Origin of the sequence: Paraliomyxa miuraensis (genome assembly GCF_026337845.1) — a bacterium.
Classification (GTDB): Bacteria; Myxococcota_A; Polyangia; order Nannocystales; family Nannocystaceae; genus Paraliomyxa; species Paraliomyxa miuraensis.
Window position 1 is genome coordinate 1 of sequence record NZ_JAOVZF010000123.1, and the last position, 42802, is coordinate 42802.

The following is a 42802-nucleotide window of genomic DNA, read 5'->3' on the forward strand; positions in this document are numbered from 1 at the left end:
AATGGAGACCGCTACGCCAAGCACGAATTCGCGATCAACCTCGAAGGCGGGACGGTCCGCTGCCCAGCCGGCGAGACCACACGCTTCCACGGAACCGTGGCGCGATTCGAGGCATCGACGTGCGAGCAGTGCTCCCATCGCGAGCGCTGCACGACGGCCAAGCACGGCCGTAGCATCAGCATTCATCCTCAAGAGCAGCTGCTCCAGAAGCTCGCGGCCGCCAAAGCCACACCCGAGGGCCGTGCAGAGCTTCGCAAGCGCGTCCCCGTCGAGCATGGGCTCGCCCACATCTGCCAACGACAAGGACGACGCGCGCGCTACCTGGGCGTGGACAAGAACATCTTCGACCTCACGCGCTACGCCGTCATCGAGAATCTCTTCGTGGCCGACCGCATGGAACGCGCCCTTGCCGCATGAGACTATCTGTTCGCCGCTCTAGCAACCCACCCAGCGTGCCCCCGAAGGGGCATCGTTGGGTGGGGCGGTTGCACCCCGCGACCGTCACGGGCTACCGGCCGGTTCAGCTCGGCCCCCGAAGGGACTGCGGCGAGCCGGCCGAGGGACTGACACGGAGATCTCGCTACGCGCGGCCCGCCAGTCCGGAGATTCTCCTGGGCGTGAGCACCGCCGGCCAAGGGGGCAGGCCGATGTCGCCCGGTGATACCGCTCCGCGCTAGGATGGCCGCGCGTGCCACCACGAGAACCAACCGTGCCGGTGGGAGCCACCGCGGCGCTACGGTCTTCTGCGCCGTCTCCTCGCTCGGACTCGTACTTTTCGGCGGATGTGGAGACCGACGGTCCCATCCCGGGGCCCTTCTCCATGTTGTCCTTCGCGCTGGTTTTCGCCGGAGGATTCGACGGAGAGGTCTTCTCGCGACCGAAGGCGTTCGAAAAGCGCTTCTACGCGGAACTAAAGCCGATCTCCTCCGAATTCGAGCCCGAGGCACTGGCCGTGAACGGGCTCGATCGCGATGCTCTCATCGCGGGCGGACGCGCCCCGGAAGAGGCGATGACCGAGGCCGCGGCATGGGTCCGTCGCATCGCAGGCGGCGCGCGACCGGTCCTCGTGGCATACCCACTGAGCTTCGACTGGACGTGGCTCTATTGGTACTTCGTTCGCTTCTCGGCGGATGGTTCGCCGTTCAACCACTCGAGCTGCTTCGACATCAAGACGGCGTTCGCCGTCAAGGGCCGCATCCCCGTCGCGTCGGCAGGGCGCAGCGGCCTGTTCGATCGTCTCAAGCCGGAGCATGCCCACACGCACCACGCCGTGGACGACGCGATCGAGCAAGCCGAGATCTTCGCCAACCTCTTCGAGTGGGACGGGAACCATGGGTAGCATGCTCGCGCAGCGCAGGGCGGCTGCAGCGGAACGCCTCGCAGAGCTCGGCCGCCGTCTGGAGGATGCGAAGAGATATGCCGGTGACAAGGGGTGCGTGTACTTGACGGGCTCGTTCGCTCGGGGAGAAGCGAGCCCGCACAGCGACCTCGACTTGTTCATCGTCGGACAGACCGACGGACTGGGCCGCAGGCTCCTGAGCAATCTCGATGAGATCTGTCTCAAGGCGGAGTTGATCAAGGCCTGCAAGCAGACCAAATTTCCCGAGTTCTCTGGCGATGGTGAGTGGCTCGAGCACTATACCGTGAAGAACCTCGTCGATGCGCTCGGCAGACCGGAGGACGACGCGAGCAACACCTTCACCGCGCGCATGCTCCTGTTGCTGGAGAGCCGGCCGCTGATAGGTGACGCAATCCACGGCGCCGCGCTCGACGAGGTCATCGCGAAGTACTGGGCGGACTATGCGGACCATGCGGATGACTTCGTACCGTCGTTCCTTGCGAACGACATTCTTCGCATGTGGCGTACCTTCTGCATCAACTACGAGGCTCGCACGCAACGGGATCCTCCGCAGAAGAAGGCAAAACGCAAGCTCAAGAACTACAAGCTCAAGCACAGCCGGCTGCTGACCTGCTACTCGGGGCTCGCCTACTTGTTGGCCGTCCATCGGACTCGCGGAACGGTTGCCCCGTCCGACGTGAAGGCGATGGCCTGCCTGACACCGACGGAGCGACTCGAACGCCTACCCGTGCCCACGGATGTGGAGGCTGGTCCGCACGTCGAGCCCCTCATTCGGCAGTACGAGCGTTTTCTCGAACAGACGAACCAACCCGAGGCCGATCTCATCGCGCTCTTTCTCGATGAAGGCAAGAGCGCAGCCTTGCGCGCAGACGCGAACGAGTTCGGGAACTCGATGTTCAAGTTGCTGACGGCGATCGGGGACGGGAGCGTCCTGTACCGAATGCTCGTGGTGTGACGAGTCGGGCATGGGGATGGGAGCCGGCGGGTGGCCGTGAGCGACGATGATCCCACGCGGCAGCGCGAGCAGCCCGCCAGCCGGCTGGTGAGCCTGGCGGTGCGGCTGACGGGGGCGGTGACCGGCTGGGGCCTGTGGCTGGTGGTCATCGGGCTCGCGCCGGGGCTCACGCTGTGGGCGTGGCTGGCGATGGGGCCCGATGCGGTGCTCGCCAACGCGTTGAGCGGAGAGGATCGCGTCGCGGCGCTCGCCTGGGGGGCGGTGTCGCTGGTGGTGGTGGTGGTGCTCCATGGGCTCGGGTACGTGCGGGCCGTCCGGCGCGACCAGGCGACCGCGTCGTCGGAGGCGGTGCCGAGGCGCTTTGCCGACTACGTGCGGGAGGTCCACCGGCTGACGTGGGTGTCGGTGCTGCTGCCGCTGACGCTAATCATCGGCTCTGGCTCGGAGGTCGAGCGGCATCCGTGGCTGGTGTGCTGCTCGATCCTCACCGTTGGAGTGTCCGCTGGGGTCGTGGCCCATCGGCTGCTCGCGCGGCCGGCCGTGGCCCGACGCGTGGCCGCACTGGCGGAGCTGCGCGCGGCTCGACGGCTGTGCGGGACCGCGGCGCTGGTGTGTGCCGGGATCGCCGGCCTGAAGTGGATCGAGGTCGGGCTGTGGCGGCACCACGCCATGCTGACCAACACGTACGACCTCGGGATCTTCTCCAACCTCGTGTGGAACTCGAGCCAGGGGGACCTGCTCGCGTGCAGCTTCCTCGACAGCGGGACGCACACCAGCGAGCACTTCGATCCGATCATGGTCCTGCTCGCGCCGTTGGCCTGGATTCCGGCGCCGCTGGCCGAGACGCTGATCGTGTTCCAGGCCGTTTGGCTGTGCGCGGGAGCCTGGCCGCTCTACAAGATCGCCGTGCGGGCGCTCGGGCATCCGGCCCATGGCCTGTGGATGGTGGTCGTGTACGTCCTCTACCCGCCGGTGCAGGCCAACGCGCTGTGGGACTTCCACTCCTTGTCGCTGGCCACGCCGCTCGTGCTGTGGCTGGCCCATGCGCTCGACGACGAGCGTGGCCCCGCGCTCGGAGCCCGCCTGCTCGTACCGCTGGTCCTGCTGCTGCTCGTGCGCGAGGAGCTGGCGCTGGTCGCCGCACTCTACGGGGTGGTGGCGCTGCGGGGAGGCGTGGGGATGCGGGCCGAGGAGCCCTCGGCCGCCGTGCGACGCCTGGGCGAGCGTCGTGGGCTCGTGATCCTCACGATCTCGGTCGGCTACTTCTTGCTGGTGCTGCTGCTCCTTGCCCCGGGGGCCGGGCTCGGGGCGCACTCCGGGCGCTACGCCAGCCTGCTCGCGGGCGCGGGGGATGATGCCGACGTGGGGTTGGCGAGCCTGCTGGCCGCGGTGCTCGCCAACCCGGCCTACGTGCTGAGCTTTGCGCTGTCCTCGGACAAGGTCATCTATGCGGTCGCGCTGGGCCTGCCGCTGCTGATGCTCCCGCTCGCGGCCTCGCGGTGGATCCTGCCCGTGGGGTTGGGCGTCGCGTTCACGGCCCTGGCGACCAGCGATCCGGTGTTCGATCCGTTCTTTCACTACACCACGCTGTTGTTCCCGGTGCTCATGGCCGCCATGCCGCTGGGGGTGTTGGCGCTGACGCGTCCGGGGTCGGTGGCCATGGCCCTGGGCCTCGAGCCCGGGCGGGTGAGGGCCGCACTGTGTCTCGGCTCGCTGGTGGCGAGCCTCGCGTTCGCCACGTCGTACAGCGTCTACAGCCCGGTGGGAGGGTTTCGGGCCGGCTTCAAGCCCATTCCCGAGCGGATCGGGATCGTGGTCGAGGACCGGCGCGCGTGGGTGCTCGAGGTCCTCGCGCTGCTGCCCACGAACGCGAGCCTGGCCGTCAGCGGCTACATCGGGCCCCTCGCGGCCGAGCGCCCGCGGGTCTACCACTACCCGCGAGAGCACCACGCGCAGGAGCCGACCGGCGACGTCGACTACCTGCTGGTGTGGACCGGCGAGCTACGCGAGGCGGACCGCAAGCGCTTCACCATCCTCGAGGCATCCGAGGGCTACGAGCGGATCGCCTCACGCCGAGGCGTGGTGCTCCTGCGTCGCACCGATCGCGACATCGCCCCGTTGCTCGGCCCGCTACCCGCGCGCCCCGGTGCGTGACCGTGTCGATGTCGGGCACGGCGAGCGCGAGCCAAGGCGTGAACCGTGGCTGCGTACTGGCGAGGTTGGGGGCTGCACTGCGCCCGAGACTGAGGCGCTTGGTCGAAGACTTACGGCTCGGCGGGGCTGCCGGCGGCCTCGAGAGTCAAGCCCAGCGCTGCGAGCGTGGCCACCAGCGTAGACGGTGGCGGACGGCTCGCATCCAGCTCGAGCAAGGCTCGCTGGAGGTGAGCGGTGAGCGTGGGCCCAGTGCCTGGACGCTGGCGTGGCCGACCGAACAGGCGTGCGATCGCCTGGTGCAGCAAGGTCGTCTCGTGCTCCACGATCAACGAGGGGGCGAGGTGCTCGATGCAGCGAGCGAGCGCTTCGGCTCGCTGGTACACGCGCTGGTACAGGCCGTTCAGGCCACGTAGATCGACGCGAAGGTCCCCGGGCGACTGCTCCCGAAACCCCGCCGGGAGCACGAGTAGAGCCTCGAACGAGCGGGTGTCGTCCCAGGGGTGGGGCACGCCGACGGGCAGCTCGATGTGGCCGAAGCGCTCGCAACGGACCGAGACCTCCAGCACCTCTACCCCACACTTCTCACAGGTGATGCCGCGGTGGTTCGGTCCCTGGTACTTGGTGCACACGCACGACAGCTCCTCCACCGGGCCGAAGATGCGACAGCACAGGAGGCCTCCACGCTCGGGCTTGAGCGTGCGATGGTTGAGGCCATGTGCATTGGTGATCCGGCCGCGCGAGCGGGCCCGCAGCTCGGTCGCGTCGAGCCATTGAAGACGCCAGGGCGGGTCGTGCTCCGCCAACGCGGCCTCGATGCGCGTTCGAGGGTCCATCGTGGGCGTGCCCTGTAGAGCCGTTCGCTCGGCCTCGATCACGCCCCCCTTCGGGGGGCAAGCTGGCTGCACCGCGAGCGCTCAATCGGCTGCGGGGGGCATGGCAGTCGCCAACCGAGCAATGTCGGTCAGCGGCTGCAGCAGCACGCGGACGATCGCCCGCGCCAGCGGATACTCCGCGATCGCCCGCGCCAGCGGCGGGCTGTTGGCGTAGTAGAACGCCACGAAGGCCATGCCCATGGCGTTGGGGCGGAGGTAGAGGTCGCGGAACCACCGCAGCGCCTGCACGCGCTCGGTCCACGGCGCGCCCCAGGCCGCGGTGGCCACGAAGCAGAAGCCCTCGACCTGCGCGAACTCCTGCGCGGGGGTGCGGATCAGATCCGAGGCGACGCCGCTCTTGTTGCCGCACTCGTCCTCGTAGGAGATGCCGATCTGATAGTCGTAGTTGCCAAACAGCTCGGTCACGTCGCACCACGCCGGCTCGCCGCGGGCGACGTCGCCGCTGCAATCCTCGAACCGGGGGACCTGCTGCACGGCCGAGCCGGCGTTGTCGTCGGTGAGCTCCATCTGCCCCTGGCGGTAGTAGAGCACCACGTTGGACAGATCGTTGGCGTCGGCCAGCTCGGGAATGGTGAAGTGCACGCGCACGGTGTCGAAGTCGATCGCCTCGAGCTCCACCGCCTCGGGGCGAGGCAGCGGCTGGATGGTGCAGCTGCCCCAGCCCGTGTCGGGGGGCGGCTCGCCACCGGTCCCTCCGCCACCGCCACCACCACCGCCACCGCCGCCGCTGTCGGGCCCGTGGCTGTACACGCCGAAGCGGAAGGTCTCACCGTTGAGGGTGTAGAGCTGCAGCCGATCCGCCCCGCTGCCACCGCTGCCGCTGATCGAGGCATCGGGCGGGTTGATGACCCCGCTGCTCCCGTCGCGCTCGCCGTACCCGGCATAGGCATCGGTGCCCACGAACGCGGCCTGGGTCGCATCGAGCTGCACCTGGTACACCACCGAGGGCTGCCCGAAGTACTCGACGCCGTAGTTCTCGAGGCGAGGATCCACGTAGTGGTCCTTCTCTCGATCGAAGTCCCAGTCGGAGTTCTCGTCGTGCTCGAGGTTGATCTCGAGCTTGACCGTCAGCGGACCCAGCTCGGCGAGCGTGGCCGGGATCACGGCGGTGACCATGTCGGGTTGGTCGCCCATCGGCGTGGCCCCGGTCACCGCGTCGAGGTCGTTGAGCACCGACAGCATCGGCACGTCGGCCGAGTCGTGCCCGTCCTCGAACGTGGTCAGATCGTTGCGCGGCGGATAGACCGAGGTCTCCCCCGCGGCAAAGCGACCCTTGTCCGACTGGAACGTCGCCGGCGAGGGGCACGTCATCGTGTCGGTCGAGATCGTCCCGTTCTCGCTGGCCGTCAGCGGGCGGCAGAAGTAGGGCTCGGGCGAGCTGGTGTTCTCGTGCCAGCCCAGCGATTCCTGATCGGCCGCATCGTCGTCGTGGAACACCAGCTTGGGATAGGTCTGGCCGCGGGCGTGGGCCCACACGGGCAGCACCCCGGTGCGGGGGCCGTAGGGGAAGCGCCAGCTCGACAGGAAGTCCCAGCGCCCCGGGCGATTGCCGATGCCCAGTCGTCCCGTGGCCTGCGTCACGAACACGTCGGTGACGAAGTTGCCCTCGGCGTCCTCGATCCAGATCGCGATCTGGGCGTCGTGGACGGGCTTGTAGTGGATCTCGAGCAGGATGTCGTCGTCGGCCGCGCGGGCGTGAGGGGCGGCCGAGGCCACGGCGGCACCGAGGGCCATCGCCAGGGGGCCACTGCAGGTCGCGAGCCTGGTCCGATCGATGGTCCGATCCACGGCGGCGAGTCTACCAGAGGGCTCGCCGCGCGCCCGCCAGGAGCCGGCCAAGAGCGTCCCAAGGTGGCAGGTGCGGCGGATCACGCGTAGGAAGGGTCTGCGAGGCTACCCTCGGGGCCAGACGACGCAATGTCCTCGATCTCCCATGCCCATGGCGTCGCGTTGGCGCTGACGACGCTGACGATCGCATGCACGGGCCATTCTCCGGCTCCGCGCGGAGCTGCACCCGTCGAGGTCGTGGCGGGACCGCTGCCCGCGGGCCCCTCGGAGCCCGCCACCGGCCTGCCGATGCCGAGCCTCGACGTGCCGTGGACGCCCCCCGTGCTGACGGCGGGCGATCCCGAGCCGCTGCGAGCCGCGCTCGCCGATCACGACTCGATCGCGCTGCATCTCGGCCGTCGCTTCCAGGGGTCCGAGCAAGCGGCACGGGTCGAGGACCTGGTGCACGCGCTGCATCCCGGCGCTGCGATCGAGGTGCTCGAGCTCGATGGGGCGCCGTTCGACGGGGTGGCGCTGCCGCTCTCGCGTGTGGCCGACGACGGCTCGGCGCGCCCGCGCTACCAGTGGACCGGCGAGCCGTTGCCGGTGGAGGCCAGCGCATCGGCGGTGCTCATGCTCGACGAGGCGTCGCTGTCGCCCGCGCAGTGGGGAGCCTTGCCCGCGTGGGCGGTGGGCAGCTGCGAGGCGCCCATGGCCGCGCTCGCGGCCGGCCAGGAGCAGGCACTCGCCGAGCTCGAGCCGTTCCTCGATCACGCCGATGCCGTGCTGTGGCAGGTCTACCGTCCGGCCCTGGTGGCCGCGGTGGCGAGCATGTCGGCAGAGCTCGCGGCCTACGAGGGCGAGCGCCCGGGCGAGGAGCCCGAGGGCGACGACGGCTGGACCCGAGAGCAGTGCGGCCACGCGTACCGGACGTACCTCCAGGACTACGCCCGCTGCGGGACCGAGGCGGCGAGCTGCTCGGTGGCGCCGCGAATGTTCCTGGTGGGCGGCGCACGCATCGGTACGATCGAGCCGAGCGTGCCCGTACCCGAGCGCTGCGCGGCGACGATGGGGCGGGACTATGCGCTCGAGCTGCGCGCGGTCGCGGCCGAGGCGGCCCAGGTCGCGCAGGAGCACCTCGCGCCCTCGTGGGCCGGGCTGGCCGATCGACTGGGAGCCATCACCGAGGTCTACGAGGCGCTCGACGACGTGTGTGCGCCACGGCGGCGGCGCTTCGATCCGGCCGACCTCGAGGCGGCCCGGGCTCGCCTCGCGGCGATCGGCAAGGCCCTGGCCTCGCCCGAGCTGGGCGTTCCAGTGGGGCGCTGGGTGCCGGCCGATGCATCGTTCCACGTGCCCGGGCTCGGTGCCGTGCGTCAGCTGACCGAGTACGACGCGGGGCCCGGCAGCGGGTCGGAGACCGCGGTGGCACAGGCCCGGGCGCTGCGCGAGCTGCTGCTGCGCCGAGCGCTGTGTCGGGGCATCGAGGCCTCGGACCAGCGGTCGAGGCGAGCGCTGCCCTTGGTGGCCGCGCTGGTCGACGCGCGCAGCGGCGAGGTGGAGCACTTCGGCTACTTCTTCGAGGAAGAGCTGCTGTGCGGCGAGCTGCCGCCGCTGGGCATCGAGCCCTCGGCGGTGGCGGCTCGCTCACCGCACGGGCGGTAGACCCTGGGCCACGCGGTGCTCGGCGTGCGCCACCTGGGCCTCGATGGCCGCGTCGATGCGCTTGGTGGCCGCCTCGGCGGCCGCTTGCTCGCGCAGGTTGACGGTGAGCACGTTCGAAGCGCCCAGCGACAGTCGCCGCCGCTCGGCCTCGGCGACCCGCTCGGCCAGCTCGGCCTGGCGATCGGCCAGCGCCAGCGCGTCGATGGCGGCTCGCAGGCGGAGATCGGCGGTGCGCAGCTCGATGCCGATCACGTCGCTCCACAGGCGTCGCTCCGCTCGCACCCGCGACACCTCGGCCAGGGCGGTCTGGAGCTGGCCCCGAGCCTTGCGCAGCGGCACGGGGAGCTCGAGCGTGAGCGACAGCGCCAGCTCGGGGGGCAGCAGCGAGGTGGGGCCCGGGCCGAGATCGCGGGCCACGTAGCCCTGCAGCGCGACGTCGGGGGCCCGTTGATTGCGAGCCCAGCGGGCCTCGAGCTCGGCCACCGACTGGGCGTGCTCGAGCGCGAGCAGCTCGGGGCGCCGCTCCAGGGCCTTGGGGACCAGCGCCTCGGGTGATGCCTCGGGCGCCGCGGGCGGGGTGGGGAGGGTGGTGGGCGCACGGCCGCGCGGCGGCACCACGGGGCGACCTTCGGCATCGCGAAGGTAGAGCGAGAGCTCCACCGCAGCCGTGTCGAGCTTGCGCCGGGCGGACACACCATCGAGCCGACGGTCGGCGATGCTCCGCTCGTTGTCGATGGCCTCGAGCTCCGGGACCGCTCCGGCGTCGACCTGGCGCACGAGGCCGGCCTGGCGGGCCTCGGCCATGTGCAGCAGCTGCTCCACCACGTCGAGGCGCTGGCGGGCTCCCACCCAGCTCCAGTAGGTCTTGGCCGCTTTCAGCTGGAGCTCGAGCTGCTTGGCGTCGGCCTCGCGCTCGGCCCGGCGGACCTCGAGCTCGGCCTGGCTGCGAGTGGTGCGATTGCGATCGACCAGGCCATCGCGCCACAGCGGCACGCGAACCCCGGCCCGTAGCTCGCCACCCCGCGCCGTCTCGAGCTTGCCGTCGTAGACCGGGAATTCCCCCTGGCCCAGGCGCCAGCCCGCAAACAGCACCGTGCCCCACAGCGGGGTGGCCTGCTCGACCTTCACGTCGACCCACGCGTTCTCGTAGTAGCCCACGGGCTGCACGGTGCCGCGGGCCACGAGCTTGGGATCGAAGGCACCGCGGGCCGACAGCCGCTTGCCCCGGGCCGCCTCGATCTTCTGCTCGGTCCCCTGCAGGCCCGGATGCTGCGAGATCCGCTCGAGCACCTCGTCGAGCGTGAGCGGGGGCTCGGAGGCCCGGGCGATCCGAGCCAGCCCCAGTACCAGCGCCAGCACCGGCATCAGCACCGGCTGCCACCACCATGTCGGGGTGCGGATCACGTGCCCTTGCCCTCTTCGCCGCGGGCGGTCGGGTCGGCCCCTTCGAGCAAGGCCGGCGGGAAGCCATTGAGCTGGCGCCAGATCTCGAAGCCCAGCGGAACCTGGTTGAGCAGCACCCAGCCGTGCACGCGCTGGCCCTGACGCAGGTACCGCCCCTCGGGCCAGGACGCGGGATCATCGGGCACCACCACCACGCGGGTCTTGCCGCGCTCGTCGGCGGCCGCGTCGACGAACGCCACCTCGGCGCCGAACGTGCCCACCGCCACCGAGGGCCATCCCACGAACTGGATCGCAGGCCAGCCCTCGAACTGGAGCCGAACGTGCCGACCCGGGGAGACCAGCGGGGCATCGTTGCCGTCCATCCACAGCTCGACGGCACGCGCCTTGGTGTCGGGCACCAGCACCGCCAGCGGATCGCCGGCCTGGACCTGCTCGCCGCCCTGCTTGGCGAGCAGCCGCAGGATGCGTCCGGCGCGTGGGGCGGTGACTCGCATCGTCGCCTGGCGGGCCAGCTGGGTCTGCACCTTCAGCAGGTCCTCCTCGTGCTTGGCCAGCTCGGCGCGAAGCTTCTCGAGCTCGGTCCGCGCCTCGTCCACGCTGGCGATCTTGCTGGCCGAGGTCTGGGCGCGATCGGCCCGGGATGCTCGCAGCTCGGCCTTGGCGGCGCTGCGCTTGGCCTGCTTCTCCTCGACCTCGGCCTGGGCCGTGTCGTGCCCCATCTGCGCCAGCTCGAGGTCGCGACGCGAGGCCAGCCCCTCGGCGTGGAGCGCTGCGATGCGGTCGCGGTGGAGCGAGGCGGTGAGCGCCTTGGCGCGGGCCGCTTCGACCTCTTGCTCGGCCGCCCGCAGCTGGTCATCGGTCGAGGCGACCTTGGCGTCGGCCGACTGCACGGCCGACTCGCGCACCGCCTCGAGCGCCTCGATCTGCGTCTCCATCACGCGCAGCGCGGTTGCGGTGGCCCCGGCGCGCGTGGTGATCGCATCGCGCTGCTGCTCGAGGCGATGCATCAGCTCGGGGTCGTTGTCGGACACCACGGCCACCAGCTGACCGGCCTGCACCGCGTCGCCCTCCTGCACCGCCCACTCCATCACGCGGCCGGCGATCGGCGACTCGAGCTGTTGCTGGCGCTCGAGCGGGGCATAGGCGATGACGCGCCCCTCGCCGCGCACGCTCTGCTGCCAGGGCAGCAGCCACAGGCACAGCACCAGCACCACCACGCCCACCGCCACGATGCGGGCCAGCAAGCGCCCCGCTCGCGGGGTCTGGGTCAGCGAGAGCACCGGGGCCGGGCCGAGCAGCGTGGGAGCCAGCCGGGCAGGGCCCGACGAGAGCGGCGAGCGAGGCTCGGTCATGGACCGCCCTCCTCGTCTCGTGCGACCACGCGGTCGCAGCGGGCCAGCACCGCGGGGTCACGACTGCGCACGAGCACGGTGGGGCCGAGGCCCGCCGGCGACGACAACAGGTCGAGCAGTGGATCGCCCTCGCCGACGATCCCATCGAGCACGCCATCGAGCACCAGGAGCCGCGGCTGCTCGGCCAGGGCGCGCGCCACCGCGAGCCGTCGCCGCTGCGGCTCGTCGAGCGGGTGATCGCCCAGGCCCACCGGCTCCTCGAGGCCGCCGGGGAGCCGGGACACCGCCGACGCCAGCCCCACGCGGCGCAGCAGCTCCTGCGCCGCATCGAGCTCGAGGTCGGGGCGGCCCAGCCGCAGGTTGTCGAGCACCGTGCCCGGGAGCAGCTGGCCGTTGCGCACCAGGGCCACCGCACCCCGCAGCGAGTCGAGGCTCACGTGACGCAGGTCGACGCCATCGAGCTCCACGAAGCCCTGAGACAGCGGCCGCAGCCCCGCGGCCGCCTCGATGATCCGCTCCGCCGCCTCGCCCCCCACGAGGCCCACGCACTGCCCCGGCCCCAGCTCGAGCGTCTCGCGATCCGTGGCCCCCTCGACGACCCGCAGCCGCGCGGGCCCTTCCCCTCGCAGCGGCTCGCCATCGATGCGCTCGAGCGGCAGATCGACCAGCGCGCCCAGCTTGGTGGCCGCGGCCACCAGATCGTAGACCTTCTCGAGCGACTTGCCGATCTTGCCGAAGGCCATCCCGAGGGCCGACACCACCAGCTCCGCCGCCACCAGCTCGCCCAGCGTGAGCTGGCCGCCGAGCACCAGCGCACCACCGAGCCCCAGCAGCGCCGTGCTGGCGATCACCTGGATCGCCAGTCCGCCGACCGTCTGCGCCAGCAAGCGCCGAAAGTGCCGACGGCGCGCGTCGAGGTAGCGGTGCGCGAGGTCGTCCGCGCGCTGGGCCGCGAGCGCGGGGCCGTGGCCGGTCTTGAACAGCAGGGGCCGCCCGGCCAGCGTCTCCACCCACGCCGCGGCCTCGTACTTGGCCGTCGACTCCGCGATCGCGCTGCGCACCGCACCGCGCCCGAGCACCGCGATCACCACCACCAGCACCACCGCCAGCAGCAGGTCGAACGCCAGCAGCAGCGGGTGATAGAAGGCCAGCAGCGCGAAGCCGATCACCGTCTGGAGCAGCACCCCCAGCCCGTCGACCAGCAGGGTGGCCACCGCCTTCTGCACCGTGACCACGTCGAAGAAGCGGTTGGCCAGCTCGCGGCCGTCGCGGTGGGTCCAGGCCGAAGGCTCCACCGCGGGCAGCCGCCGCGCGAGATCGGTGAGCACCCGAACGAACAGCCGCTGCTGCACCACCTCGACCACCACCGCCTGGAACGCGCGCAGGAACGCCGAGAACCCCAGGCCCACCGCCAGCAGCAGGGTGAGCACCACCACCGGCTGCAGCGTGGTGCCGAACGCCACGTTGTTGACCAGGGCCTGGACCGCGGCCGGCGTGGCCAAGGTGAGCGCACCGATGGCCAGCGCATAGACCAGCACGACCCCGATGTCGTTGCGGTCGAGCGCGAGCAGGGCCCGCGTGCGGGCCCACGGCGAGCGAGGGCCCCGCTCGGGGGTGACCCGCAGCGACTCCAGCGGCAGCGCGGGCTCGAGCTCGAGCCAGGTCACCGCACCCGATCCAAAGAGGGAGCCGTAGCGAGCCTGCAGCGCTCGCGGGGACAGCCGCAGCGCTCGGGACCCGGTGTCATCGATCTCGACGAGCGCGAGACGTGCTCCGTGCTGGCCGCGGGACACGAGCAGCCGCGGAATCGGCCCCGGCAGCACGGCCATCGACGGCCCCACGCCCGGCCCGGGCTGGCGACTCCGCCGGGCCCGCACGCCGGCACGAGCCAGCACGTGGGCCAGTTGCTCGGCCAGCCGCTCCGGCGGTCGAGTCCAGGGGTTGCGGGCTCCCAGCTCTGCCGCGCTCCGGAGTTGCTCGGGGGTCGGCTCCACGCCCACGGCCTCGGCGGCCGCAGCCAGCGCGAGGCGGAGCTGGGCAGCGCTCGGCTCGAAGCGCTCCACGAGCGGCGGCGAGAGCCCAACCGGTGGGGCTCCGGTCGTCGCGTTGACCTGCATGCGTCGGGCGGGAGGTTGAGGCCAGATCCCGGGGGAGGCAAGTCGATCGCCCCAAGAATGTGTCCCAGCCGCGAATTGGCCGGGGTGCGCGCCGCCCCGTGCGCAATTCCTCAGGACGGCGTGCGATCGCGGCGCAGCATCTCCAGCCAGCGCCGTCCTTGCCCGCCGTACGTGCCCAGCAGCATCCGCAGCACGACCGCCTGGAGCCCCAGCCACAGCACGAACGCGACCCCTTCGAAGGCCAGCGCGAGGATGATGAAGTCGTAGGGCGTTCGAATGCGGATCGATCCGAAGAACACCGCCGCCACCAGTACAGCGCCCAAGAGGTGCACCGCGAGCAACGCCTGCTTGGCCGCCCGTCCCCGCACGATGAACACGACCAGCACGAGCATCATCACCACCAGGGCGGGGATGGCCACCGTGTTGCGGTGGAGGTGGGTCCACCACTTGCTGATGTCGCGCCACTGGGCGCGCCCCGAGTCGGGCCACGGGACGTTGTGGCGCCACAGGAGGGTCGCGTTGAGGATCCCGTACTCGATCTGCCCCCACACGCCCGTGCGCTCGATGCACTCGCGCACGTACTCCATGTGCTTGTCCTTGTCGCCGATGTACCCGGCGTAGACCAGCTCGTCGGCGATGGCCGGGTTCAGCTCGACCCGCGGCGGCACCCGCTGCTTCTTGGCGCGGTTCTCGTGGTTCTTGACCTGCAAGAACGACGGCGGCCGAAAGTGGACCCGCCCGTGTCCCTTGCCATCGGGCGTGGTGCGGATCTTCGAGGCGTGGCAGCGCCCGAACACCAGGTTGAACGAGCCGTTCTCCGACACCATCCCGGTGCGCCCCGTGTTGTGGTGCAGCAGCGCGCTCGACAGCGCGAGCACGATCACCACCGGGATCCCCGACGCGAGCAGGTGCGTCAGTCGGATCCTGGGCAGGGCCTTGCGCCGCACGATCCACAGCAGCCCCAGGAGCGCGGCCGAGATCATCAGCTGCGGCCGTATGGTGGTGCCGAGCGCGGCAAACACCCCCATCAGCGCGGCGTCGAGGTAGGAGCCGCGATCGGCCATCCGCAGCGAGCACAGCACCGCGCCCATCAAGAAGAACGCGAACGGGACCTCCGAGAGGATGTAGCCACCGAGCGAGAAGTGGGGATAGTAGAGCACCCCCACCAGGCCCACCGCGGGCGCCACCCACGAAGGGAACGCGCTCGCTCGCCGCGTGGCCGCGTAGGCGAACGCGACCGTCAGCGCGCCGAACATCGCGTACACGATCCCGATGGCCGTGTAGTTGTCCTTGCCCCACAGCCACTTGGCTCCGGCCACGATCCAGTGCGTGCCGTAGGGGAAGAAGCTGCTGTACTCGTGGGGCGACAGGCCCTGCGCGAGCATGCGATCGGCTCGCGTCACGTACCCGTTCATGTCCGAGTACACATAGTCCCCGACGGGATGCACCACGAGGTTCCAGTGCAGACGGACCACGAGCGCGGCGAGGAACAGACCCCAGAGCCAGCGCTCCCGCACGAGCCACCGGGCGCCCGCGCCAACGATCGCGCTCCACGTCATGCGACCGCCCTCGGCGCGGCGCCCTCGTGGCCCGATGGGGTCGGGGTCCCGCGAGAGGGGCTCACCGGAGGCGGGCAGGGGCTCTTGGGTGGGTGCGTCCACGACGTCGACCGGTGGCCGCATTGGTAGCCGCTTGTCGGAGCGCCCGCCAGAGGGCGGTTTCGGCCAGCGTGGGGCGGGCGTGGGCCAGCGTGGGGCCAGCGTGTGCCATGCCCGTGGTAGCGCGAAGCCAACGTTCGCCCGCGAAACGCGCTGGTCGCGTTGACGCCCGATCGGAGCGCCTGGTATCCCCGCCATCATGCCCTCCGTCGTGTCTCGCTCCCTTCGTGTGCTTCCCGCGTGGCTGCTGGCACTGTGTGCCACCGCGGGCTGTCGGCTCGAGAAGAGCACGCCCCCGCTCGATGCCGAGCCGACCTCGCCGCCCAAGGCCACGCCGGCGACCGAGACCGCGCCCGATCGCGACGCGGTGCTGGCGGCCTCCGATCTGCCCGAGCCGCTGTCGACCCCCCTGGCCGACGATCCGATGGGGGTGACCATCCATCGGCTGTCCAACGGGATGACGGTCTACATCAGCACCGATCGGCAGAAGCCGCGCTTCTCGGCCTGGATCGGGGTGCGGGCGGGCAGCCGCATGGACCCCGCCGATTCCACCGGGCTCGCCCACTACCTCGAGCACATGCTGTTCAAGGGGACCGACGAGTACGGCACCCTCGACGCCAAGAAGGAGGCGCCGCACGTCGAGCGGGTGCGGCAGCTCTACGTCGAGCTGCGCAAGGCCGACAGCGACGCGGCGCGGGCCAAGATCCTGGCCGAGATCGACCGGGAGACCCAGGCGATGTCCAAGTATGCGGTGCCCAACGAGCACAGCCGCATGTACGGGGCGATGGGCGTCGAGGGCATCAACGCGTTCACCAGCTTCGAGCAGACCGTCTACATCGGCGACGTGCCCTCCAATCGGCTGGAGGCCTGGGCCACCGTGGAGGGCGAGCGCTTCTCCGACCCCGTGTTCCGGCTGTTCTATCCCGAGCTCGAGGCGGTCTACGAGGAGAAGAACCTCTCCATCGACAACCCGTTTCGGCAGGTGAGCGAGGCGATGTACGCCGCGCTCTACCCCAAGCACCCCTACGGCACGCAGACCACCATCGGCGCGGTCGAGCACCTCAAGAACCCCGCCTACCAGGACATGGCGGACTACTTCGCGCGCTGGTACGTGCCCAACAACATGGCGATCGCGCTCGCGGGCGACATCGATGCCAAGACCGCGCTGCCCGTGCTCGAGGCCACGCTGGGTCGGCTGAAGGCCCAGCCGCTCGAGGCGGTCCCCCCCGGCGAGCTGCCGCCGCTGTCCGGCCGAGTCTTCCGCGAGGTCGAGGCCGATGGCGAGGAGGGGGTGACCCTGGCCTGGCACGCGCCCCCGTCCGGGCACCCCGACAACGTGGTGCTCTCGGTGATGGACCGCGTGCTCGACGACGCCAAGGTCGGCCTGCTCAACGTGCACCTCGAGCTGACCCAGAAGGTGCCCTCGGCGGGCTCCTACATGTCGACCCTGCGCGAGGCCGGCAGCTTCGTGGTGCGGGCCGACGCCCGCGCCGGGCAGACCCCCGAGGAGCTCGAGGGCATGCTGCTGTCGGTGATCGACAAGCTCAAGCGCGGCGAGATCACCGAGGAGGACGTGACCGCGGCCAAGCTCCAGGAGCAGGTGCGGATCAAGCGGCGCCTCGAGTTCCCCTGGTCGCGCACCAGCCGGATGATGGACGCGTTCATCGAGCACCGCGACTGGAAGGACGTCGTCGACGAAGACCGGCGCTTCCAGCAGGTGACGCGCGCCGACGTGATCCGCGTGGCCAAGAAGTACCTCGGCGGCGACTACGTGGTGGTGGCCAAGCGCAAGGGCAAGCCCGAGATCCCCAAGCTCGACAAGCCCACCATCACCCCCGTCGAGATCGACCCCAGCCGCAAGAGCCCGTTTGCCAAGAAGATCGAGGCCATGCCCGCCACGGAGCTCCAGCCCGAGTGGGTCGAGGAGGGCAAGCACTACACCCGTCGTCGCCTGGCCGCGGGTGACCTCATCGCGGCCAAGAACGATCGCAACGATCTGTTCTCGCTGACCTACACGCAGGAGCGTGGCTATCGCAAGGCGCCCTACCTCTGCTACGCGCTCAAGCTGCTCGAGCTCTCCGGCGCGGGCAAGGACGACGCCGAGACCGTGCAAAAGCAGCTCTACGCGCTGGGGACCTCGATCTCCACCAGCTGCAACGCCGAGACCAGCTCGATCACCGTCGAGGGACTCGACGCACAGCTCGAGGCGAGCCTGGCCATCCTCGATCGCTGGCTCGCCAGCCCCAACTTCGACGCGCAGGTGCAGGCGCGGCTCTACGACAACACCGTGAGCGAGCGCCGTGACGGCATGGAGAAGGACTGGGTGCTCACCTCGGCGCTCTACGACTTCGCCAACTACGGCAGCCGCAGCTCGTGGCGGCGGCACCCCAGCAACAAGAAGCTGCAGTCGGCCAAGCCCGCGGTGCTGCGCAAGGCCATCGCCTCCTTCCTCGACCACGAGCACCGCACGCTCTACTTCGGCCCGCGCGACGCCGACGCGGTGGCCAAGGTCGTGCCCCGCGGCAGCAAGCACCGCAAGGTGGGCCCGGTCGACGTGCGCAAGTACGAGCGCGTGGGCAAGCCCACGATCTACTTCCTGCACAAGGACGGGGCCAAGGCCAACGTACGCTTCACGCTCCCGCGCGATCCGCTGGCGCGGCAGCAGCGGCCCACCGCGGAGCTCCTGTCCGAGTACCTCAGCGGCAACATGAGCGCGCTGGTGTTCCAGGAGATCCGCGAGTCGCGAGGCCTGGCCTACAGCGCCTACTCGAGCTACTCGGTGGGGCGGCACCCCACCGACGAGTCGAGCCTCACCGGCTTCATGAGCACCCAGGCCGACAAGACGCCGGAGGCCGTGCGCACGTTCCTGGGGCTGTTGCGCACCAACGACATCCAGCCCGAGCGCCTCGCCACCGCCAAGGCCAGCCTCGATCAGGAGTACCGCGCCACCCGGATCGATCCGCGCTGGATCAACCGCTGGGTGATGAGCTGGGACGAGCTGGGGGAGAAGGAGGATCCGCGCCCCTGGGAGTGGAAGACCATCGACGGGCTGAAGGTCACCGACGTGGCCGACTTCGCCAAGCCCTTCGTGGGAGCGCCGGTGGTGATCGTGATCGTGGGTGATCGCGATCGCGTGGGGCTCGAAGAGCTCGAGCAGATCGGGCCCGTGCGCGAGGTCGAGGCCGGCGACCTGTTCAGCTATGGCGTGTTTCCGCCCGAGCCCAACAAGGACGCCGCCACCCCGAGCGAGATCAAGTCCAAGGGCACCCCGAGCAAGGCGCTGGCCAAGCCCGAGAAGAAGGCGCCGGCCAAGCCCGAGAAGAAGGCGCCGGCCAAGCCCGAGAAGAAGGCGCTGGCCAAGCCGGCCGAGGCTCCGCAGTGATGCGAAGGTACGCGGCGGGGTTGCTGCTCGTGGTGGGGCTCGGTTGTCCCGCCGGAGACGATGCGGACGCGCAGGGCAGCGGCCCGGGGTCGAGCGGGAGCGACGGCACCGCCAACCCTACGGGGGAAGGCACGGGCACCGGCAGCGAGACCGGCGTGGTCGACACGGGGGGCTCCACGATGGAGGCCGACGACGTGCCCGACTGCCCCATGCAGACCTACTATCCCGATGTCGACATGGACGGGTATGGGGCAGAGGCCTATCCGGTCGATGCGTGCCTGCAGCCGCCCGCTCACATCCCCACCGGGGGCGACTGCGACGACGGCAATCCCGACGTGCACCCGGGCGTCGAGGAGCTGTGCGACGGGGTCGACAACGACTGCAATGGTCTGGTCGACGAGGCCTCGCCCAGCAACGGCAGCTGCCAGGGCTGCGGGCTGGGGATGCTGGGGGATCACGCGTACTACTACTGCCCGGGCCCGCTCTCCTGGGCCGAGGCGCGTGGGTTCTGCATGGGGTTTGGTGCCGATCTGGTGGTGATCGAGGATCAGGCCGAGCAGGACTTCCTGCTCGGGCAGCCGGTGGCTGCCGCACCCAACTACATCGGGCTGTCCGACGAGGCGGTCGAGGGCACGTTCGCTTGGGTCGACGGCACCGCGCCCGGGTTCACCGCGTGGGGCATGGGCGAGCCCAACGACGCGCTCGAGGGCGAGGACTGTGCCCAGCTCGCCGTGCCCGCGGGAACATGGAACGACATCGCATGTGCCACCGCGGGAGCGTTCGTGTGCGAAGCGGCCGCGGGGTGACGGCCGGGACCGCACGAGCGATGCCCGGGCGGGCCGGGCAGCCCGAAGGTGAGAGTTAGGAATCGCATCCTCGTTGGATTCGGCGGCTTCCGGCTCCGGGTACCCCCGCTTCACGCCGTGATGCGAGACGGGTGGTATCGGGGCTCCGCTGGCCATGAAGCGGCTCGTTGGTGGGGCCGGGGCAGGACCGGGTGATCGAGGCCCGTGCATGGTGGATGATGCCGTTGGTGCCGGCCACTGCCATCGATCCTGCCCTGTACGTCACGCCACCTCGCGTCACCGTGCGATCGGGGCTCAGCTTGTCGAAGATGTTGTTGCGGGTCGTGCCCAAGGATGCGGGCCCCGGGGTGGCGGTGTCGGCCAAGGCGCTGTGGATCGCGACATGCGAGCTCGACGAGAAGTGGAAGGCGAGCAACCGGACTCGCGACGTGCGCCCGCTCGACGTCCGGCTCGAGCGATTGTGGTCGGTGGTCGAGAGCAGTCTCGCACGCTACGCGGTGCTCCGGGCGCACAAGGCCATGCGTCAGTTCGCCGGGGCACTGCACGAGGAGCTGTTCTGCGATGGCCTGGGATTCCTCGAGCTGGGCGACCTCGAGCTGCATGCCGAAAGCGCGCGGCGGATCCAGCTCATCGAAGACGACGGGTTGCTCGACGGCCTTCGCGATCTGGTGGGGCCGGAGCTCGTGGACGAGCTCCATGCGGCGCATCGGGAGTATGGCGAGGCGCTCGGGATCGCCGAGGCCAGCCCCGATTCCAGCCCCGATTCCGGCACCGAGGCCGGCGCCGAGACCAGCCCCGACGCGCTCGTGGCGGACAAGCAGCTGCTCGAGTCGCTGCGAACGGTACGGCGGGCGATCGGGTCCTATGCGCTGCAGGTGGTGGCGTTCGCGGGGGTGGATCCGAGCCACGCGGCGGCGGCGAGGCAGGCGCTCGCGCCCATCGACCAGTTTCGTGCCGCGTCCAGGCGTGCCGCGGCGCGAGGTGACGGCGACGGCGGCGATGGTGCGCTGCCCGAGAACGCACCCGATCCGGACGACGCGGTGCCGGAGCCATCGTTGGAGTAGCGGGACTCGTTGCACCCACACGAAGTGATTCGTGGTAAAGAACGATCCCAGATGCCGGACTCCGTGTTGGTGCCCGTCGGTCGTGTACCCGCATACTTCTCGACCGCATTCGGGCGCCGTCCGAAGGTGCTCGAGTTGGTGCGCGAGTTCGTGTCCGACTTTCACGACGGGGTCGTGCTCGGCACCAGGTACCCTCGCCGCCGGTCCTCGCCGCGCGGCAGCGAGCTGTCGATGGCGGCCTACGAGCTGATGGAGAACGCCATGGTCTATGGGGGGCCGGACGGGGAGTCGAGCTTCTCGATCGCGATCGACCCGGACCCCGAGGATCCCGCCAATGGCTACCTGGTGCGCATCAAGACGCGCAACCGAGCCGATCCGTACCAGCAACAGACCGTATGCCAACGATTGCATGCGCTGTCGGAGGCCGAGGATCCGCTCGCCTATTATGTTGGGCTCATGGCGGCCACGGCCCGGCGTCCCGAGGGATCGGGCCTCGGGCTGGCGCGCGTACGCGTGGAAGCGGGGATGGACCTGAGCTGTGTCGTCGATGGAGACCAGCTCGAGGTCGTTGCGCAGATGCGAATCCCCCACGAGCCGGGAGGTCCAGGATGAGCGATTCCACCGCGTCCATCCGAACCGTCACCGCGGGGAGCCTCACGGCCGAGGGGGCGGCCCGGGGCGACGTCATCGAGGTGCGGCTGCGGGGCTCGGCCGAGCTCGGCTCCAAGGATCTGCTCGACGAGTTCCTCGCCAGCGTGTTCGCGGCCAGCCATGACCGCCGCGAGGTCGTCGTCGACCTCAGCGAACTCGAGTACATGAATTCCTCGGCGCTCAAGAGCCTGGTGACCTGGATCGTCCGCGTGCGGGACCTGCCGGAGTCCCGAAGGCACAAGATTCGCTTCCTCTCGAACCCCGAGCTCCACTGGCAGCAGCGCAGCCTGCACTCGCTGGTGAGCATGTGGAGCGACGTGATCGAGGTCGAGGAGTGGAGTGGAGCGAGCTCATGAGCAAGCGCGTCGCCTTGCTCGGAGGGGTCGTCCTGGCCGCCGCGTGCTCCGACGAGGAACTCGTCGACGGGATCTTCACCCAGCAGCAGTGGGTCCAGATCCAGGAACTCTCGCCGTTGCCCGAGCCGCCGCTCGATCCCACCAACCGCTACCAGCGCGATCCGCTGGCCGCCGCGCTGGGCCATCGGCTGTTCTTCGAAGCCGCCTACGCCGGCCCGCTGCAGGTGGGCGACGACGGTCGCAACGGTGGGCTGGGGATGCCCGGTGACACGGGGAAGATCGCATGCGCCTCGTGCCACGAGGGTCCCTGGCTCATCGATCTGCGCACCAACCCCAACAACGTGTCGCTCGGGGCCAACATCATCCCGCGCAACGCCGCCTCGATGGTCAACGTGGCGTACTACTCGCCATGGATCGAGAACGATGGGTTGCTCGACTCGCTGTGGTCCGAGGCGATGGTCGACGTCGAGTTCGACCTGGGCTTCAATTCCAGCCGCCTCCGCCTGGCCCACGTGATCTACGAGCGGCACCGCGAGGGCTACGAGGCGGCCTTCGGCTCGCTCGATCCGGCGCTCGATCCCACCCACGCCGAGGCCGCCCGCTTCCCCGCCGACGCGCGCCCCGGGTCACCCGAGTGGGACGCGATGACCCCCGAGGATCAGGATCACGTCACCGAGATCTTCGTGAATTTCGGCAAGGCGCTCCACGCATACCTCGATCGGCTCGTCAGTCGGGACGCTCCCTTCGATCGCTACGTGGCCGGGGAGACCGACGCGATGAGCCCGGCGGCCAAGCGCGGCCTGCAGTTGTTCGTGGGCAAGGCCGCCTGCGTCGAGTGCCACGCCACGCCGCACTTCAGCGACGACGACTTCCACAACACCGGGCTCGCGGCGACCGGGCCCTTCATCTCCACCGAGGAGCAGGGTCGCTACGATCGCATCGACTTCCTGCTCGCTCACGAGTTCAACTCGAGCAGCCGGTGGAGCGACGATCGCAGCACCGGCCGGCTCGACGGCGTGGTCAAGGACGAGGCGCTCATCGGCACCTGGCGCACCAAGGGGCTGCGGCACGTGGCCGAGACCGCGCCCTACATGCACTCGGGGCAGTTCGCCACCCTCGAGGAGGTCGTCGAGTTCTACGACCAGGGCGGCCACGACGAGGGCTTCCATGGCACCAAGGACGAGATCATCCAGCCGCTCAACCTCACCACCGACGAGAAGGCCGACCTCGTCGAGTTCCTCGCGTCGCTGACCGGCCGGGAGCTCCCGCCGGAGCTCCTGCGCGAGCCGAGCGACTAGCCCGACGGGCCCATGACACCGATCCGCAGCGAAGCGCCGCCGCGAACGAGGCGCCGATGATCTCACCGTGGCTGGTCGCCGTGGCCGCCTCGTGCGGTCCAGCCGCAGACGAAGCGGAGGCGCACGGGGACCAGGCCCCGGAGTCCGAGCCGTCGCAGACCGAGGGCCAGCACGCCGAGCCCGATCCCGCTCCGTCGCCCGCGCCATCCCAGGTCCAGCTCGATCGAATCGAGGTGAGGCTGGGCGCGCTCGCCGCCGACAACGAGCGGCTGCGCCAGGACAACGAGCGATTGCGCCAGGACAACGAGCGACTGCGCGCGGAGGGCGAGCGGATCGACCAGCGCGTGGAGTCGCTCGAGCACCAGCAGCGAGCGTCGCAGCAGAGGCTCGATGGGATGCTGCCGCTGACGGGGCGGCTGGGCGGCTACCTCGACGTGGGGGCGTTCTGGGCCGCGGGGAACGGCTCGGGCGTTCGCCCCGACACCGGCCACGTCGTGTTCCCGCAGTACGACGGCGTGCTGCCCGACTCGTGGGTGTTGATGGGGGATCCGCTCTCGACGCAGGTGAACGCGCGGGGCGACCCCGCCGACACCGGCGACTCGCTGGCGGTGGTGTTCGATCCGATCGACTCTGGGGGCAAGTCTTCGTTCATCGCCAACGCCCTCAACCTCGACGTGACGACCGGGGTCGGCGATCATCTGTTCATCGAGGGCCTGGTGGATCTCATCCCGCGCAGCCGCGACGTGTCGAACCAGGACGGCGTGTTCCTGGGCGACTACGTCGACGTCAAGCTCGCGTATCTCGACTACCTGGTGCCGACCAAGCGCTTCGAGCTCGATCTCTACGCCGGCAAGATCGATCCGGTGTTCGGCTACGAGTATCGGGTCCAGGAGTCGCCCGATCGGATCTCGGTCACCCCCTCGCTCGCATGTCGCTACACGTGCGGGCGCCCGCTCGGGGTCAAGGCGCGCGCCAAGTTCTTGGCCAGCCGGGCGCTCGTGCTCGCCACGTCGGTGACCAACGGCAGCAGCTTTCGGGAGGGCTTTGGGTTCTCCAACGAGACCGACACCAACCACTTCAAGACCGTCGCGGGTCGCCTGTCGTATCGCTTCGACGTGGGGGCGGGTCTGGAGCTCGGGGCCTCGGGGCAGATCGGCGCCCAGGACCTGCAGCCGGACGACGGTGTGTACCAGTGGCAGTATGGCTTCGATCTCCACCTCGACGTGCGTGGCGTGGATCTGGCGGCGGAGCTCGTGATCGGGCGGGCCGACGGCGCGACCGCGCCCGGGGAGGTCGAGTGCGGCTCGGCCCCGTGCCTCGACTTCAAGACCGCCTATGGCCTGCTCGGCTATCGCGCGCTCAATTGGCTCATGCCGTACGTTCGCGTCGACTGGCGCGATGCGCTGCATCGTCACGGCGCCGGCTTCGTATACGTGTCCGAGCTCGTGCGGGTGACGCCCGGCGTTCGCTTCGAGCTGGGGACGCACGTGGCGATCAAGGCCGAGTACACCGTCAACCGCGAGCTCGGTCCCATTCCGCAGTTCGACAACGACGTGCTGAGCACCTCCGTGGTGGCCCAGTTCTGAGGAGGAGCCTTTCATGCCCCCCACGACCGGTAGTCAGCCAACGAGCCAACGAGCTGCCCCCCACGGGGGGGCCATGCCCCCCACGACCGGTAGTCAGCCAACGAGCCAACGAGCTGCCCCCCACGGGGGGGCCATGCCCCCCACGGCCGGCAGTCGCCACCCCCCCTCGACCAGAGTCCTGCGCTCGACGCTGGCCACCATGGCGCTCCTGGGGGTCGTGCTGGTGCCGGACACCCTCGTGGCCGTGGCGCCTGGCTCCGTGAGCGGGCACGTCACGATCAAGCGTGGCCGACGCGACAAGAAGGACCGCTCCAACGTGCTCATCCTCGTGCGGGGCGTGCCCGATTCCCGGCCCGAGCCCCTCGCAGAGCCGACGGTCGTCGACCAGACCGACAAGACGTTCAACCCGCGGCTCACGGTGGTCCCCGTGGGGAGCACCGTGGACTTTCCCAACAACGACCGGGTGTTCCACAACGTCTTCTCGGTCTCCCGGCCGGCCACGTTCGACCTGGGCCTCTACAAGTCCGGTACGAGCAAGTCGGTCACGTTCGAGCAGCCCGGGGTCGTCGACGTCTATTGCAACATCCACCCCGAGATGGCGGCCAAGGTGGTCGTGGTCGACACCGAGCACTACGTGGTCACGGGTCCCGATGGTGCGTTCACGCTCGACGGGATCCCGCCGGGCACGTATACGCTCGTGGCGTGGCAGGCCCATGGGGAGCGCTATGAGGGATGGGTGGAGGTGGGGGCCGGGAAGACGACGACCCTCGACATCGAGCTGCGCGAGGAGCGATGGCCGCACGATCGTCATACCCGCAAGGACGGAACCCCCTACGGTCGCTACAAGTAGCCGCCGGGGTCGCCGTGCTCGCGGTCGGCTGCGGTGACGGCTCCCCCCCGGACACCGAGGGGGCGCCGATTGGCCGACGGCCGACCGGGGTGTCCGTGCCCGCCGAGGTGACCAAGGGGGCCCATCCCGCGCGCCGCTGCGGGGAGTGCCATGCCGCGATCCACCAGACTTGGGCTGCGTCCGCCCACGCCAACGCGGATCGCTCGCCGATCTACCGCGCCATGCGTCGGGCCTCGGGTCGCGACGACTGCGACCGGTGCCACGCGCCGTTGCGTGCGTGGGTGCCCGGCGACGAGCGCCTGGCCGCAGAAGGCGTCACCTGCGACGTGTGTCACACGCTGCGCGACGTCAGACCCGATCGCCACGATGCTGCTCTCGAGCTCGACCTCACGAGCGCGGTGCGGTACGGGCCACGATGCGACGCGGAGGATCACTACTTCCATCGCATGGGCTGCTCCCCCCTGTTCTCGCGCTCGGAGCTGTGCGGGGGCTGCCACCAACGCAACGCGCACACCTCCGAAGCGGTCGAGTTCGGGCACGACGGTCCTGCGGCCGTCGCGGACGTGACCTGCCAGAGCTGTCACATGCCCGGGGTCCTGGGCGAGGTCGCGGTGGGCTGGTCGGCGGGAACGACCGTGTCCGATCACGGCATGTACGGGCCCGGTGACGAGCTGCGCGCGCGGGCGATCGAGCTGCGGCTTCGGGTCGTGCCCGAGGATCGCCGGCTTCGGGTCGAGCTCGAGGTCACCAACGCGGATGCGGGCCACTCGCTCCCCAGCGGATTGCCGGGGCGCCGGATCGTCGTGCGCGTCGCCGGGATCGGGGCCGACGGGGCAGCGATCGCCGGCGACGAGTGGATCTATGCGAAGATCCTGGTCGACGGCAGCGGGGTCGAGGTCCCGTTCCATGTCGCGCAGCGCGTGCAGTCCGACACCTGCCTCGCTCCCGGCGAGGTTCGCCACGAGCGCTCGTGGCTGCCGCGCGATGGTGTCGTGGAGGTGCGGGCCGAGGTGCTCGAGCATGCGCTCTCGGCTACGATCGCAAAGGCCGTCGGGGTGAGCATGCCCGAGCCGGTCCAGCTGACGAGCGCCCGCGCCGAGGTTCCCCCACCATGAGGTTTGCGACCACGATCCTCGCGGGTTCCCTGGTGGTGATCATCGGGATCATCGGTGTCACGTCGCTGGTCTCCGCGCGCATCGTCGAAGACGACGCCCAGGTGGCCCTCGACAAGGAGCTCCGCCGCGGGGCCCTGGTGCTCGAGGAGCTGTTCGCCCAGCGGCAGGCGCTGCTGGCCGCCAACGCCCAGGTCGTGGCCGAGGAGCCCCGGCTCAAGGCGGTGGTCGCCACCGAGGACATCGACCACGCCACCGTGTACGACGTGTGCAGCGAGCTGCGGCGAGCCGTGGGCAGCGATCTGTTCCTGCTCACCGACGACCGGGGAACGCTCGTGGCGGACGTGGCGGACGCCGACGCCAGGGGCGGGCACCTGCGGGACGAGCCGCTCGTGGTCGATGCGCTCGCACGTGGGACCGGCGAGGGGATCTGGCTCGCCGACGATCGGGCCTACCAGATGGCCTCGCGGCGGCTCGCATTCGGCGAGATGGTGGTCGGGGTGCTCGTGGTGGGTTGGGAGCTCGGCGACGAGCTGGCCGACGCGGGGGCCCGCCAGGCGGGCGGAGACGTGGTCGTGCTGGTGGACGACCGCCCCGTGGCCTCGTCGCTGCCTTCGGGCACGATGCGGGGGGAGCTGCCCGCGGACACGGACGAGGACGGCACGTTTGCGACGATTGCGGTCGAGGATGCCCCCCATCGCGTGCTCATGGGTCCGCTCTCGGGAGACGACCGGGTACGCGTGCTCGTGTTGCGCTCGCTCGACGAGGCGCTCGCGACCAGCCGGAGGCTGGTGCGCCAGATCTACGGCATTGGGGGGGGCGCCGTACTGGTTGCGATCCTGCTGGCGCTGTGGCTCGCGCGGCGGCTGACCCGACCGCTGCGTGGCCTGCTCGACTTCACCCAGGAGATCGCCGCGGGTCGCCTGCAGGGGCGCCCCAGCCCGCGCGGCATCCACGAGCTCGAGGTCCTCGGCGAGGCGATGAACCACATGGCCGCGCAGCTGCTCGCGTCACGCGAGCAGCTCGCCGCCACCGAGCGGATCGAGCGCGAGATGGAGATCGCCCAGCGGATCCAGACGTCGATCCTCCCCGTCAGCCCGTCGCTGCCGGGCTACTCGCTCGCCGCGTCGATGGAGACGGCCAGCGAGGTCGGAGGCGACTACTACGACGTGATCCCGAGCTCGGCCGGGGGCTGGATCGGGATCGGCGACGTCGCGGGCCACGGGCTCCCGGCGGGGCTGGTGATGTTGATGACCCAGAGCGCGGCCAGCGTGCTGGTACACACCATGCCCGACGAGGCTCCCTCGGTGCTCGTTGCTCGGGTCAACGAGCACCTGTTCGACAACGTCCGCATCCGGCTGGCCCAGGACGACTTCGTGACCTTCACGCTGCTGCGCTGCTCGGGCGACGGCGAGGTCGTGTATGCCGGCGCGCACGAGGACATCGTGATCTGGCGCGAGGCCACCGGCCAGTGCGAGTGTGTGCGCACCGAGGGGCCATGGCTGGGCGTGCTGCCCGACGTGTCGGGCATGACCTCGGACCAGACCTGTCGGCTCGAGCGCGGTGATCTGATGGTGCTCTACACCGATGGGATCACCGAGGCGATGAACGAGGCCCGCGAGCAATTCGGCATGGAGCGCCTGTGCGAGGTCATACGCGCGAATGCGCGGAAGCCCGTCGGGGAGATCGTGCAGTGCGTGTGCGAGCGGGTGAGCCAGTGGTGCAGCCAACGGGTCGATGACATGACGGTGCTGGTGATCCGCTACGATGGGCTCGCGGCCATGGATTCGACCCGCTGATGGGGATCACGGGTTGTGCGACACCGTCGCGGGGAACTGGAGGAGCTGCGCGCGGACCTCGTCGGGCTGGCCGACGGGCGTGAACTCGACCGGATGCTGAAGCTGGTAGACGGCGCCTTGTGGCGGGAACACGGTGAGCCTGTCATTCAACTGCGTGAACAGGTTCTTGCCTGCCAGGACCAGGGGCGGGCCACCCCCCGGCGGCTTCTCGATGGTGAGCTTGATGCTCACTTGCAGGGTGTTGCTGAAGGTCGGCGGTAACTGTCTGACGACCTGCAGCGGGCTGAGCGGGTCCGCAGCATCCTCATCCTGGGAGATGGTGACCCTGCCGAACATCTCGCTATCGGCATCGAACTCCATGTGGAGGAACTTCAACCAGACGCCGCCGAGCCCGCCTTCGAAATTCTTCTCGACCCTCACCTTCCATCCGCCCTTGAAGTCGAGCGTGACGACCCCGAGGGGTTCGATCTTGAGGGGCACGTTGACGGCGTAGCTACTGCACGGAATTTCCAGACCGATGGGCGGGATCAAACCCAAGAGCATCACATCGAAGGAGACAACAGCAGGCCCCCTGCGTCAAGGCCCTGCGGCGAGTGCATCGGTGTCAATCGAGCACCGATCGATGTTCGGGGTAGGGCACGGTAGGCGGGCATGCTGACGGCTATCCTTGGGCATGGCCGATCTCCATGATCGATTCGCTGCCTTCTTTCCCATCGCGTCCGAGGTCGCGGAGCTTCACGTGGTGGCGGGTGGGGATCCGGGTGGGGATTCGGAGCAGGCGTGGATCACCGTGCGCTTGATCGTGTGGGACGTGGACGGGGAGCAGCGAACGATCCGCGACATCAAGGAGCAGCAGCTCCGCGGCGGGCCTGTGTGGCTGTACGAGGATGAAGCGCGGGTGACGGAGATGCTGCACGCGCAGCAGGAGGTACTCGGGGAGGTGCTCGCGGATCCTCGGACGCCGATCGATGGGCTGATGCCCTGCGATCTGCTGTGGCTGGACGTGATGAAGCTGAAGACGGCGCGGGGGCGGGAGCAGTTCGCGAAGGCGCTGCGGGCGAAGTCGCGGCTGGGGCGGTAGGGAATCCTCGAACTTCGGGCGCAATCCATCGGCTTCGCTTGTGCCAATGGGACCAGGATGGCCTAGCCAGGGCTTCCGATCTTCAGCGTGCTTTCCTCGCACTTGGATTCTCCTGGCGAGACAGGTCGGGCTGGCGCTCTCGACATGCTGACCGGCGTGGGCAAGACCTATCGCCCTCCACGCCTGCGACGAGTTCATGCTCGACCGGCCCAGCCTCGACCTCGCCTCGGGAGCAAGTCACGGGACAAGCGTGGGACGGTACACCGAGGAATCAAGACCAAGGGCCTGCAATCCAAAACGAAGGCATGCGCCAATCTGGACTGAATCGTTCAGATGACCGGCCTTGACGGATTTGCCAGCCGGGCTTTCGTACCGATGCTGCGAGATCGGATCAGAGCTGGTTCGAGAAGGAAGAACGCCATGACGCGAATCAGTCACAAGTGGATCCACATTGCTGCAGCTCTCCTGGGTCTGGCCATGGCCTGCACCGCGGAGGTCTCGGAGTCCGACATCCAAAGCATGGAATGGGAAGAGGAGAGCTTCGATGCCCATGCCTCGGCCCTAGTCATCAAAGGAGGCGAAGACGAGAACGGTTTCGACGCCCGACTACGCGAGCACGCGTGGGGGGCTGTCGAGGTCGACGGGGACTTGAGCATTCGCGATGGGGATCATGCCGGCTGGGAGGACGTTCTGGCCGAGAAGCTCGGTGGCACGATCGACGAGGACGGAGCCTTCCGCGTGGGGCGCGAGCTCGGCGAGCCGACCTCGCTGCGGGTTCAAGGGCGGCTTGAGCTGGGCGACGGGACCTTCCTTCGCGCGCCGGGTCCGCTGTTCTTGGAGGCCGACGAAATCGTCATAGCGGACGACGCCATCGTCGAGAGCAATGGTCCGCTCTTCATTCGTGCACGCGTTCTGGAGGGCAACGGCACGATGCGTTCGCTTCCCACCGCAGGTCCGCTCGAGGTCATCGGTGGTCTGGCTGCTGCATCGGATGACCCCCTGGCCCTGTGCCCGGCGGATATGCAAGTTGCGGTGTCCGTCGATGACCTTGCGTACGACGATCCCATGGACGAGCCGGATCCTCTGATCGAGGATGGGTGTGACGTTGAGGGTGACATTGATGTCGGTGGTGGTGGTGGCGGTGGCGGTGGCGGTGGCGGTGGCGGTGGCGCTCCGCCACCTGCGCCGTCCTGCGGGACCGTCGGTGGTGCGGGGACCGGTGGGCACTGCAGCTGGGGATTCGCGCAGTCGGGGTCGAACGGCGGGGCGGGTTCTGCCGGATGCAACGGTGCAGCCGGGCCGAACGGAAACTCGATCTACGTCGACGTCTACCATCTCAACGGAGGCACGTACAATGCCAGCGGCCTTTCCGGGGGCGGTGGTGGAGTTGGTGGCGTCGGAGGAAAGGGCGGCAAGGGCAAGGACTGTACGTTCAGCTGCAAGAGCGGTCGGACTGGAGGCGCTGGAGCCAAGGGGGGCAACGGTGGAAAGGGCGGCAATGCAGGCAACATCACCGTTGCGTACTGCACGATGGGTATCAACCCGACGCTCGTGGCCAACGGCGGCTACGGTGGTGTTGGAGGCGCCGGTGGTGCCGGGGGTGCAGGCGGTGCCAGTGACGGATGTGGTGGAGGATCGGGTGGGTCCCCGGGAAGCTCTGGCGCCACTGGTGGACCAGGTTCACCGGGCTCGATCTACATCAATCAGAAATCCGGTGCTCTCTGCAACTAGGAACGCTGGACAAGATCAGTGGGCGAGGCCCGCCGCATCCTCCAGCAACCGCACCGCCTCGGCGTAGCCCTCGTACCCCTCGCCGAGGCTTGTGTCGTCCAGACCGGCGCGCCGTAGGGCGCGCCGGAAGCGTGCTTGCACCGTCATGGCCGCGTTCGAGGACGTGTTGTCGGCGAACCCCTCGACGAGCATGGCACGTTTCACATACTGCGCTGCGCCCGCGATGTCCCTTCGCGCCAGGGCGACCTCGCCCAAGCGAATCAAGGCAAGGGCAGCACAGTAGCATCGAGCTCGAGCCGAGCGGTCCAAGGACCGCAGATAGCGATCCTCGGCAGCATCGAATAGCCCACGGTCGAGGAGCTCATCGCCGATGTTCATGACCACGAGCACGGTGTATGGGTCCAGGGGCCCGAACGCCTCATCACGAAGCAAGACGGAGAAATCGTACCAATCTACGGCCTCCATCATCCTTCCTTGATCGCGCAGCACGAAGCCGAGCTCGCACACGATGCCGATCTCTGCGGTCGGCTCCTGGCCCGGGGTGTGCCCGAGGATCTCCAACGCGTGCCGATGAGCAGCCCATGCTTCTTCGAGCCGTCCTTGACGATGGAGTGCGATGCCGATTCTCGTCCAGGTGAAGGCAATGCTCGGGTGCCACGGACCGAACACGGCCTCGCGCATGGACAGCGCATGCTCGTGGAGCTCGAGTGCCATGTCTGGATCGCCTTGCTCGACCAGTGCCACACCCAGCTTCGACGAGACCTCTGCAACCGCAGGGTGCGATGAGCCCAACGCATTCTCGTAGATGTGGAGCGCCTGCTCGTAGCTCTCCTGAGCGAGCCATGGCTTCTTCTGCTTCTTTAGCAGGTCGCCCTCGGATTCGTGGGTCTTGGCGACGGCCGGGTGCTCGGAGCCTAGGGCGTCCACGTAGAGCGCTCGGGCACTACGTTGGAGATCGAGGGTTCGCCTCTGCTCGATCGGGACGGTGGATCGCATCGTGCGCACGTCCCCGTACGCGCTGGCCGCATCGGCCAGCAGCAGTCGATCGGAGCCGCGGCGATTGGCCAGGTTCCACGCATGTCGAGCCAGTCGCTCGGCCTCGTCGAGCCGTGACCGATCCCCGGCCGCCAGTCGTCCCAACCCGCTCGCAGCCCGCGCCTCGATGTTGCGGTAGTCGATGCGCTGGGCCAGATCCAAGGCACCCTCGAGGTCCTCCTCGGCTTCGGCCCTGCGAGCGAGCGCCGCGCGACACTCCCCCCGCTCCAGCAGGGCCTCGGCCATGAGCGGCTCGTACCCGAGCCGCTCGGCCTCGTCCAGCACCTCGCTCGCCTCGCGCTCGGCATCTGCGTAGGTCCCCGCCTCGCGCTGCGTCCGTGCCCGAGACAGCCGTGCCCTCGCCTCGTCCACGGCCCTGGCCAGCTCGGGATCCCTGGGCGGCGGCAGCTGGGCATGCAGGGCCTCGAGATCGTCGCAGAACGTGATCGCGGGCAGCCTCGACACCAGGCTGACGGCGTTGGCCCTCGTGTCTGCGCCGCCCCGTGCGAGCACTGCCACCGCTTCGAGCAGCGCGATCCTCCGCTTGTCGAGGCACCGCATCCGCAGCCCCATGTCCTCCTCGGTCTGTACTGCGGTTACCCGCGTGGCCTCACAGATCTCGGTGTGCTTGCTTGCCCACTGGCTCGCGTAGTCATTCAGCATCGGCTCGATCCGAATCCACGTGTCGGTTGCATGCTGCGTTCGCGTGTCGAGGATCGCCGCCCGCACGGCCGCCCGCCGCTCCTCATCCCACACGCCGCCGAGTTGGTCTGCGGCTCCGGCACACGTCTGGCGCGTCATGCCCGTAAGCACTGCGCCAGACACGGCCGCACCCACGAGGGCCGTGCCCATGCCAACGCCAAGCCATCGCCAGCGCCCCGATCGCGCCAGCACGCGCTCGAGCTCGGCGAGGAACCGCGGCATCGATTCCCACCGCTGCCCGGGGTCCACCGCCAGCCCCCGTAGCACGACCGCCCGCACCCGCGACGGCACCCTCGAGCCCTTGGGGGGCGGACGCGCCCGACCGCTCTCGATCGCCGCTTGCAGCTCCTTCTCCGATCCTCCAGCAAACGGCCGCTCGCCATGGAGCGCCTCGTAGATCGACGCGCAGAAGCTGAACTGATCCCCGGCCATCCCATCGCCGCCACGCCGTCCCAGCCGCTCGGGTGGCATGTAGGCTGCCGTCCCCATCAACGTCCCGGTTCGCGTCAGCCGAAGCTCCAGCGAGTCTCCGGCAGACCCCGACTCCACCTCGTCGACCGTCGTCTCGTCGTGCTCTCGCGCCACCAGGCCGAAGTCGAGCACGCGCACGCGCCCCTCCTCGTCGACGATGCAGTTGTCCGGCTTGAAATCCCGATGCACCAGTCCGACGGCATGGGCCGCCGCGAGTCCTCGCCCCGCTTGCAGGTAGAGCTCCACGCACGCCTTCCAGCCCGGGCGAGGCTGCTGCTCTTGCCATCGCCGCAGCGTCTGCCCCTCCACCAACTCCATCACCACTGCGGTGAGCCCCTCGGCCTCGATCACCTCGTACACCTGCACCACGTTGGGATGCGACAGCTTGGCCAACGCCTGCGCCTCGCGTCGCAGCCGCTGCCCGTGCCCGTGCGACAGATCCCTTCGCAGCAGCTTGATCGCCACTCGACGGTCGAGCTGGTCGTCGAGTGCCTCCCATACGCTGCTCATGCCCCCCTGGCCCAGCTTGCCGCGCACACGGTAGCGGCCGATGCATGGCCATCGAGGCTCGACGCCCGATCGCGCGGCGGTCGCGGCTCGCTCGAGGGCATCGAGCAGAGTGGACGAGGAGGGCTGGGTGGGGTTGGCGTCCCGCCACGCGCTCGGCACGGAGATCCCGCTGGAGCCCATGCTCGCCATGCACGGCTGCATACCCGATTCTGGGCAGCTAGGGGAATCCCTTGTTACAGCGTTCTTGCCCTTGGAACCTGCTTTGGATGATCTCCTTCGCGAAGTACACGATCACCCAATTGCCATTGTCCCGTGCTTCCGGATCGGATTGCCGTGCGCTCGATTTTCCACCACGGCTCACGCGATCCCATGAAATGATCGCCGACGATGGCTGACGATCAGGATGTCATGGACGACACCCTGCTCGCTGGGTGGCGCTCGGGTGATCGAGGTGCCGGCGAGCAGCTGTTCGAGCGCCACTACGAGCGCGTGGATCGGTTCTTCACCAACAAGGTCTCCGACCCCCAGGACCTCACCCAGCGCACGTTCCTCGCGTGCCTCGAGTCGGTCGAGCGCTACCGCGAAGGACGCAGCTTCCGCGCGTACTTGCTCGGCATCGCGTGGAACGTGCTCCGCAACCACCTCCGCCGGCTGCACGCCCGCGCAAGCCCCGTCGCGCTCGAGACCTCGTCGATCCGCGATCTGGGCCAGACCCCGAGCGAGCTGGCCGCCATCGACGAGGAGAAGCAGCGGGTGCGGCTGGCCCTGCAGCGGTTGCCCGTAGAGCAGCAGACCGCGCTCGAGCTCTACATGTGGGAGGAGCTGACGATGCGCGAGATCTCCAACGTGCTCGGCTGGCCCGAGGGCACGGTCAAGGATCGCCTGCGTCGCGCCAAGCACCGGCTCGGCGAGCTCGTCGAGGACCTGCGTCCTCCACTCACGCCGCGCTGAACGTCCTTCCGTCCGTTCCCTTCCGTGCGTCGGCGTCGTCGTCAGTACCCAGCGTCGAAGTTCTGCTGGATCTCCGTCGAGGACAGGGCGTGGTCGTACACCGCCACGAGGTGGTAGGTGCCGAGGAAGGACGGGCCGCCGCTGCCGATCGCGATCGTCGCCATGTCGTTCCAGGTCGATAGATCGTCGGCCTTGGGTCCGACTGCGACCTCGATCCCGTCGACGTACATGCGGTCCGCGTCGCCGGTGGTGTACGTGGCGACGACGTGCATCGGTGCGGTCATCACCACGTCGCTCCCCGTATACAGGTACGGGTACGCGTCGGTGTCGGTCGTGGACGTGCGGACCGCGAACGCGAGCTGCCCGGAGGGTCCATCGTCGAGGTGACCGATCCCCAGCGTGAAGTTCCGCGTCGACGGCGACGTGGCGTGGCTGAGGATCTTGGCCGGTCCACTCGACAAGGATCCTTGCACCGCGTTCGACGGGGTCACCCACGCTTCGGCGGTGAACGCCCCCGACGCGGAGCACGCGTCATGAACCTTGAGCGCCGGGCCCGAGTCGATCGCGGTGCCATCGGCCGTGACCGTCAGGCCTTCCGGGCCCCACGTCACCGAAGCATCGCCCGGGATGACGAGGTCGACGACCGGGGGCGCGCCGTGATCGAGGACGACCGTCCCCGACCCTTCGTCGAACGTGTAGAGGACGAGCAATCCGTCCGTCACGCGTGCACCTGCGCCGGTCGTGGACGCTCCGCTGGTCGACGTCAGGGCGTCCGTGGTCGACGGATCGGTCGTCGAATGGGTCGTGTCGCCCATCGGCGGGGTGTCCACGCCGGTCGAGCTGCTCGTCGACAGGGGTACGCACTGGCCCGCGAGCTCGGGTCCCGCGAGCTCGCCGTACGCGTATTCCGACGGGCACTCGTCGTTCGGGAACGCGCAGAACCCGTTCTCCTCGCAGATCCCCGCCTGATCGGCGGTGTTGCACTCGGCATCGCTGTGGCACTGGAACACGTCGGTGCTGACGCACGAACCTCCGAGCACGACGACTCCCAAGAGCCCCACATGGGCGGCGTGTCGACCCGATGCTCTCACCACCACCATCATAGCGGAACCGCACGCGATACGGTCATCGGAGATCGAGTGGCCCGGTCGAGCAACTCGACGCGATGCCGAGGCTGGTCCCGCCCGCCGCACGGCTCATGGTGGAGCAGCCGGCTCGTCCGCGTCCTTCGGGCTCACCCGCACGGACCTGAGCCCGACGCCTAGCGTTCGCAGATCCTGCCCGAGATCCAGCTCGGCGGGCGTGCGCATCGGCGTCACCCGCAAGACGAGCTCCAGCCGGCCGCTCTTGGGGATGAGGCTCCCCGGCAAGGCCCAGCGCAGCTCGTGGAAGCTGCCGTCGTCCGGCGTCCAGCGACCGATGGTGGCACCGTTGGCCAGGACCTCGAGCGTCGGCGGAGCCGGCTCCCCGGCGAGGACCAAGAGGCGGGCCTCGAGCTCGAGGCGCAGGACCTCGTCGCTCACGGGTTCGGCGAGCACGAGCGCGAGCACGGCGCTGCCCTCGTCGCTCCACACCCCCCAGTCTTCCGGCGCCGACCACCCCTGGCGAAGCTGCTCGCGCACGACCCGATTGGCGTCGAAGTGGAGCGTGTCTCCGAGCGCGTAGTACTCCGCCCCGACCTTGGCCTCGTGGATGGCGAAGGCGAGGCAACGCTGATCGCCGGAGACCCCCCGGGCCTTGCCGGACTCGCAGCCCTGGGCGGTGAAGAGGGTCACGGGCTGCCACTGGCGCCCGAGTGGCAAGCTCGCCTCGAGGGTCTGGCGCTCGCCCCCGACCTGCGCGGTCGCAACGGGCTCCGAGGCGTCGCCGACGGACAGCTCGAGGGTCCTTTGCGTCCCGAAGGCCGAGTGCACCGACAGGGCCAGCCGCCCAGACCCCCGGGCGTCGGCGCGCGCCCAGCCTCGCGCCTCGTCCGTCGTCCAGAACCCCCAGCGCTCGCGGTAGAAGATGCCCTCGTCCAGGACGAAGCGGAGGTCCGCGAGCTCGTAGGTGTACAGGGTGACGCGGTGGTGCTTGGCGTAGAGGAGGGGGCTTCGCTCGAAGCGGACCGAGCGTGAGGGCTCGAGCCCGTCGAGGGGCCAGTCGGTCACGAGCACCGAGTAGTCTCCGCGGTCGAGCGACGGTCCCCAGGCAAAGGAATCGCGCCACTGCAGGTCGGCATGCGGGGGCAGGTAGTGCTGGAAGTGTCGAAAGGACATGCCGGCGACGACCAGCACGCGCTCTCCCTCGAGCTGCTCCGCGACGAAGCGGGCGGCGTCGACGGGCGGGGGCCGGCTCCGGTCGAGCTGCCGCGCGCGTGCTTGGGCACCGGCGATGCCGAGCACGAGCATCGCGCCGCAGGCCCCGGCCATCGCGGCCCGAGCCCCCGCGCCGCGCAGGCCGGCATGGAACAGCCCGTAGGGGATGGCGAGCAGCAGGGCCACGAAGGGCGCCGCCGGGAGCAGAGCCCGGCGAAAGGCCAGCGGATGGAGCCACAAGGCCTCGGCCACGCCGAGCAGGGCAAGGACCAGCGCGCCGATGCTCCAGATCCCCACGGCCCTCGTCCATGGCGCCCGGCGGCGCGCGGCCCCCAGCACGAGCAAGAGCAGGCTCGCGGACGCGAACAGAGCGAACACGAGCTCCCACTCGAGGACCCATGACGCCAGGTACTCGCCGAGGTGATCCGCGGAGAGCTTGGCCCTCGTCGAGGGGTGCGCGCCGTATTGCTGGGCGCCGGACCGCAGGTAGCCGCCCACCCCCATCTCGAGCTCGCGCAGCGCGGGCAGCAACCATGCCCCCAGCCCGAGCGCTCCGCCGAGGCCGAGGCCGAGCCACGCCCGCGGAGCCCTGCACCAGATCGCCAGGCCGAGCAGCAAGAGCGCGAGATGAAGGCTCCACTGGGGACGGACCCCCGCCCCCCAGGCCGCGAGCCCGCCCGTGGCGACGAGCAGGAGCAGCGCACGTGGCCTCGGACCCGCCACGAGCGCTCGCCGAGCGAGGACGCCGAGCAGGAGGGCGCCAAAGAAGAACGGCAGGACGACCACGTCGCTCATCGCGACCACCGAGCCCTTGGTGAAGGCCGGGGTCGCAAACAGCATGCCGGCGGCGACGAGCCCCGTGGTTCGATCGCGGACGACCCGGCCCGTCAAGTACAGCAGCCCGATCGTGAGGGCGCCGGCGACGATGCTGAGGGTGGTGAGGGAGAGCTGCGGATCGTCGGCGAGGACGTCGATCCCCCGCGCCATGAACACGTAGGCGAAGTAGCCAGGCGGGTGGGGCCGGTGCTCCGTGAGGCTCAGCCGCTCGAGCGCGAGGGCGAACTGGACGCTGTCCCAGTCGTCGAGCCAGCGTGAGCGGTGGAGCCCGAAGAACAGGCCCGACACGATCGTGAGGAGCGAGGCCACGGCGACATCGGTGCGCCCCGGAACGTCGCAGCCGACCACGGACGACGCTGGCCCCGATGCCTCGCCCTGCGCGCTCACCAGCCCCTTCTAGCGCACGATGGCGCGCCTCGGAGCGGCCGAGGGGCGCCATGATCGTGAGCGTCCGCGCGCGATGGAGGAGCCCGCCGAGGGCAACCAGCAGCCGTCCCGACCCGCAGCGCCAACGCCCTCAAGGGTAGGGATCCGATGGAATCGTCACCCCACCCGAGGCCGCGATCGGATCGCCCGGGCCTGCAGCAGCGGCCCCGGGGAACGCGAGCGTGTTGCCGGCCGAGAGCGCGTGGTAGACGAGCCCGGGGTACTCGAGCGGCTCACCTGGCTGGCACACGGTCGGGGCATGATCGGCCTGCACCACGTACGCATGCCCCGCCCCCACCACCGTGCCCATTCCGTCGGGACCCACGAGCACCGCGGTGGCTTCGTCGACCCCAATGCCGGTGACGTCGTTGGACCAACCATCGGCGTGGATTCGCGCGAGGAAGCCGAGCAGCCGCCCCATTCGGTCGCGCTCGAAGAGGTGAGTGTCAGTGATGATCCCCGCCAGCGACGGTAGCGCGAGGAAGTCGCGCTCCATGGTCATGTAGAAGTTGTAGGGATCCTCGAGCGCCTCGTAGGAATAGACGCCGTCGTTGTAGGCCGCGTAGACGAATTCGCCGAGCACGGCCAAGCCCGCGCTGGTGCCTCCGATCACCGCACCGCGGCCATGTGCCTCGTGGATCGCATCCTCGACGGGGGTGCCCTTCCACCCCTCGAGGTAGGTGGCCTGGTCGCCGCCGGCCATGAAGATGGCCTCCGCGTGGCGTAGTGTCCAGCTCACGTAGGGGTCGCTGGCGAATCCGGCGGTCACTAGCATGGTCTCGACCGAGTCGGCGTTGCCGAAGCCGTAGAGGTAGTCGTTGTATCCATCGGCTCCACTCGTGCGGATGACCACCACGTCGCCACCGGCGATGTAGTTGCCCCACCACGAGAACGCCTCGTCCACGTCGGAACCGCCGCCCATGAGAACGAGGCCGGGACCGGTGGGATCGACGTCGGCATCCTCGGGATTGCCGGTGATGTAGACGACGAGTCCAGGAGGCGCCGGGGGCTTGGGGTCGGTGGGCTCGCCAGTGCTCGAGTCGGGGTCGGAGCTCGAGGTGCTCGAGTCGGGATCGGAGCTCGAAGTGATGCCCTCGTCCGGTGCGGTGGTGCTCGTGTCCTGCCCGACGCCAGACGAACCGGTGGTGCTGGTATCGTCGCCGCCAGAGGGCGCCCGACAACCGAGCACGAGCCCGAGGATGGAGTACGAGGACCAAGCGAAGAAGCGGGGCGGCATGGAGTCGTGAGCGTGCAACGCTACCCCGTGGGCGCGGAGCAGTCTACGCTGGCGCTCTCCAACCAGCGGCCCATCCTCGGGCTCGCGCTCCTACTGCAAGCGAACCCTGGAACGGCTCGGTGGAGGGTGCGAGAGCTGCATGCCCGGGTTCGACCGTTCTGCTACCATGGGCCATGATCCTGCTCATCGTGGGCATCGTACTGTGGTGGGCGGGCCACTTCTTCAAGCGCCTGCTGCCGGGCCTGCGACAGCGCATGGGCGAGCGGGGCAAGGGCATCGCCGCGCTGCTCATCGTGGGGGGGCTCTTCGCCATGGTGATGGGCTACCGCAGCGCGACGCTCGACTTCGTGTTCCTCCCGCCGCCCTGGGGGCGCCATGCCAACAACCTGTTGATGCTGGTGGCGGTGATCCTGCTGAGCATGGGCAGCTCGAAGGGCAGGCTGCGGACGTGGCTACGGCACCCAATGCTCACGGGCGTGCTCGTGTGGTCGGTGGCCCACGTGCTGGTCAATGGCGATCGTCGCTCGCTGGTGCTGTTCGGATCGATGGGGCTGTGGGCGGTGGTCGAGATGCTGGTGATCAACGCCAAGGACGGGCCGTGGGCACGACCGCAGCCCGGTCCGATCCGCGCAGACGTGGTGCTCGTCGTGGCCTCGCTGGTGGCCTTTGGCGTGATCGCGGCGATCCACACCTGGCTGGGACACTACCCGTTCCCGGGGTGATCGCCTCGCCGTCTCGATCGCCTGTCCAGCCGGTCGTCGATTGACGCATCCGGCGGGCGAACACCCCGAGCTGCTCGACTCGCTACGACGGAGGTTCCTGCGCCAGGCCATGTGCGCCTGGCAGCGAGGACTCGACCGTTCTTAGAGCGATCGAATTCGACGGGTCCGTGTTGCCAAGGGGCACCGAGGTGTCAGCCCGGACGACGTGGGCAATGGTCGATCTGCAATGGTGGTCGCGTGGATGCTCGGCGGGCTCGGCGGATGCGTGGCCGAGGAATCGGAGCGGGAGCGTGGCGACGAGTCGACGAATGAGGAGGCCGAGCGGCTTGGTTTGGTGGATCATGGGCTCGGGCAGACGAGCCTGGCCTGCGATGGAACGCTGCTTCCAAGCTGCGACGGGCCGTTCACGGGAGCGGCGTGCGACCTGCCGTGCGCGCTCGCTCCTCCTGGCCTGCCGCCGCTCGAGTGCGGCGTGGATCGCCATTGCCACTCCGACGGGAGCACGTACGGCCTCGCCGCTCGCAACGCCGTGCTCTACCCCGCGTCGCCCGATGACCCGGACGAAGCGGTCCAAGCCAACCTCGAGGCGTGGATCGTCGAGCATCCCGCCGATCTTGGCCTGGAGGCGGGGCTGACGGCCGATGAACTCGAGCTGCACCGCATGAGCGACTTTCGATCCTCGGCAGGCGTTCTGGCAGATGCTCAACGGCCAGCGCTGCGACCCCACGCCGCCGTTCGCCTGCGTCTCGGTGGAAAGGGTAGAGCAGCGCCTCGGTGGTCGCTTCTTCGGGTGTCGTGCCCGATGCCGATGGTGTGCGAGGACTGCGGCAACGGCGTGCGCGAGGGCAGCGAGACCTGCGACGGCACCGAGTGGCTGTACGCGAGCTGCGACGCGATGCCGGAGTACGCGGGCGGGGCTTTGGGCTGCGATCAGAACGCCTGCATGTTCGACGTCTCGGAGTGCACGATGCCCGGCCTCGACACCACCGCAGGGACCTTTGACCCGGAGGAGGAGTCAACGACGAGCCCGGCCGAGACGGCCGGTGTGCAGGCGGGTCCCGACGGCTGCGGCTGCCGAGCCCGGGGCCCGCGTAGCGGCAGGCTCGCGCTCTTGTCGTTGTTGCTGCTCGGCGCGAGGCGCCGAAGGAGGCTCGCTTGACCACGCGTTCGATCGCCACGCTCCTCCTGCCGCTCGTCTCGGTCGCCGGCTGCCAGTGCGCCGACGCAGACCTCGTCGAGTTGGGCTCCGATGCCTCCTCGGGTTCGTCTGGCCAGCCCTCCGGCTCGAGCAACGGGGGTGACGGGAGCACGGGCGAAACCTTCGACGTCTCCCGCTGGATCGGCCGCTATCACTTCGAGAACCCATACCTTCCGTTCGGCGAGCGTGGGGATCCGCTCGGCACCTACTCGCTCATCAATTTCGAGATCCTGTCCGACGGACGAGCCGAGGTCCTCCTCGATGATTGCTCCTTCGACGAGCCCGTGACCTCCACGTATGAATGGGTGGCATCCGAGGAAGGGTGGCTGACCTTGAGTCCCGGCCCGGACGAGGTGTCGCTGAGCCTCTTCGGACTCCAGGAAGTCGACACCCTCCGCGTTCAGCTCATGGGGCCTTGCCGAGCGCTTCGGTTCGAAGCCGATGGTGTGATCAACACGTTCTTCACCTTCCACCCCGGCGAATCGTGCTGGGTCGACCGCTGCACCACCGGGGCCGTCATGCAGGTCGACTACTGTGAGGGTGAGGAACCAGGGGAAGCGTGCCCGTGAGCGCTTTCCCCTGGGGTCCTGGTTCGTGGCGACGGACGTTGGCGAGGCCGCCTCGTGGTACGTGGTATGCCTTGTTGTCAAGGTGGCTCGGGCGATTGACGAAGACGAAGAGGGTCCCCGAGCGAGCCGAGTACCCGAAGGTTCCCGTGACGATGGCACTCATGCCGTCATGGCTCTGCCCCAGATGCACGGGCTGCGTGGCCATGAACATCCGGGCTCCGATGGCAGCGTCAGCATGAGCCCACCACCCCGAGCACCTCGCGGAGCCGCTCGTCCGGTGCCGGGTTTTCGATTGACCGACATCCAAAAGCGCCTGCCCCGTTGAAATCGCGCAGATCTGGTGCGCGATTTCGCCGCGGAGCCCAGCCAAGCACCCGGGAGGACCGAACGGGCCACTTGGGTATGGGGCTGTCGACGGCGTGCACGGTAGGCAATGTGAAGTAAACGGTCATTCTTCACTGGACTACCAAACCAAGCTGAAGTACTGGACTTCGAGATAGGACTCGACGCTGCGGCTTGTTCGAAAGGGGAAGCCCTCGCGAGAAATGATTGCCCATGCCCGCCTCCACGTTGCTCAGAGTCTCCCCGTCCACTGCATTGTGCCGGGCGTTCGTACTCGCGCTCGCGTACGGCACGGCCTGCTCGGTTGAGCCCGTCGATCCGCCGGGAGATACCGACGGTGCCCTCGGCGCACATGGCGGAGATTCCCGTGGATTTGGTGGCCTAGCCCTGAACCAAGCGCTCGAAAAGCACAATAGGCGGGATTTCACCTGAAGGGCCGGTTGTTGAGGGGTTTGCGTCAGGCA

32 protein-coding genes are annotated in these 42802 nt (G+C 69.4%); 21 read left to right on the forward strand and 11 right to left on the reverse strand.

What is annotated here, in order from left to right; translation table 11 throughout:
- From OEB96_RS01700 to OEB96_RS01715, 4 genes are all read left to right on the forward strand, one after another.
- Nucleotides 1-417 (forward strand): transposase (locus OEB96_RS01700; protein WP_266213635.1); only part of this gene is annotated, 417 nt, incomplete at its 5' end.
- 403 nt (nt 418-820) lie between these two features.
- Complete coding sequence (locus OEB96_RS01705; protein ID WP_266213636.1) at nt 821-1339, forward strand: 3'-5' exonuclease family protein; 519 nt, start codon at nt 821-823, stop codon at nt 1337-1339.
- 1 nt (nt 1340) lies between these two features.
- A complete protein-coding gene (locus OEB96_RS01710; protein WP_266213637.1) occupies nt 1341-2315 on the forward strand; it encodes a nucleotidyltransferase domain-containing protein in 975 nt (324 codons plus the stop codon).
- Between the two features lie 30 nt (nt 2316-2345).
- Nucleotides 2346-4469 (forward strand): DUF2079 domain-containing protein, encoded by a 2124-nt coding sequence (locus OEB96_RS01715; protein WP_266213638.1) that lies wholly within the window; start codon nt 2346-2348, stop codon nt 4467-4469.
- A 110-nt stretch (nt 4470-4579) separates the two neighbouring features.
- On the opposite strand, the gene OEB96_RS01720 is transcribed toward OEB96_RS01715, so the two are convergent.
- Together OEB96_RS01720 and OEB96_RS01725 are read right to left on the reverse strand one after the other, a co-directional pair.
- Nucleotides 4580-5302, reverse strand: a complete 723-nt coding sequence (locus OEB96_RS01720) for a hypothetical protein (RefSeq protein WP_266213639.1) — start codon at nt 5300-5302, stop codon at nt 4580-4582.
- An 81-nt stretch (nt 5303-5383) separates the two neighbouring features.
- Nucleotides 5384-7150 (reverse strand): CFI-box-CTERM domain-containing protein, encoded by a 1767-nt coding sequence (locus OEB96_RS01725; RefSeq protein ID WP_266213640.1) that lies wholly within the window; start codon nt 7148-7150, stop codon nt 5384-5386.
- A 129-nt stretch (nt 7151-7279) separates the two neighbouring features.
- Here OEB96_RS01725 and OEB96_RS01730 point away from each other — a divergent pair, with 129 nt between their 5' ends.
- The gene (locus OEB96_RS01730; RefSeq protein WP_266213641.1) at nt 7280-8794 is read left to right on the forward strand and encodes a hypothetical protein; all 1515 of its coding nucleotides are present in this window, start codon (nt 7280-7282) and stop codon (nt 8792-8794) included.
- Here OEB96_RS01730 and OEB96_RS01735 read toward each other — a convergent pair.
- The 4 genes from OEB96_RS01735 to OEB96_RS01750 form a co-directional block, all read right to left on the reverse strand.
- Nucleotides 8777-10198, reverse strand: a complete 1422-nt coding sequence (locus tag OEB96_RS01735; protein WP_266213642.1) for a TolC family protein — start codon at nt 10196-10198, stop codon at nt 8777-8779. The two genes, OEB96_RS01730 and OEB96_RS01735, sit on opposite strands and share 18 nt — an antisense overlap.
- Nucleotides 10195-11550, reverse strand: a complete 1356-nt coding sequence (locus OEB96_RS01740; protein ID WP_266213643.1) for an HlyD family secretion protein — start codon at nt 11548-11550, stop codon at nt 10195-10197. Before OEB96_RS01740 ends, OEB96_RS01735 begins: the two co-directional genes overlap by 4 nt.
- Nucleotides 11547-13667 (reverse strand): ATP-binding cassette domain-containing protein, encoded by a 2121-nt coding sequence (locus tag OEB96_RS01745; RefSeq protein ID WP_266213644.1) that lies wholly within the window; start codon nt 13665-13667, stop codon nt 11547-11549. Before OEB96_RS01745 ends, OEB96_RS01740 begins: the two co-directional genes overlap by 4 nt.
- 110 nt (nt 13668-13777) lie before the next feature.
- Nucleotides 13778-15328, reverse strand: coding sequence for an ArnT family glycosyltransferase (locus tag OEB96_RS01750; RefSeq protein WP_266213645.1), 1551 nt, complete (start codon nt 15326-15328; stop codon nt 13778-13780).
- Between the two features lie 208 nt (nt 15329-15536).
- Here OEB96_RS01750 and OEB96_RS01755 point away from each other — a divergent pair, with 208 nt between their 5' ends.
- The 10 genes from OEB96_RS01755 to OEB96_RS01800 all read left to right on the forward strand — a co-directional run bounded on the left by OEB96_RS01755 (nt 15537) and on the right by OEB96_RS01800 (nt 28229).
- Nucleotides 15537-18707: a M16 family metallopeptidase gene (locus OEB96_RS01755; protein ID WP_266213646.1), complete on the forward strand. Its 3171-nt coding sequence runs from the start codon at nt 15537-15539 to the stop codon at nt 18705-18707.
- A complete protein-coding gene (locus OEB96_RS01760) occupies nt 18707-19513 on the forward strand; it encodes a lectin-like protein (protein WP_266213647.1) in 807 nt (268 codons plus the stop codon). The genes OEB96_RS01755 and OEB96_RS01760 overlap by 1 nt, the downstream gene beginning before the upstream one ends.
- 227 nt (nt 19514-19740) lie before the next feature.
- The gene (locus OEB96_RS01765; RefSeq protein ID WP_266213648.1) at nt 19741-20577 is read left to right on the forward strand and encodes a hypothetical protein; all 837 of its coding nucleotides are present in this window, start codon (nt 19741-19743) and stop codon (nt 20575-20577) included.
- 51 nt (nt 20578-20628) lie between these two features.
- Nucleotides 20629-21189 carry a hypothetical protein gene (locus OEB96_RS01770; protein ID WP_266213649.1) on the forward strand — a complete coding sequence of 187 codons (561 nt, stop codon included), beginning with the start codon at nt 20629-20631 and terminating at the stop codon, nt 21187-21189.
- On the forward strand, nt 21186-21584 hold the full coding sequence (locus OEB96_RS01775) for an STAS domain-containing protein (protein ID WP_266213650.1): 399 nt from the start codon (nt 21186-21188) through the stop codon (nt 21582-21584). The genes OEB96_RS01770 and OEB96_RS01775 overlap by 4 nt, the downstream gene beginning before the upstream one ends.
- Nucleotides 21581-22882 carry a cytochrome-c peroxidase gene (locus OEB96_RS01780; protein WP_266213651.1) on the forward strand — a complete coding sequence of 434 codons (1302 nt, stop codon included), beginning with the start codon at nt 21581-21583 and terminating at the stop codon, nt 22880-22882. Before OEB96_RS01775 ends, OEB96_RS01780 begins: the two co-directional genes overlap by 4 nt.
- Nucleotides 22883-22938: 56 nt before the next feature.
- A complete protein-coding gene (locus OEB96_RS01785) occupies nt 22939-24468 on the forward strand; it encodes a cell division protein ZapB (protein WP_266213652.1) in 1530 nt (509 codons plus the stop codon).
- A gap of 199 nt (nt 24469-24667) precedes the next feature.
- The gene (locus tag OEB96_RS01790) at nt 24668-25318 is read left to right on the forward strand and encodes a carboxypeptidase regulatory-like domain-containing protein (protein WP_266213653.1); all 651 of its coding nucleotides are present in this window, start codon (nt 24668-24670) and stop codon (nt 25316-25318) included.
- Between the two features lie 89 nt (nt 25319-25407).
- Entirely contained in the window at nt 25408-26433 is a 1026-nt protein-coding gene (locus OEB96_RS01795; protein WP_266213654.1) for a multiheme c-type cytochrome, read from the forward strand.
- Entirely contained in the window at nt 26430-28229 is a 1800-nt protein-coding gene (locus tag OEB96_RS01800; protein WP_266213655.1) for a PP2C family protein-serine/threonine phosphatase, read from the forward strand. Before OEB96_RS01795 ends, OEB96_RS01800 begins: the two co-directional genes overlap by 4 nt.
- Before the next feature lie 6 nt (nt 28230-28235).
- Here the strand turns inward: OEB96_RS01800 and OEB96_RS01805 are convergent, their stop codons facing one another.
- Complete coding sequence (locus OEB96_RS01805) at nt 28236-28709, reverse strand: hypothetical protein (protein ID WP_266213656.1); 474 nt, start codon at nt 28707-28709, stop codon at nt 28236-28238.
- A 193-nt stretch (nt 28710-28902) separates the two neighbouring features.
- Between OEB96_RS01805 and OEB96_RS01810 the strand changes: the two genes are divergently transcribed.
- Together OEB96_RS01810 and OEB96_RS01815 are read left to right on the forward strand one after the other, a co-directional pair.
- Complete coding sequence (locus OEB96_RS01810; protein ID WP_266213657.1) at nt 28903-29310, forward strand: hypothetical protein; 408 nt, start codon at nt 28903-28905, stop codon at nt 29308-29310.
- Nucleotides 29311-29730: 420 nt separating this feature from the next.
- Nucleotides 29731-31041, forward strand: coding sequence for a hypothetical protein (locus tag OEB96_RS01815; RefSeq protein ID WP_266213658.1), 1311 nt, complete (start codon nt 29731-29733; stop codon nt 31039-31041).
- Between the two features lie 15 nt (nt 31042-31056).
- On the opposite strand, the gene OEB96_RS01820 is transcribed toward OEB96_RS01815, so the two are convergent.
- Nucleotides 31057-33948 carry a protein kinase domain-containing protein gene (locus tag OEB96_RS01820; protein ID WP_266213659.1) on the reverse strand — a complete coding sequence of 964 codons (2892 nt, stop codon included), beginning with the start codon at nt 33946-33948 and terminating at the stop codon, nt 31057-31059.
- Between the two features lie 198 nt (nt 33949-34146).
- Between OEB96_RS01820 and OEB96_RS01825 the strand changes: the two genes are divergently transcribed.
- Complete coding sequence (locus tag OEB96_RS01825) at nt 34147-34710, forward strand: RNA polymerase sigma factor (RefSeq protein ID WP_266213660.1); 564 nt, start codon at nt 34147-34149, stop codon at nt 34708-34710.
- A gap of 41 nt (nt 34711-34751) precedes the next feature.
- Here OEB96_RS01825 and OEB96_RS01830 read toward each other — a convergent pair whose 3' ends face one another.
- From OEB96_RS01830 to OEB96_RS01840, 3 genes are all read right to left on the reverse strand, one after another.
- Nucleotides 34752-35801: a LamG domain-containing protein gene (locus OEB96_RS01830; RefSeq protein WP_266213661.1), complete on the reverse strand. Its 1050-nt coding sequence runs from the start codon at nt 35799-35801 to the stop codon at nt 34752-34754.
- 105 nt (nt 35802-35906) lie between these two features.
- A complete protein-coding gene (locus tag OEB96_RS01835; RefSeq protein WP_266213662.1) occupies nt 35907-38231 on the reverse strand; it encodes a glycosyltransferase family protein in 2325 nt (774 codons plus the stop codon).
- Between the two features lie 130 nt (nt 38232-38361).
- Complete coding sequence (locus OEB96_RS01840) at nt 38362-39507, reverse strand: cyanophycinase (RefSeq protein ID WP_266213663.1); 1146 nt, start codon at nt 39505-39507, stop codon at nt 38362-38364.
- Between the two features lie 173 nt (nt 39508-39680).
- On the opposite strand from OEB96_RS01840, the gene OEB96_RS01845 reads away from it, so the two are divergent.
- The 3 genes from OEB96_RS01845 to OEB96_RS01855 all read left to right on the forward strand — a co-directional run bounded on the left by OEB96_RS01845 (nt 39681) and on the right by OEB96_RS01855 (nt 41996).
- The gene (locus OEB96_RS01845; protein ID WP_266213664.1) at nt 39681-40229 is read left to right on the forward strand and encodes an NnrU family protein; all 549 of its coding nucleotides are present in this window, start codon (nt 39681-39683) and stop codon (nt 40227-40229) included.
- A gap of 226 nt (nt 40230-40455) precedes the next feature.
- A complete protein-coding gene (locus tag OEB96_RS01850; RefSeq protein WP_266213665.1) occupies nt 40456-41388 on the forward strand; it encodes a hypothetical protein in 933 nt (310 codons plus the stop codon).
- Nucleotides 41385-41996: a hypothetical protein gene (locus tag OEB96_RS01855; protein ID WP_266213666.1), complete on the forward strand. Its 612-nt coding sequence runs from the start codon at nt 41385-41387 to the stop codon at nt 41994-41996. The genes OEB96_RS01850 and OEB96_RS01855 overlap by 4 nt, the downstream gene beginning before the upstream one ends.
- The last annotated feature ends 806 nt before the right edge of the window (nt 41997-42802 follow it).

Coding starts and splice junctions, on each gene's coding strand:
- OEB96_RS01705 (WP_266213636.1), top strand. CDS start 821: ATGTTGTCCTTCGCGCTGGTTTTCGCCGGAGGATTCGACGGAGAGGTC.
- OEB96_RS01710 (WP_266213637.1), top strand. CDS start 1,341: ATGCTCGCGCAGCGCAGGGCGGCTGCAGCGGAACGCCTCGCAGAGCTC.
- OEB96_RS01720 (WP_266213639.1), bottom strand. CDS start 5,302: ATGGACCCTCGAACGCGCATCGAGGCCGCGTTGGCGGAGCACGACCCG.
- OEB96_RS01730 (WP_266213641.1), top strand. CDS start 7,280: ATGTCCTCGATCTCCCATGCCCATGGCGTCGCGTTGGCGCTGACGACG.
- OEB96_RS01740 (WP_266213643.1), bottom strand. CDS start 11,550: ATGACCGAGCCTCGCTCGCCGCTCTCGTCGGGCCCTGCCCGGCTGGCT.
- OEB96_RS01745 (WP_266213644.1), bottom strand. CDS start 13,667: ATGCAGGTCAACGCGACGACCGGAGCCCCACCGGTTGGGCTCTCGCCG.
- OEB96_RS01760 (WP_266213647.1), top strand. CDS start 18,707: ATGCGAAGGTACGCGGCGGGGTTGCTGCTCGTGGTGGGGCTCGGTTGT.
- OEB96_RS01770 (WP_266213649.1), top strand. CDS start 20,629: ATGCCGGACTCCGTGTTGGTGCCCGTCGGTCGTGTACCCGCATACTTC.
- OEB96_RS01775 (WP_266213650.1), top strand. CDS start 21,186: ATGAGCGATTCCACCGCGTCCATCCGAACCGTCACCGCGGGGAGCCTC.
- OEB96_RS01780 (WP_266213651.1), top strand. CDS start 21,581: ATGAGCAAGCGCGTCGCCTTGCTCGGAGGGGTCGTCCTGGCCGCCGCG.
- OEB96_RS01785 (WP_266213652.1), top strand. CDS start 22,939: ATGATCTCACCGTGGCTGGTCGCCGTGGCCGCCTCGTGCGGTCCAGCC.
- OEB96_RS01790 (WP_266213653.1), top strand. CDS start 24,668: ATGGCGCTCCTGGGGGTCGTGCTGGTGCCGGACACCCTCGTGGCCGTG.
- OEB96_RS01800 (WP_266213655.1), top strand. CDS start 26,430: ATGAGGTTTGCGACCACGATCCTCGCGGGTTCCCTGGTGGTGATCATC.
- OEB96_RS01810 (WP_266213657.1), top strand. CDS start 28,903: ATGGCCGATCTCCATGATCGATTCGCTGCCTTCTTTCCCATCGCGTCC.
- OEB96_RS01815 (WP_266213658.1), top strand. CDS start 29,731: ATGACGCGAATCAGTCACAAGTGGATCCACATTGCTGCAGCTCTCCTG.
- OEB96_RS01820 (WP_266213659.1), bottom strand. CDS start 33,948: ATGGCGAGCATGGGCTCCAGCGGGATCTCCGTGCCGAGCGCGTGGCGG.
- OEB96_RS01825 (WP_266213660.1), top strand. CDS start 34,147: ATGGCTGACGATCAGGATGTCATGGACGACACCCTGCTCGCTGGGTGG.
- OEB96_RS01840 (WP_266213663.1), bottom strand. CDS start 39,507: ATGCCGCCCCGCTTCTTCGCTTGGTCCTCGTACTCCATCCTCGGGCTC.
- OEB96_RS01845 (WP_266213664.1), top strand. CDS start 39,681: ATGATCCTGCTCATCGTGGGCATCGTACTGTGGTGGGCGGGCCACTTC.
- OEB96_RS01850 (WP_266213665.1), top strand. CDS start 40,456: ATGGTGGTCGCGTGGATGCTCGGCGGGCTCGGCGGATGCGTGGCCGAG.